Below are 57,550 nucleotides of genomic sequence, written 5' to 3' on the forward strand. Positions count from 1 at the left end.
TGCCGGTCTTCCCGCAGACGTCGTCGCTCGCCTACCACGGCGCGACGATCAACCTCACGAAGCAGAGCTTCGGCGGCGACCAGACGGGCGCGGTGATGATCTCGAAGTTCATCAAGCCGGGTACGGTATCGACGGTCGCGTACAACCACTATTCGATGCTGAAGAGCGTCGAGGACATCTTCGGGCTCGACCATCTCGGCTATGCGGGGCAGGCCGGCCTGCAAGGCTTCGGCGGCGACGTGTTCACGAACCTGTGAGGCCGGCACGCAGGTCCGGCCGGAGGTCCGCTGGCGGGGGCTGGCGCGCGCTGGGCGCGGCGCTGGCGATCGGGTGGTGCGTAACGGCGGCCGGCGCTGCGCCGGGCAGTGCGGCAGCGCCGGCGGTATCGCCTGAAGCCACTGCCGGCGACATGGCCGCGCTCGGCAAGCTGATGTTCTTCGATCCGGCGCTGTCGGCGTCGGGCCGGATGTCGTGCGCGACGTGCCACAGCCCCGATCACGCGTACGGGCCGCCGAACGGTCTCGCCGCGCAACTCGGCGGCGCGGACCTGAAGCGACAGGGCACGCGCGCGGTGCCGAGCCTGCGCTACGTGCTGAACCGCACGCCGGTCTGGTCGCACCCGCAGGCCGCCAGCGTGGCGGAGCGGCTGACGGAAACCGACAACGCGCCGATCGGCGGTTTCGGCTGGGACGGCCGCTTCGACCGGCCGCGTGACCAGGCGAGCTTTCCGCTGCTGAATCCGGACGAAATGGCGAACCCGAGCGCGGAGGCCGTGGTCGGAAAGCTGCGGCGCGCGCCGTACGCGGAGCGCTTTCGCCGCGTGTTCGGCGCGCATGCGCTCGACGACCCGCAGCAGGCGTTCGCGAACGCGATGCGCGCGATCGAGCGTTTCGAGCTCGACGATCCGAGCTTTCATCCGTACACGAGCAAGTTCGACTACTACCTCGACGGCAAGGTCGAACTGAGTGCGCGGGAACTGCGCGGCAAGCGGCTGTTCGACGATCCCGCACGCGGCAACTGCGCGTCGTGTCACATCGACCAGCCGGGCGTGAACGGCGCGCATCCGCTGCTGACCGACTTCACGTTCGAAGCGCTCGGCGTGCCGCGCAACCGCGAATTGCGCGCGAACGCGAATCCCGACTACTACGACCTCGGGCTGTGCGGCCCCGTGCGGAAGGACCAGGCGGCGGACCGCGCGAACTGCGGGTTGTTCAAGACGCCGTCGCTGCGCAACACGTCGCTACGTCGGGTGTTCTTCCACAACGGCCGCTTCCACGCGCTGAAGGACGCGCTGCGCTTCTACGTGCAGCGCGATACCGACCCCGCGAAGTGGTATCCGACCGACCGGCACGGCCGCGTCGTGCAGTACGACGACCTGCCTGCGTATCTGCGCGTGAACGTCGACACGACGGACGAGCCGCTCACACGCAAGCGCGGCGAGAAACCGGTGTGGAGCGAGCACGATATCGACGATGTCGCGGCCTTCCTCGCGACGCTCGATGACGGGTATGTGCTGCCGGCGAAAGCGGCCGGCCGGCGCGTGTCGCGCTGACACGCGCCACGCGCGGCGGCGGCAATCGCCGCCGCGTCGTGGCGTCTGCATTGCCGGGTAATGCTTATCCGGGTATCGCGTGTACCACCCAACCCACTGTTTTTATTCACTTTTCTCGTTATCGTGGTACTCCATGAGCCGATTTTGCGTGGCATAATCGATCACATCCGTAAGGCTTGTAGTCACAACGACCCCGCATACCCATGGCACAGACTCTCTACGACAAACTGTGGAACACCCACGTGGTCCACACCGAGGAAGACGGCACGACGCTGCTCTATATCGACCGTCAGCTGCTGCATGAAGTCACGAGCCCGCAGGCGTTCGAAGGGCTGAAGATGGCGCAGCGTCCGGTGTGGCGCATCAGCGCGAACCTGGCCGTGTCGGACCACAACGTGCCGACCACCGATCGCAGCCACGGCATCGCCGATCCCGTCTCGAAGCTGCAGGTCGACACGCTCGACGCGAACTGCGATGCGTTCGGCATCACGCAGTTCAAGATGAACGACGTGCGCCAGGGCATCGTCCACATCATCGGGCCGGAGCAGGGCGCGACGTTGCCGGGCATGACGATCGTGTGCGGCGATTCGCATACGTCGACGCACGGCGCATTCGGCGCACTCGCGCACGGCATCGGCACGTCGGAAGTCGAGCACGTGCTCGCCACGCAAACGCTGCTGCAGAAGAAGAGCAAGAACATGCTCGTGAAGGTCGAAGGCACGCTGCCGCGCGGCTGTACCGCGAAGGACATCGTGCTCGCGATCATCGGCAAGATCGGCACCGCCGGCGGCACGGGCTACGCGATCGAATTCGGCGGCTCGACGATCCGCGCGCTGACGATGGAAGGCCGCATGACCGTCTGCAACATGGCGATCGAAGCTGGCGCGCGCGCGGGCATGGTCGCAGTGGACGACACGACGATCGATTACCTGAAGGGCCGTCCGTTCGTGCCGACCGGCGCGGAATGGAACCAGGCCGTCGAATACTGGCGCCAGTTCAAGTCGGACGAAGGCGCGCAGTTCGATCGCGTGGTCGAGCTGAACGCAGCCGAGATCGTCCCGCAGGTCACATGGGGCACGTCGCCGGAAATGGTCACGTCGATCGACGGTCGCGTGCCCGATCCCGAGCGCGAGAAGGATCCGGTCAAGCGCGACGCGATGGAGCGTGCGCTGGCCTATATGGCGCTCGAGCCGAACACGCCGATCGAGTCGATCAAGGTCGACAAGATCTTCATCGGGTCATGCACGAACGCACGCATCGAGGACATCCGCGCAGCCGCGTACGTCGTGAAGAAGCTGAACCGTCGCATCGCGTCGAACGTGCGGCTCGCGATGGTCGTGCCGGGCTCGGGTCTCGTGAAGGCGCAGGCCGAACGTGAAGGGCTCGACAAGGTGTTCACGGATGCCGGCTTCGAATGGCGCGAGCCGGGCTGCTCGATGTGCCTCGCGATGAACGCCGATCGTCTGGATCCGGGCGAGCGCTGCGCATCGACGTCGAACCGCAACTTCGAAGGCCGGCAGGGCGCGGGCGGTCGTACGCACCTCGTCAGCCCCGCGATGGCGGCAGCCGCGGCGATCGAAGGCCATTTCGTCGACATTCGCCAGCTGGGGTAACGCGTGACGGCATCGAAACTCGTGGCGCGGCTGGTTGCCGCGCTGGCGCTCGCAGGGCTGGGCTTCGGCCTCGCGGGCTGCAATACCGTCCAGGGCTTCGGGCAGGACGTCAACGCCGCCGGCAGCGCGCTGAAGCGCGCCGCGGAGTAACGTCCCCCGCCGAGAATTTGTCGATGTGCGCCGGCTGAACGCCGGCCCTTCAACCGGATAGACGGATCATGGAAAAATTCACAGTGCATACCGGCGTCGTGGCGCCGCTCGATCGCGAAAACGTCGACACCGACGCGATCATTCCGAAGCAGTTCCTGAAGTCGATCAAGCGCACGGGTTTCGGCCCGAACGCGTTCGACGAGTGGCGTTATCTCGACCACGGCGAACCGGGGCAGGACAACTCGAAGCGTCCGCTGAATCCCGACTTCGTGCTGAACCAGCCGCGCTACCAAGGCGCATCGGTGCTGCTCGCGCGCAAGAACTTCGGCTGCGGCAGCTCGCGCGAGCACGCGCCGTGGGCGCTGCAGCAGTACGGCTTCCGCGCGATCATCGCGCCGAGCTTCGCGGACATCTTCTTCAACAACTGCTACAAGAACGGGCTGCTGCCGATCGTGCTGACCGAGCAGCAGGTCGATCACCTGTTCAACGAGACGGTCGCGTTCAACGGCTTCGAAGTGACGGTCGACCTCGACGCGCAGGTCGTGCGTACGGGCGACGGCCGTGTGTATCCGTTCGAGATTACCGCGTTCCGCAAGTACTGCCTGCTGAACGGCTTCGACGACATCGGCCTCACGCTGCGCCACGCGGACAAGATCCGCCAGTTCGAGGCCGAGCGCCTCGTGAAGCAGCCGTGGCTCAACACCAAGCTGGTCGGCTGACAGCGCCTTTCGGGCGGGCGCGCCGGCGGCGCGTTCGCCGGCCTGCCTCCATCACACTCTACCCAGTCAGGAATTTCGCATGAAGATTGCAGTGCTGCCCGGCGACGGCATCGGTCCGGAAATCGTCAATGAAGCCGTGAAGGTGCTGAACGCACTCGACGAGAAGTTCGAACTCGAACAGGCGCCGGTCGGCGGCGCGGGCTACGAGGCAAGCGGCCATCCGCTGCCCGACGCGACGCTGAAGCTCGCGAAGGACGCCGACGCGATCCTGTTCGGCGCCGTGGGCGACTGGAAGTACGACTCGCTCGAGCGCGCGCTGCGCCCCGAGCAGGCGATCCTCGGGCTGCGCAAGCATCTCGAGCTGTTCGCGAACTTCCGCCCGGCAATCTGCTATCCGCAACTCGTCGATGCATCGCCGCTGAAGCCCGAGCTGGTCGCGGGCCTCGACATCCTGATCGTGCGCGAACTGAACGGCGACATCTACTTCGGTCAGCCGCGCGGCGTGCGCGCTGCACCGGACGGCCAGTTCGCCGGCGAGCGCGAAGGTTTCGACACGATGCGCTATTCGGAACCGGAAGTGCGCCGCATCGCGCACGTCGCGTTCCAGGCGGCCCGCAAGCGCGCGAAGAAGCTGCTGTCGGTCGACAAGGCGAACGTGCTCGAAACGTCGCAGTTCTGGCGCGACATCATGATCGACGTGTCGAAGGAATACGCGGACGTCGAGCTGTCGCACATGTACGTCGACAACGCCGCGATGCAGCTTGCGAAGGCGCCGAAGCAGTTCGACGTGATCGTCACCGGCAACATGTTCGGCGACATCCTGTCGGATGAAGCGTCGATGCTGACGGGCTCGATCGGCATGCTGCCGTCGGCGTCGCTCGACAAGAACAACAAGGGTCTGTACGAACCGTCGCACGGTTCGGCACCGGACATCGCGGGCAAGGGCATTGCAAACCCGCTCGCGACGATCCTGTCGGCCGCGATGATGCTGCGCTACTCGCTGAATCGTGCAGAGCAGGCCGATCGCATCGAGCGCGCGGTGAAAGCGGTGCTCGAACAGGGCTACCGCACGGGCGACATCGCGACGCCGGGCTGCCAGCAGGTCGGCACGACGGCAATGGGCGACGCAGTGGTCGCGGCGCTGTAACGCAAACAGGTAGAAAGGGCGCGAACGGGCCGCGAAATCGGCCGGTTCGCGTGCGGTTGGCCGTTGTGCGGGCCACCGGCTTTGTGTAGACTCGAACGATGGCGCATTTTTCCCTGATCTCCCCGGTCTTGAAACTCCACGGCAACATTGCCCGTGCGGGTGCGCGCGCCATCGTCATCACGAAAACCATTACCACGAAAACGATCATTAAACGCTGATCGTCCGTCGTGCCCGCCTATTTCCCCGCGCGGTCACACCGGGGACGGAAATGGCGGGGAAGCTCCATCAAAGGGTTAGTCATGAACGTAGGTCTCGTAGGTTGGCGCGGCATGGTCGGCAGCGTCCTGATGCAGCGTATGCAGGAAGAGGGCGATTTCGACCTGATCGAACCGGTGTTTTTCAGCACCAGCAACACGGGCGGCAAAGCGCCGTCGTTCGCGAAAAACGAGACTACGCTCAAGGACGCGACCAACGTCGACGAGCTGAAGAAGTGCGACGTGATCATCACGTGCCAGGGCGGCGACTACACGAACGACGTGTTCCCGAAGCTGCGCGCGGCCGGCTGGAACGGCTACTGGATCGATGCGGCATCGTCGCTGCGGATGCAGGACGACGCGGTCATCATCCTCGATCCGGTCAACCTCGACGTGATCAAGGACGCGCTCGTCAAGGGCACGAAGAACTTCGTCGGCGGCAACTGCACGGTCAGCCTGATGCTGATGGCGCTCGGCGGCCTGTTCCGCGAGAACCTCGTCGACTGGATGACGGCGATGACCTACCAGGCCGCATCGGGCGCCGGCGCGCAGAACATGCGTGAACTGCTGTCGCAGATGGGCACGCTGAACGGCGCCGTGAAGGAGCAACTCGCCGATCCGGCTTCCGCGATCCTCGACATCGACCGCCGCGTGCTGGCCGCGATGAACAGCGATGCGATGCCGACGAGCCACTTCGGCGTGCCGCTCGCCGGTTCGCTGATCCCGTGGATCGACAAGGATCTCGGTAACGGGATGTCGAAGGAAGAGTGGAAGGGTGGCGCGGAAACCAACAAGATCCTCGGCAAGCCGGCCATGGGCCAGCCGGGTTCGATCCCGGTCGACGGCCTGTGCGTGCGGATCGGCGCAATGCGCTGCCACTCGCAGGCGCTGACGATCAAGCTGAACAAGGACGTGCCGCTCGACGAGATCAACGACATCCTTGCATCGGCGAACGATTGGGTGAAGGTCGTGCCGAACGAGCGTGAAGCGTCGATGCGCGACCTGTCGCCGGCGAACGTCACGGGCACGCTGACGGTGCCGGTCGGCCGCCTGCGCAAGCTCGCGATGGGCGGTGAATACCTGTCGGCGTTCACGGTCGGCGACCAGCTGCTGTGGGGCGCGGCCGAGCCGCTGCGCCGCATGCTGCGTATCCTGCTCGACAAGTAAGCCTGCATGTCCGGCCCGCGAGATGCGGGCCGCATTGCACAAGATTGCGCGCCGCGTCGGCCTTGAACCTATCAAGGCTGGCGCGGCGCGTTTTTCATGCGCGGGTCAGCGCATGTTCAGGAGCGTCTGGTCGACGGTCTGCTGGGTCTTGATCGTCTGCGCGTTGGCCTGGTAGTCGCGCTGCGCCTTGATCAGGTTCACGAGCTCGGTTGTCAGGTCGACGTTCGAGTTTTCCAGCGCGCTCCCCTGCAGCGTGCCGTGGTTCGTGCTGCCCGGCGCGGAGATCTGCGGCACGCCCGACGCGGCGGTTTCCACATACTGATTGCCGCCGATGTTCTCGAGCCCGTTCGGGTTGTTGAAGTTCGCGAGCGCGATCAGGCCGAGCACCGCGCTCTGACCGTTCGAGTAGTTGCCGGTGAGCTTGCCGTCGGCGCCGATCGAGAACGTCGTCAGCGTGCCGCTCGCGAAGCCGTCCTGGGCGAGATTGTTCACGCCGCTTTTCCCGCCGAACTGCGTCGTGCCGCCCAGGTCGAGCGTCAGGTTCTGCGGATTGGCGCCACCCGACGCGTTGGGGATCGAGAACGCGAACTGGCCGAGGCTCGCCGTCGGCTGGCCGGTTGCGGCCGACGTCGTCGAGCTGATCCGGCCCGATGGGTCGAACGTGATGGTGCCGAGATTCGTCGGCGTCTGGCCCTGCACGCCGGCGTAGGCCTGCCACGTGCCGGCCGTGTTCTTCGTGAAATACATCGACACCTGCTGCGCGCCGCCCAGCGTGTCGTACACCTGGATCGACGAATTGTAGTTGTACGTGGCGTTGTCGCCCGCGTTGAACGGCGTCTTGGCCGGTACCTTGTCCTGCGAGTTCAGGTTGAACTGGCCGGCGATCTTCGTCGACGCCTGCGGTGCGATGTTGGTGGTCGGCGCCTGCAGCGGCACGGTCGCCGCGGTGTTGATCGCGCCGCCCGGGCCTGCTGCATAGCCCATCAGGTTGCGGTTTTGCGCGTCGACGATGGCGCCGCTCTTGTCGCGGTGGAATACGCCGTCACGCGAGTACGTTGTCACGCCGTTGTTCGACATCTGGAAGAAGCCGTTGCCGTTGATCGCGATGTCGAGCGACGACTTCGTCGTGTTGATCGTCCCCTGGCCGAATTGTTGCTGCACCGACGTGAGCCGCGTGCCGATGCCGATCTGCGTGTTGGTCGACGTCGCGACCGAATTCGCGTACATGTCGGCGAAGTTCGCGCGACCCTGCTTGAAGCCAACCGTGTTTGCGTTCGCGATGTTGTTGCCGATCACGTCGAGATGGTTCGCCGCGCCGGCCAACCCGCTCAAGCCCTGTTGATAGCCCATGTTCGATCCCCGTAACGAGCTGGTGAGTAAATGCAGTCGTGCGACTGCGCGATGCCTCCCTGGCACCTCACGGCGTCAGCCCGGCCGACCGCGTGCCCGCCTTTCCGGCAGAGGCGGGCGCGATGGTCGAATTGCGCCGATTCTTGTTTGAAGACGATCGTAGCGATGGCAATTATTCGATCTGTGTAATTTTGTGTAATGTAATTGAATTGATGCTGAAATGATCGATTTCGTATGAGAAATGAGGTGGGGGTGCGGCCTGGAATCCTTGATGGGCGGGGGATTGGCGGCGTAAATTCCCAATTCGACGATAAGAGAGGGGAATTGGCCTCTTATCGATCAAATGAAATTTATTGGAATGGATTTGATGGCTGGCGGGATTTATTTTTATTGTCTGCTGTTAATCCATTTACGGCAGGCCGCGCGAATTATTGAGCAAACGTACCCGATTTCCCGGTCGTGGCGCGGCATCGAGCCCGGGGTATGTCAGCCGCCCGGTGAGCGAGCAAAGGCCGCGATGTTCGTTCGGGATGCGATGCGGTCGGACGGTTTTTCAGCTGCGAGCGGCGTGCTTTCGACTGATCGTGGGCGCCGGCATGCGGCATGCACTCCCTGGCATCGGCGCGGCCCGGTCGCCGGGTGCGCCGGCGCGTGAATGCGACCGGTTGCACCTGCCGGCGACGAATTCGGCCCGAACCCGATCGCGTGAAGTAAACTACGCGATTACGACGCACAGACCCGCCGAAAGCGTCGCGTTCCACGCGACGCTTTTGCATTTCTGCGGCAACTTTATTGACGCTTTCAACCGCGAATCCGAGCCGCGCCCGCGCGCGGCGATAGAGCCAACGATGTCCCGAATTTCCTTGTTTCCGCGCCTGTCCCGTCTGTCGCGCGCCGTGCGTGGCGCGCTGGCGATCCTGGCGCTCGGCGCAACCGCATCGGCCTGGGCGGCCGGCACCGGCGAACTGCCGGCGTCCGCTGCCGGCGGCGCAGTGCCGCTTACCGTGACGGTCCAGCCGGGCCAGTCGCTGAACGACATCGCGAAAGCGGCCACGCAGTCGCGCGATCCCGTCGTGCTCGCGCGCGCCGGCCGCGCGCTGTTCGACGCCAATCCGCAGGCGTTCATGAAGCACGACGCGAGCCGCCTGAAAGTCGGCGCGACGCTGGCCGTGCCGGCGCTCGACGCGACCGGCGCGGCACTCGTGCCGGCCGCTGCATCCGGTGCATCGGGGGCGACGGCTGCGTCCGCGCCTGCGGCGGCATCGGGCGGCACGGCAGTCGCGCAGCATGGTGCGTCCGCACCGCATCCGGGGTCGACCGCGCAATCCGCGCCGGTGGCGCCGGCCATGCATGCGGCGCCGGTGAGCGGCGCGAGCGTGGCAGCGGCCACCGGCGCGTCGGCATCGGTCGGCGCTTCGGCTGCGCACGGCGCATCGGCTGTCGAAAGCATGCAGCAGGCGGCGCCCGTTGCCGGTGCAAGCGGTCCGCATGTGTGGAGCGGCACGATCCAGTCGGTGCCGTCGTCCGCGAGCGGTGTCGCGATCCCGCCTGCGACGGGCAGCCAGGTGCCGGGCACGAACGAACCGTCAGGTGCAGCGCCTGTCGCGGGTGCGTCGCAGCCGCGTCCGTCGAGCCTGCAGCAACTGCTGGCGCTGAAGAACCGCGTGCTGATGGAATTGCAGAAGCACGGCATCGGCAAGCCGGCTACGACGAACGACGCCGCGCCGGCTTCGTCCCCGGCACGCGCGCCCGCCGTGCCTCCGGCCGCGAACGAGGCGGGCGCATCCGCTGCCGCGCCGACGGCAGGCGAAGCCGCGTCCGGCGTCGCCGCCAGCGCGGTGCAGTCGGCATCGGTATCGGCGCCTGCGCAACCGGTCGCACCGGAGGCGGCGCCTGCACGCGGTAGCGAGATGGACTGGCGTCCGGCCGCGGTAGCCGGTGCGGCCGTGATCGTCCTCGCGGCAGGTTTCGCGTGGCGCAAGCGCCGGAAAGGCCGGGGCAAGGACGAGGCGGGCACGGGTGCGACGGCTGCCGCTTCCGTAGCGGGCGGTGCCGCGGCTGCGGAAGCCGCAGTCGCGCCGACCGTCGAGCCCGAACTGCCGATCCGGCCCGAAATGCCGGTCGCGCGTGACGCGGCTTCCGACTTGAACCTTGCCGCGGCGACCGCCGCGGTGGCGGAGACGGTCGAGCCGTCCGACACGGATATGTCGCCGGTGCCGGAAGCGGCGAAGCCGCATGACGAGCTGCCCGCGCACGCCGCAGTGCCGCCCGCAAGCGAGGCGGCTCCGGCTCCGCGCGATGCCGAGCCGGTAGAGCAGATCGCTGCCGAAAAGCCGGCGGAAAAGGCTGCCGAGACGCCGCTTGCACCCGTGGCAGCCGAAGCGCAGCACGCGGCGTTGATGCAGAACGCGATCAGCGCGCTCAACAGCCTCGACATGCCGCTGCCGCCGCGCACGTCCGACGAGTCGGCGGCGGACGAGCCCGCTGCACGGGCAGGGCAGTCCGACACCGATAAAGTCGCAACTAACGGTCAAGCCGCCCGGCACCTGCCGATGGGCTCGGTCGCACCGGTCCCGGAACATCCGGCCGACCAGGACGACGAGTTCGATTGGGATCCGGACGCTGCGACGCCTGCCGTCCACACGGGCAGTCCGTTCGCGACGTCGTCGCTGCCGCCGCTCGGCGGCGCGCAGTTCGGTGCGCTGAAGCTCGATTTCGATCTCGACCTGCCGTCCGCGCCGGGCGCCGCATTGCCGGCGCTGACGCCGGACGAGCTCGCCCGCATCGCGCGCAACAAGCTCGATCTCGCGTCCGAGTACGTCGAGCTGGGCGATCTGTCCGGCGCGCGGACGCTGCTGCAGGAAGTGGTCGACGCGAACGACGCCGCGACGCGCGACGATGCGCGCGCGCTGCTTGCGAAACTGGCGGACGAGGCGTGATGCGGATCGCGCTCGGCATTCAGTACGACGGCGCCGCGTTCTGCGGCTGGCAGGCGCAGCCGCACGGCAAGACCGTACAGGATCGGCTCGAGCACGCGCTGGCCGAGTTCGCGCGCGTGCCGCTGCATACGACGGTGGCCGGGCGGACCGACACGGGCGTGCACGGGCTCGGGCAGGTCGTGCACTTCGATACCGACCTCGATCGCGAGGTGTTCTCGTGGGTGCGCGGCACCAATGCGTTCCTGCCGTCGACCGTGGCGGTGCAGTGGGCGAAGCCGATGCCGGAGACGTTCCACGCGCGCTTCTCGGCGTTCGAGCGCACGTATTACTACACGCTGTACGTGCATCCCGTGCGCTCGCCGATGCTGGCGGGGCGCGCGGGTTGGATCCACACGCCGCTCGACGACGATGCGATGCGTGCCGCCGCCGCGCACCTGATCGGCGAGCATGACTTCTCGTCGTTCCGGTCATCGGAATGCCAGTCGAAGACGCCGGTCAAACACCTGTACCAGATCGACGTGCGGCGCGTGGGCCACTTCATTCATTTCCGCTTCCGCGCCAACGCGTTCCTGCACCACATGGTGCGCAACCTGATGGGCTGCCTCGTCGCGGTCGGTCGTGGCCGCTATCCGGCCGACTGGCTGGCCGACGTGCTGGCCGGGCGCGACCGCAAGCTTGCGGCGCCCACGTTCATGGCCGACGGGCTGTACCTCGCCCACGTCGGCTACCCGGCGGAATTCGCCGTCCCGCCCGCGCAGCTCGGCAGCGTGCCGTGGAGTAGCGTCTGGGCCGATCTGGACCCTCAATCATGACGGATCACGCCGTGTCTCCCTCGATTCCCGCCGCGGCCGGCTTGCCGCCGCGCACGCGCATCAAACTGTGCGGGCTGTCGAAGCCCGAGGACGTGCTGCACGCGGCCGCGCTCGGCGCCGACGCGATCGGCCTCGTGTTCTACCCGAAGAGCCCGCGCGCGGTGTCGATCGCGCAGGCGGCCGAGCTGGCGCGCCTCGCGCCGCCGTTCGTGTCGGTGGTCGGGTTGTTCGTGAACGCGACCGAAGCCGAGATCGAGGCCGTCGTGCGCGACGTGCCGCTCACGCTGCTGCAACTCCATGGCGACGAGACGCCCGAGCAGTGCGATGCGCTTGGCCGCGCGGCACGCCTGCCGTGGCTGCGCGCGGTGCGCGTGGGCCCCTCGACGCAATCGGCCGATTTGGTAGAATCGGGTCTTCATTATTCGAAAGCGCGCGGCCTCCTGTTCGACACCCTGGTGCCGGATTACGGTGGTAGCGGCAAGGTCTTCGATTGGTCTCTTATTCCCGCAGAGCTCGCGCATCGGGCCGTTTTGAGTGGTGGCTTGAGCGCGCAAAACGTCGGTGATGCGATTCGCCAGTTGCGCCCGTTTGCTGTCGATGTCTCGAGTGGCATCGAAGTGGAGGGCGCGAAGGGCGTGAAGGATCACGCCCGGATGGCGGCGTTCGTACGCGCGGTGCGCGAAGCGGACGCCGGGTGATGCAAGCCGGCGCAGCCCCGAAAGCGGGGTGCACCGACCGATCGAGAGAGACACCATGTACAACCTTCCTGATGACCGCGGCCACTTCGGCCCGTATGGCGGCACGTTCGTCGCCGAGACGCTGATTCACGCGCTGGACGAGCTGCGTGCCGCGTATGAAAAATTCCAGAACGATCCCGATTTCGTCGCCGAATTCGAGCGCGAGCTGAAGCATTTCGTCGGCCGTCCGTCGCCGATCTATCATGCGCAGCGCTGGAGCGAAACGCTCGGCGGCGCGCAGATCTACCTGAAGCGTGAAGACCTGAACCACACGGGCGCGCACAAGATCAACAACGTGATCGGCCAGGCGCTGCTCGCGAAGCGCATGGGCAAGAAGCGCGTGATCGCCGAGACGGGCGCCGGCCAGCACGGTGTCGCGACCGCGACGATCTGCGCGCGCTTCGGGATGGAGTGCGTCGTCTACATGGGTTCGGAAGACGTGCGCCGCCAGGCCGCGAACGTCTACCGGATGAAGCTGCTCGGCGCGACGGTGGTGCCGGTCGAATCGGGTTCGCGCACGCTGAAGGATGCGCTGAACGAAGCGATGCGCGACTGGGTCACGAACATCGAGAACACGTTCTACATCATCGGCACGGTCGCGGGCCCGCACCCGTACCCGATGATGGTGCGCGACTTCCAGCGCGTGATCGGCGACGAGTGCAAGGTGCAGATGCCCGAGCTCGCGGGCCGGCAGCCCGACGCGGTGATCGCCTGCGTCGGCGGCGGTTCGAACGCGATGGGGATCTTCTATCCGTACATCGACGACACCTCGGTGCAGCTGATCGGTGTCGAAGCGGCCGGCGACGGCCTCGACACGGGCCATCACGCGGCGTCGCTGATCGCCGGCAGCCCGGGCGTGCTGCACGGCAATCGTACCTACCTGCTGCAGGACGACGACGGCCAGATCATCGAGACGCATTCGGTGTCGGCGGGCCTCGACTATCCGGGCGTCGGCCCCGAGCATGCGTGGCTGAAGGACAGCGGCCGTGCGCAATACGTCGGCATCACCGACGAGGAAGCGCTGAAGGCGTTCCATGACTGCTGCCGGATCGAGGGGATCATTCCCGCGCTCGAGTCGAGCCACGCGATTGCGTATGGCGTGAAGCTCGCGCCGACGTTGCCGAAGGACAAGATCCTGCTCGTCAACCTGTCGGGCCGCGGCGACAAGGACATGCACACGGTCGCCGAGCGATCGGGCATCGAGCTCTGACCCCGACCGATGCGTGACCTGATCGAAGAACCGGGCGGCGGTGCCGCGAGCGAGGCGGGGGCGGTTCAGCCTGCCGCCGCCGTGCCGCGCGCGCTGCCGTCCGGTATCGAACTGCATAACCGCGATTTCCTGACCCATGCCGCGCACCTGCCGGACGCGTCGATCGACCTGATCGTCGCCGATCCGCCGTACGGGCTCGGCAAGGACTACGGCAACGACTCGGACAAGCGTTCGGGCGACGATTTCCTCGCGTGGACGCGCGAGTGGCTCGAGCTCGCGATTCCGAAGCTGAAGCCGAGCGGGTCGATGTATATCTTCTGCACGTGGCAGTACGCGCCGGAAATCTTCAGTTTCCTGAAGACGCAACTCACGATGGTCAACGAGATCATCTGGGACCGGCGCGTGCCGAGCATGGGCGGCACGACGCGCCGTTTCACGTCGGTGCACGACAACATCGGCTTTTTCGCGGTTTCCAAGGCGTATTACTTCGATCTCGATCCGGTCCGCATCCCGTACGACGCCGACACGAAGAAGGCCCGCTCGCGCAAGCTGTTCGAAGGCAGCAAGTGGCTGGAGATGGGCTACAACCCGAAGGACGTCTGGTCGGTCTCGCGCCTGCACCGGCAGCACGCGGAGCGCGTCGATCATCCGACCCAGAAGCCGCTGGAAATCATCGAGCGGATGGTGCTCGCAAGCTGCCCGCCGGGCGGCCGCGTGCTCGATCCGTTCATGGGCAGCGGCACGACCGCGGTGGCCTGCGCACGGCAGGGGCGCGACTTCGTCGGCTACGAGATCAACGAAAGCTATTGTGCGATCGCGCACGAGCGCGTGAACGCGCTCGCTGCGCCGGCGTGCGCGTGAATCGCGCCGCCGCATCGCCGAACGCAACCATACTTTGTATGGGACCGGAGTAAGCGCTAAAGCGCTAACTCCGGATCGACACAGGAAAATTGCCATGTCCCGTATTCAGCAGACCTTCGCCGCGCTCGCCGAACAAGACCGTAAGGGCCTGATCCCGTTCATCACGGCCGGCGACCCCGATCCCGCCAAGACCGTCGAATTCATGCACGCGCTCGCCGAAGGCGGCGCGGACGTGATCGAACTCGGCGTGCCGTTCTCGGACCCGATGGCCGACGGCCCGGTGATCCAGCGCTCGTCGGAACGCGCGCTCGCGCGCGGCGTCACGCTGAAGAGCGTGCTCGCCGACGTGAAGCGCTTTCGCGAAACCGACCCCAAAACCCCCGTCGTGCTGATGGGCTATGCGAACCCGATCGAGCGGATGGGCGTCGACGTGTTCGCGGCCGAAGCACAGGCGGCCGGGGTCGACGGCGTGCTCGTCGTCGACTATCCGCCGGAAGAGGCGGGCGTATTCGCCGAGAAAATGCGCGCCGCGCAGATCGATCCGATCTTCCTGCTCGCGCCCACGTCGACCGACGAACGCATCGCCGACGTCGGCAAGATCGCGAGCGGCTACGTGTATTACGTGTCGCTCAAGGGCGTGACCGGCGCAGGAAATCTGGATGTTTCGAGCATTGCGGGTAAAATCCCGGCCATCAAGTCGCGCGTGCCGGTTCCGGTCGGCGTCGGCTTCGGTATCCGCGACGCCGAAACGGCGCGCGCGGTGGCCGAGGTATCGGACGCCGTCGTGATCGGCAGCCGCCTCGTGCAGCTGCTCGAAAGCGCTGCGCCGGAGGGGGCTGCCGCCGCGCTGAAGACTTTCATCGCCGAGCTGCGCGCCGCCCTGGACGGCGCGGGCAAGACGGCGCGATAAACACAACACAGGAAGCGGGAGCGGGCCATGCGGCCCGGCCCGCCACGGAACAGGAAACCATACGATGAGCTGGCTCGACAAACTGTTGCCGCCGAAGATCAAGCAGACCGATCCGAAAAGCCGCAAGGGCATTCCGGAAGGCCTGTGGGTCAAGTGCCCGTCCTGCGAGGCCGTGCTGTACCGCAACGACGTGGACGCGAACCTGCACGTGTGCCCGAAGTGCGATCACCACATGCGCATCGGTGCGCGTGAGCGCCTCGACGGGCTGCTCGATGCGGAAGGCCGCTACGAGATCGGCCAGGAAATCGTGCCGGTCGACACGCTGAAGTTCAAGGACAGCCGCAAGTACCCGGATCGTCTGAAGGAAGCGATGGACGACACGGGCGAAACCGACGCGATGGTCGTGATGGGCGGTGCGATCCACACGCTGCCGGTGGTCGCGGCCTGCTTCGAGTTCTCGTTCATGGGCGGCTCGATGGGCTCGGTGGTCGGCGAGCGCTTTGCACGCGGCGCGCAGAACGCGCTCGAGCAGCAAGTGCCGTTCATCTGCTTCACCGCTTCGGGCGGTGCACGGATGCAGGAAAGCCTGCTGTCGCTGATGCAGATGGCGAAAACCACCGCGATGCTGACCAAGCTGGCCGAAGCCAAGCTGCCGTTCATCTCGGTGCTGACCGACCCGACGATGGGTGGCGTGTCGGCGAGCTTTGCGTTCCTCGGCGACGTCGTGATCGCCGAACCGAAGGCGCTGATCGGCTTCGCCGGCCCGCGCGTGATCGAGCAGACGGTTCGCGAGAAGCTGCCGGAAGGCTTCCAGCGCGCTGAATTCCTGCTGAAGACGGGCGCGATCGACATGATCGTCGACCGCCGCAAGATGCGCGACGAGATCGCGCAGCTGCTCGCGCTGCTGCAGCGTCAGCCGGCCGACGCGCTGGCTTGACCGGCGCAAGGTTGTGAATACTGCGCGTCGCCTGGCTTCAGCGCCAGGCGGCGCGCTTCGCTTTTTGGCGTAGTGGCGGTCCCGATCCAGATTTGATCCGATGAGCACTTTTCCCACTCTCGACGCGTGGCTTTCGCATCTCGAACGCGCGCACCCGGTCGGCATCGACATGGGCCTGACCCGCATCGGGCAGGTCAAGGCGGCGCTGCAGCTCGAATTCGCGTGCCCCGTCATCACCGTCGGCGGCACGAACGGCAAGGGCTCGACCTGCGCGTTCCTCGAGACGATCCTCGTGCGTGCCGGCTACAAGGTCGGCTGTCACACGTCGCCGCACCTGCTCGAATTCAACGAGCGCGCGCGCGTGAACGGGCAGAACGTCACCGATGACGAACTGCTGCCGCACTTCGAGGCCATCGAAGCCGCGCGCACGTCGCTGCCCGAGCCGGTGTCGCTCACGTATTTCGAATTCACGACGCTCGCGATCCTGCACCTGTTCGCATCGCGCGGGCTCGATGCGGTGATCCTCGAAGTCGGCCTCGGTGGCCGGCTCGACGCGGTCAACATCATCGACACCGACTGCGCGATCATCACGAGCATCGACATCGACCACACCGAGTATCTCGGCGACACGCGCGAGAAGATCGCGTTCGAGAAGGCCGGGATCTTCCGTCCGGGCAAGCCGGCGGTCTGCGGCGATCCGGCCGCGCCGCAGACGCTGATCGACCATGCGGAAGCGATCGGCGCGGATCTGTGGCTGGTCGGCCGCGATTTCCGCTACGAGGCGCAGGCAGGCGCCGAGCGCCAGCAGTGGAGCTACCTCGGCCGCGAGAAGCGCTATCCGGCGCTCGCGTATCCGGCGCTGCGCGGGGCGAATCAGCTGATCAATGCCTCGGCCGCGCTCGCTGCGCTCGAAGCGCTGCGCCCGGTGCTGCCGGTGTCCGCGCAGGACATCCGGCTCGGCCTCGCGAACGTCGAGTTGCCGGGGCGCTTCCAGGTGCTGCCCGGCAAGCCGGCGATCGTGCTCGACGTCGCGCACAACCCGCATGCTTCGGCCGTGCTCGAGCAGAACCTCGGCAACATGGGGTTCTTCCCGTACACCTACGCGGTGTTCGGCGCGATGCACGACAAGGACATCGATGGCGTGCTGCAGCATCTGAAGGGCGAGATCGACCACTGGTGCGTGACCGACCTGCCGCTGCCGCGCGCGGCCTCCGCGGAGCAGCTCGAAGCCGCGCTGCGCAAGGCCGGCGTGGAGGAGGGGCCCGATTCGAGCGTGACGCGTTACACGTCGCCCGCTGAAGCGTTTCGCGATGCACTAAAAAGAGCATCCGAGAATGATAGAATCGTGGTTTTCGGCAGTTTCCATACGGTTGCCGGCGTGCTGGCCTACCGTAAATCGCAGCAACACTGACTGACGGGCAGTTTCGGACTCAGCCATTCATGGGAATTTTCTCGTTCGGCAAAAAAGACGACGACGCGCCCCCGCGGCGCGGCGGTCGCACCGGGACCTCCCGGAACGTGCGCACGGAGCGCACTGAACGCGTCGAGCGACGCTCGCGCCGCACGGAGCGTCCGGAATCGGACGCCCTGCTCCTCGATCCGACCCTTCCAGAAAAGCAACGCGCGCGCCGTCGCCTCGTCGGCGCGATCGCGCTCGTCGTCGCCGCCGTGATCGTGCTGCCGATGGTGCTCGATTCGCACCCGAAGCCGGTCACGGACGACATCGCAATCGACATTCCGAACCGGCCCGCGCACCAGGCGGTCGCACCGCGCGACGATGACGCCTCCGACGTGCAGGCAGGTGTCGCGCACGACGAACCGCCGGCATCCGATGTCGCCGTTGCGGCTGCACCGGCTCCGGTGCCGAAGAGCGCTGACAAGCCGGCCGCGAAACCCGATACCACGACCACGGCGAGCGTGACGCCGCCGAAGCCCGCGCCGAAGCCGGCTGCCCCCGTGGCGAAGCCGGCTGCGCCGAAGCCTGCGCCCGCGACCGTCGCGAATGTCGACGCCGCGAGCCCGGACAGCGGCGATGCGTCGTCGCCGTCGTCGCCGGCCGGTGCGCGCTTCGCGGTGCAGCTCGGGTCGTTCAAGGACGACGCGACGGCCCGTTCGTGGGCCACCAAGTTGAAATCGGCGGGCGTGCCCGCATATGTCGAGCATCGCAAGCAGGCAGACGGCAGCACGGCTACACTGTTGCGTGCGGGCCCGTTCGCGGATCGCGCGGCGGCTTCCGCCGCGATCGCGAAGGTGCGCGAAGCCGGTCTGACGCAGTAACGCACGATGCTGACGGCTTTCGACTACGCTGTATTGGCGGTGATCGTGTTGTCGGCGCTGCGCGGTGCGTGGCGCGGCTTCGTGTCCGAGATTTTCGGGCTGATCGGCTGGATCGCGGCGATCGTGATCGCGGGCCGCTACGTCGGACTGGTCGTGCCGTATATTCCGGCGAACTGGCCGGGCGGCGCGCTGACGCAGTGGGTGATCGCCTTCGCGTTGCTCGTGATCGGCGTGGTGCTGGTCGCCGGTGTCGCAAACGCGCTGCTGTCGCGGATCGCGCAGGCGAGTGGCCTGGGCGGCGTCGACCGCTCGCTGGGCATGATGTTCGGGCTCGTCCGCGGCTGCGTGCTGGTGGTGCTGCTGGTCGCGGCGGCCGGGCTGACCGAGCTGCCCAAACAGGATTTCTGGCGCAATGCGCTATTGCGTCCTTTCGCCGAACAGGGCGTGCACGAGCTGAAGCAGCTCCTGCCCGACGGCATGGCCCAGTACGTACGCGTGTGACGACGCGGCCGGGCAGGACGGAACCGATTTTGTCATTCTGAAGGACATGCCATGTGCGGCATCGTAGGCGTTATCTCCCAATCCCCGGTCAACCAGCTGATCTATGACAGCCTGCTGCTGCTGCAGCATCGCGGTCAGGACGCGGCGGGCATTGCGACGGCGGACGGCAGCAATTTCCACATGTACAAGGCGAACGGCATGGTGCGCGACGTGTTCCGCACGCGCAACATGCGCAGCCTGCCCGGCACCTACGGCATCGGCCAGGTGCGTTACCCGACCGCCGGCTCGGCGTCGAGCGAAGCCGAGGCGCAGCCGTTCTACGTGAACGCGCCGTTCGGGATCATCCTCGCGCACAACGGCAACCTGACGAACTGGCAGCAACTGAAGGACGAGATGTTCCGGATCGACCGCCGGCATCTCAACACCAATTCCGACAGCGAAGTGCTGCTCAACGTGTTCGCGCACGAGCTGCAACTGTCGACCACGGGCCTCGAGCTCGATCCGGCGTCGGTGTTCAAGGCCGTCGCGGGCGTGCATCGCCGCCTGCAGGGCTCGTACGCGATCGTGTCGCTGATCGCCGGCTACGGCCTGCTCGCATTCCGCGATCCGTTCGGCATCCGCCCGCTGTGCATCGGCAAGCTCGAAACCGAGCACGGGACCGAGTGGATGGTCGCGTCGGAGTCGGTGGCGGTCGAAGGCATCGGTTTCGAATTCGTCCGCGACGTGCAGCCGGGCGAAGCGATCTTCATCGATCCGGCCGGCAACTTCCACAGCCAGCAGTGCGCGGAGCAGCCGACGCTGAACCCGTGCATGTTCGAATACGTGTACCTCGCGCGTCCGGATTCGTGCCTCGACGGCGTACCGGTTTACAACGTGCGCCTGCGCATGGGCGATTATCTCGCCGAGAAGATCAAGCGCGAACTGCCGAACGTGCCGATCGACGTCGTGATGCCGATTCCCGATTCGTCGCGCCCGGCTGCAATGCAGGTCGCCGCGAAGCTTGGCGTCGAGTATCGCGAAGGCTTCTTCAAGAACCGCTACGTCGGCCGTACCTTCATCATGCCGGGGCAGGCCGTGCGCAAGAAGTCGGTGCGCCAGAAGCTCAATGCGATGAGCATCGAGTTCAAGGACAAGCACGTGCTGATCGTCGACGATTCGATCGTGCGCGGCACGACCTCGCATGAAATCGTGCAGATGGCACGCGATGCAGGCGCGAAGTCGGTGATCTTCGCGTCGGCGGCGCCGCCCGTGAAGTTCCCGAACGTGTACGGCATCGACATGCCGACGCGCGGCGAGCTCGTTGCGCATGGCCGCACCGATGAAGACGTCGCGAAGATCATCGGCGCCGACCACCTGATCTACCAGGACGTCGACGATCTGCGCCGCGCAGTGCGCGACATCAACCCGAAGCTCGAAGGCTTCGAGGCGTCGTGCTTCGACGGCAACTACATCACCGGCGACGTGACGCCCGAGTATCTCGATGCAATCGAGCGCGCGCGCCTCACGCCGGCATCGCAGGCCGATCGCGATACGGCTGGCGATACCGAACGCTCGCAGATGAACCTGCAGCTGTCGGTCGAGTGACACCGGCGCACGCTTCTGACGAGGCGTGATAGGATGTGGCCTTGCGTCGATTTGATATCAGCTTGCGGACGCGGGGCGATTTCCCAAAACAGCTAAAGCGAAGGCCGGTGGCAACCGGCCCGAGTCGATCGCTGTCGTACCGCACCGAAGCCCGCTGATGCCGACGCATAGCGGGCTTTTTGTTTTGGCCTGGTTTTGACTGGGTTCGCGCCACTCGCGCGGCCATCGAATACGGAAAACGGAACATGGACGACTCCCTCAACTTCGACACGCTTGCCGTGCGCGCGGGCACGCTGCGCAGCGACTTCAACGAGCATTCGGAAGCGCTGTTCCTCACGTCGAGCTTCTGCTTCCAGAGCGCGGCCGACGCAGCCGAGCGCTTCGCGAACTCGGAAGACTACTTCACCTATTCGCGCTTCACGAATCCGACCGTCACCATGTTCCAGGAGCGTCTCGCGGCGCTCGAGGGCGGCGAGGCGTGCATCGCGACCGCGTCGGGGATGGCCGCGATCATGTCGGTCGTGATGGCCGCGCTGCAGGCGGGCGATCACCTCGTCAGCTCGCGCAGCCTGTTCGGCTCGACGCTCGGGATGTTCTCGCAGATCTTCAGCAAGTTCGGGATCACGACGACCTTCGTCGACCCGACCGACCTGAACGCATGGCAGGAAGCCGTGCGCCCGGAAACGAAGATGTTCTTCCTCGAGACGCCGTCGAACCCGCTGACCGAACTTGCCGACATCGAGGCGATCGGCAAGATCGCGAAGGCATCGAACGCGCTGTTCGTCGTCGACAACTGTTTCTGCAGCCCGGTGCTGCAGCAGCCGCTGAAGCTCGGCGCGGATGTCGTGATGCACTCGGCCACCAAGTTCCTCGACGGCCAGGGCCGCGTGCTCGGCGGCGCGCTGGTCGGCTCGAAGGAATTCATCATGGGCAAGGTGTTTCCGTTCGTGCGCAGCGCGGGCCCGACGCTGTCGGCGTTCAACGCGTGGGTGCTGCTGAAGGGGATGGAGACGCTGTCGCTGCGCGTCGAGAAGCAATCGGCGAACGCGCTGGAGATCGCGCGCTGGCTCGATTCGCATCCGGCCGTCGCGCGTGTGTTTCATCCGGGCCTCGAATCGCACCCGCAGCACGAACTCGCGAAGCGTCAGCAAAAGGCGGGCGGGGCGATCCTGTCGTTCGAGCTGAAGGGCGACACGCCCGAACAGCAGCGCGCGAACGCGTGGCGCGTGATCGACAACACGAAGCTGATCTCGATCACCGGCAACCTCGGCGATACGCGCACGACGATCACCCATCCGGCGACGACCACGCACGGCCGCATCACGCCGGAAGCGCGCGCGGCAGCGGGGATCAGCGAAGGGTTGATCCGCTTGTCGGTCGGCCTGGAGGATGCGGGCGACCTGCGCCGCGATCTCGCGCGCGGCCTCGAAGGCTGAGCGCGGCACGTCACGCCTGTCGTGACGTGATTTGACGTGACGATGGACGAAGGGCCGTTCGCTTGCGCGAACGGCCCTTCGTTTTGGTGTCGACGCCAATCGCCCGGCTTACCCGGCGGGATGCCCGCCCGCATGCGCGTCGCTGCGCATCGCCTCGACCATCCATCGCAGCGTTTCATCGAGCGGCGTGACAGGCAGCTCGCCCACCGCGCGCCGCAGCTTGTCGCGCGACCCGCTCAGGCTCTTCACCTCGTTGTGCCGCACGAAACGCGGATCGATCGTCACGTCGATCACGTAACCGGCGATGCGCGACAGCATCGCCAGCACTTCCTTCAGCGAATACGCGCGCTCCGAGCAGACGTTGAACGTCTCGCCGGCCGGCGCGGCTTCGACCAGCTTCAGGTACGCGGCCGTCACGTCGCGCACATCGGAGAAATCGCGGCTCACGTCGAGATTGCCGAGCGAGATCCGCGGTGCGTTGCGCGCGTAGTGCGCGACGAGCTTCGGCAGCAGGTACGCATCGCTCTGGCCGACACCCGTGTAGTTGAACGGCCGCGCGATCACGATCGGCAGCCGGTCGGCCCACAGCTTCGCCGCGTATTCCATCGCGAGCTTGCTGACCGCGTAGTCGTTCGCCGGGGCGGGCGCGACGGTTTCGTCGAGCACGCCCGCCGTCGAATTGCCGTAGATGTTCGCGCTGCTGGCGAGCAGCACGGCCGACGGGCGGCGGTCGAGGCCCGCAAGCGCGGCCAGCAGGTTGCGCGTGCCGACGATGTTGACCGCGTAAGTCTGCGACGGCTCGTCCTGCGCGACATGTGCGCGGGCGGCGAGATGCACGACCGCATCGGGCCGGGCGTCGGCGGCGGCCGCGCGCATGGCCTCCGCGTCGAGCAGATCGACCGGCAGCAGCGTGCAGTGCGCGAAGGCCGGGTCGTCGGGCCGCGCCACGCCAGGCGCGACCGCGCCCCAGACGTCATAGCCGGCCGCCTGCAGGCGCTCGGCCATGTAGCGGCCCGTGAAGCCCGTCAGGCCCGTGACGAACGCACGGCGCGACGGGCGTCCGGCTTCAGAACGTGTCATGGTGTTGATTCCGCGTCAAATCCGCTTCGACCATCATCTGGCAAAGTTGTTCGAGCGTCGTCTTCGGTTCCCAGCCGAGTTTGCTTTTCGCCTTGTCGGCGCAGCCGATCAGCAGGTCGACCTCGGCAGGGCGGTAGAACTTCGGGTTCACTTCCACGAGCACGTTGCCGTTCGACGCGTCGAGGCCACGCTCCTGCTCGCCCTTGCCGGTCCATTCGATCTGGTAGCCCGCGGCCGCGAACGCCATCCGCACGAAATCGCGCACGGTCTCGGTGCGGTTGGTCGCGAGCACGTAGGTGTCGGGTTCGTCGGCCTGCAGCATGCGCCACATGCCTTCGACGTACTCGAGCGCGAAGCCCCAGTCGCGCTTCGCGTCGAGGTTGCCGAGCTCGAGGCGGGTCGCCTTGCCGAGCTTGATCTTCGCGATGGTGTCGGTGATCTTGCGCGTGACGAACTCGCGGCCGCGCAGCGGCGATTCGTGGTTGAACAGGATGCCGCTGCTGCCGAACAGGCCGTACGACTCGCGGTAGTTCACCGTCATCCAGTGCGCATACAGCTTCGCGACACCGTACGGGCTGCGCGGATAGAACGAGGTCGCTTCCGTCTGCGGAATCGACTGCACCTTGCCGAACATCTCGGAGGTCGACGCTTGGTAGAAGCGCGTCTTCGGGCTCACGACGCGGATCGCCTCGAGCAGGTTCAACGGGCCGATGCCGGTCACTTCGGCAGTCGTCGCCGGCTGGTCGAACGACACGCCGACGAAGCTCTGCGCGGCCAGGTTGTACAGCTCGTCCGGCTGCACGCGTTCGAGCAGGCGCAGGCTCGAGCCGGCGTCGGTCAGGTCGTGCTCGACGAGCGAGAGATTCGGGTGCGTGTCGACGCCGAGCTCGGCGATGCGCCAGAAATTCACCGAGCTGGTGCGGCGGTAGGTGCCGGTGACCTCGTAGCCCTTGTCGAGCAGCAGCTTGGTCAGGTAGGCGCCGTCCTGCCCCGAAATCCCGGTAATGATGGCCTTCTTGCGAGTTTGGCTCATGACGTTGTCCTGGTAGAAACGATGGATGATGAAATTCAGGCGGCCGTGCTGGCGGCGGCCGGCAGCGCGCGGCGCGCGGGGCCGCGCGTCAGGCGCCGTTCGAAGCCGTACCAGCTCGCGGTTGCGTACGCGAGCGTGATCGCAAGCGCCAGCGCGGCCGTGACGAAGCGGTTCAGGTGCAGCGGCCACAGCGCATACAGCACGCTGAGGTGGATCAGGTACACGGTGTAGCTGACGGTGCCCACGTAGACGAGCATCGGGTTCGTCAGCACGCGCTGCACGATGCCGCGGCCGCGCAGGGCGATCACGACGATCGACGTGCACAGCAGCAGCGAGATGCTGTAGAGCGCGGCATTCGACAGCGGCGTGTTCGCGGCGCGAAAGCGCGGGAACGACAGGTGCAGCCAGCCGAGGATCGCGAGCGACACGAGCGCGCCGACGATCGCGAGCGGGTAGAACGGATCCAGCGCGCGCCGGTCGCGGCGCAGCACGATCGCGAGCAGCGCGCCCGCGGCGAGCAGGTCCATCCGGAACGGCGTCAGGTAGTAGATCGGCCAGAACGAGTCGAACCACGGCGTCGCGATCGCGCGCAGCACGGGCGCGGCGACGATCAGCGCGGCGGCGACCCACAGCAGCGCGCGCTCCGAACACCACAGCACGATGAACGGCCAGAAGATATAGAACTGCTCCTCGACCGCGAGCGACCACAGCACGTTCAGGCTGTCATGGCCGATGCTGCCGAGCGACAGCCCGATATTGGTCGAGAAGAACGCGAACCACGGCCAGTGCGGCAGCCAGCTCGCGCCGAACAGGATCGTCGACACCAGCAGCAGCAGCACGTACGGCGGCAGGATGCGGCGCACGCGGCGTGCGTAGAAGTGGCTGAAGTACGACTGCCCGCGCGCCTTGCGATCGAGCAGGATGCCGGTGATCAGCAGGCCGCTCAGCACGAAGAACAGGTCGACACCCATCCAGAGCGGCGCCTTCAGCGCGTGCTGCAGGAACACGGCGCCCACCGCGATCGCGCGCAGCCCGTCGAGCTGCACGATACGGCCGTGTTGCGACGGGGTGAGGTCCGCGGGTTGCGAGATGCCCGTCATCGCGCCGCTCCTTCGCGACGCGCGGCGTGAGCCGGGGCGTGTCGCACATCCGATGCGTAAACGTGAACGTAATGCATGCCATTAAATGAAATATCGAATCGAAATCGATTCTAGGGAAAAGAAATCGGTAAAAAAACGCGTGTCATTTATCTGATGGAAAACATTCAAATGCCGATTATTCCGGTCGCGGAATGAAAGGTTGCCGCTCGGACAGCCCCGACAGGCGGCGCGAGGCGGCATTTTCTACAGACTGGAAAGCGAAAGGCGGTCGTTATTGCCGCTTTTGAGCGTCTTTTCGACCCTGTTCCGGCTCGATATTTCAGGCGGAAACATCCCCAAATATTTCCAAATTTCTTGTGATTATTTTTGCTTGTAACCTGCATCGCGACGTTTGAAACCCATTTAGCGACAGGACGGTCGGGCGGCCATGCGCCGTGGTCCCGGTCGCTTACGCATCGAGTCTGGAGAAGCGCATTGCGACGTCTGATTCTGGTAGGCATGACGGTAGGTGCGGCGCTGCTGGCGAGTGCCGCATCGGCCGAAACGGTGTTGCCCGCGACGACGTCGTGGATCGGCAACACGTTCGGCTATGGCGACGGCAGCTGGACGCAGATCGACATCCGCGCGATCGCGGTGACGCCTGACGGCAAGGTGTATACGAATGCGCCGTGGGATGAGAGCGGGGCCGAGGCGAGCGTCTACCAGGACGGGAAGATGCTCGGCTTCGCCGGCGGCACGCACGGCTGGGGCAACCTCGGCGGCAGCGCGATCGCCGTGAACGGCAAGTACGTGTACGTCGCGATCGGTGTCGGCAACGAGCGCGGCCACCTGCAGTCGCCCGGCATCTGGCCGGACAAGGGCAAGCAGTGGTTCGGCATCTCGCGCCGCACGATCGGCGACATGAAGCAGCCCGCGCCGTTCCGCGCGGCGCCGCAGGTGGCGCCGGGCGGACGTGCCGATGCCGGCCGCGCGCGGATGGCCGCGAGCTTCATGATGATGAACGAGGTGCCGGCGCCCGCGCGCTCGGAAGTGGGCGAGCAGAAGGCGGAAGTCGGCGGCCTCGCGGCCGACGACAAGACGCTGTTCGCGACGAATCCGTCGCGCGACGCGGTGGACGTGTACGACGCGGAGACGATGCAGCAGAAGGGCACGTGGAGCGTCCATGAGCCGGGCCGCATCGCGCTCGCGGGCGACGGCACGCTATGGCTGCTCACGGACACGATCAACGGGCCCGCGCATCTGGTGCACGTGCGTGCCGACGGCCGCAAGCTCGACGACGCGCCCGCGCTGCCGGAAGGCACCGATGCGGTGGATGTGGCAGTCGACGCGAAAGGGCGCGTGCTGGTCGCGGACAACGGGCCGCGCCAGCAGATCCTGGTCTTCTCGAAAGGCGGCAAGGGCTACGCGCAGTCGGGAACGCTCGGCGAGCGCGGCGGTATTTTCGCGGGCCCGGTGCCGGGCCGGCCGGGGCCGCAGCGTTTCAACGGGCTGACGGGCGTCGGCGTCGACCGTGCGGGCAACATCTATGTGTCGATGAACGGCATCGGGCCGCGTCACGCCACGATCGGCGCAGGGCTCGGCGCGGTGCTCGACAGCTACACGCCCGACGGCAAGCAGCGCTGGCAGGTGCAGGGGCTGCTGTTCGTCGATGGCGCATGGCTCGACCCGGCGCGGCCGAACAGTGTGTACACGGGCAACAAGCGCTTCGAGCTCGACCTGTCGAAGCCGCCGGGCCAGGACTGGAAATACGTCGGCTTCCTGTCGAACCGCTTCAAGTATCCGGACGACCCGGTGTTCCATACGGACCAGTGGCCCGGCATGCCGATCGCGCGTCGCCTCGACGGCCGCACGTTCCTGTACCTGACCGACATGTACGCCGATCACCTGAAGATCTACCGCTTCGACGCGAAGCGCGACGGCGAAGTCGCGATTCCGTCCGGGCTGATCGCGGGCCGTGCGCGGCCGGTCGACAACGTGCCGAACAAGCCGCCGGGCGGCGACTGGCTGTGGCGCGATGCGAACGGCAACGGCCGGCTGGATGCCGACGAGTTCACGATCAACACGACCGGCAAGGCGAAGGCGGGCGGCTGGGGCTGGTGGGTCGACACGAAGGGCGACATCTGGCGCACCAGCGACGTGCGCGGGATCCACCGCTTCCAGTACGGTGGCATCGACAAGGCCGGCAACCCGATCTACTCGTACGACAAGGTCACGACCTACCCGATGCCGCAGCCGTTCACGCAACTGCGCCGCTCGATCTACGACGCGCAGACGGACACGCTGTACGTGACCGGTTACACGGCCGATGCACCGCCGCAGCCGGGTATCAACAAGGAAGTGGGTCGCGTGCTGGTGCGCTTCGACAAGTGGTCGACGGGCTCGCCGGTCGTGCGCTACCAGGTCGCGCTGCCGTGGCAGCTCGACGCGAAGCCGATCTTCGACCTGATCGGGCTCACGGCCGAGGGCCGCTACCTGTTCGGGGTGGAGCCGGTCGGCAAGATCCACGTGTACGACAAGGAAACCGGCAAGGAAGTGGGCGTGATGAGCCCGGGCACGGAGGTCGGCAAGGCATCCGGCTGGGTCGACGTGCCATTCGGCATCAGCGCATTCCGTCGCGAGAACGGCGAGTACCTCGTGTTCGTCGAGGAAGACGCGCGCGGCAAGGTGCTGATGTATCGCTGGAAACCGTGACGAGCGGTGTCACACAAGGCAGAAGCATGGACAAAGGCATACTCAAGAACGTTTCGATCAACTTCATCGGGCTGATCCTGCCGACCTTCGTGTCGCTGGTGACGGTGCCCGCCTATATCCACGCGCTCGGCGTCGAACGCTACGGCGTCGTCAGCCTCGTGTGGACGCTGATCGGCTATTTCGGGATCCTCGATCTCGGGATGAGCATGGCGGCGCAGAACCACATCTCGAAGGCGCTCGCGAGCGGCAACGCCGACGAAAGCGCACGCGTGTTCTGGAGCGCGTTCTGGCTGAACCTCGGCACCGGCATCGTGGGCGGGCTGCTGATCTATTTCGGCGCGTTCATCTATACCGCGTACTTCACGAAGGTGTCGGCGGCGATGCAGCACGAGGTGTATCTCGCACTGCCGTGGCTTGCGCTCGCGATTCCGCTCGCGAACGTGTCGTGGGTGTTCGCCGGCGCGATCAACGGCGCCGAACGCTTCGGCGTGTTCAACACGAACCAGACGATCGGCACGTTTCTGTTCCAGTTGCTGCCGCTCGGCGCCGCGTGGTGGATCGCGCCGAACCTGCAGACGGTGCTCGCCGCGGCGGTCGTCGCGCGCCTGGTCGCGGCGGCGATGCTCGGTCACGCCAGCATCAAGGTGCTCGGGATCCGGCGCATCGATCCGCCGCAGTGGGGCACCGCGAAAGGGCTGTTCAACTTCGGCGGCTGGATGCTGATCGCGAGCACGACGAGCATGATCGCCGACACGCTCGACCGCGTGATGCTCGGCGCCGGCATGGGTGCGAAGTTCGTCACTTACTACACGGTGCCGCAGAACCTCGTCACGCGCCTGAACATGCTGCCGAACGCGCTCGTGCGCACGCTGTTCCCGCGCCTGTCGGCCGTCGGTCGAGACCACGCGGACACGCTCGCGCGCCAGTCGCTCGAATTCCTGAACGGCGTGTTCACGCCGGTCGGCATCGTCGCGATCTTCGCGCTCGCGCCGTTCCTCACGTTGTGGGTCGGCTCGGATCTCGCCGCCCATTCGGCGCCGGTCGGCCGCGTGCTGGTGATCAGCGTGTGGCTGGTCGGCCAGGCGAGCGTCACGCGAATCCTGATCCAGTCGCAGGTCAACCCGGCCCGCGCGGCGTTCGCCGGGCTCGTCGAGATGCCGTTCTTCGTCGGCGGCCTGTGGTACGGCATCCATCACTTCGGGCTGATCGGCGCGGCGGTGGTCGTCGCGGCGCGCGCGCTCGTCGACTACGGCGTGCTGCTGTATCTGTCGGCGATCCGGATGCGCGCGATCGTGCTCGACATGCTCGCGCACCTCGCGTTCCTGCTGGCGAGCCTGTTTCTGGCGCAAGCGTGGCCGGGGCTCGTCGAGTCGATCGGCATGTGCGCGGTCGTGCTGCTGTTGAATGTTGCGTGGTCGCTCACGATGACACCGGGGTTGCGTGCGCTGGTGCGCGACCTGTTCGTCCGTCTCAATGCGAGGAAAACTGCATGAATCGCGATCTGGCGGAACACGCCGTATTGAATCTTGCCACCGCCGATGCGGCCGTGGCCGAAGCGGGCGATGCCGCCGCGCTGCGCCGGTCCGTGCCGGCCGAACGCGCCAGCGCGCGCCATGCGTCGCGCACGCTGCGCGTGGCGATCGTCCACGACTGGCTCGTCACCTATGCGGGCGCCGAGCGCGTGCTCGAACAGATCGTCGCGTGCTTTCCCGACGCGGACCTGTTCAGCCTCGTCGACTTCCTCGACGATCGCGCGTTCGTGCGCGGCAAGCCGGTGACGACGTCGTTCATCCAGAAGCTGCCGTTCGCGCGCACCAAGTACCGCAGCTACCTGCCGCTGATGCCGCTCGCAATCGAGCAGCTCGACGTATCGGAGTACGACCTGGTGATCTCGAGCAGCCACGCGGTCGCGAAGGGCGTGCTGACGGGGCCGGACCAGGTGCACATCAGCTACGTGCATTCGCCGATCCGCTATGCGTGGGACCTGCAGCACCAGTACCTGGAGCAGTCGAACCTCACGCACGGGCCGAAATCGCTGCTCGCGCGGATGATCCTGCATTACATCCGCAACTGGGACACGCGCACCGCGAACGCGGTGGACGGTTTCGTCGCGAACTCCGCGTTCATCGCGCGGCGCATCAAGAAGGTCTATCACCGCGACGCGGCGGTGATCTTCCCGCCGGTCGACGTCGACGCGTTTTCGCTGAATGCGGAGAAGGAGGACTTCTACCTGACCGCGTCGCGGATGGTGCCGTACAAGAAGATCGACCTGATCGTCGAGGCCTTTTCGCGTACGCCCGAGCGCAAGCTCGTCGTGATCGGCGAGGGCCCCGAGATGCAGAAGATCCGCGCGAAGGCCGGCCCGAACGTCGAGATCATGGGCTACCAGCCGTTCGCGGTGCTGCACGACCGGATGCGGCGCGCGAAGGCGTTCGTGTTCGCGGCCGAGGAGGATTTCGGGATCTCGGTCGTCGAGGCGCAGGCGTGCGGCACGCCGGTGATCGCGTACGGGAAGGGTGGTGCGCTCGAAACCGTGCTCGACCCGCAATCGAACCTGAACCCGACCGGGCTCTTTTTCGACGAACAGACGCCGCACGCGATCGTCGCGGCCGTCGACGATTTCGAGCGCGCGCCGCAGCGCTTCACGCCGAACGCATGCCGCACGAATGCGGAGCGATTTTCTGCCGATAAATTCCGCCGGCGCTTTCTTGATTATGTGGAAGCGGCGCTGCCCGGCTCGACCGCGCAGCGCGGCACGGCCATCGCGCCGATGCCGGCCGCGCGCGGCCCGGCGACGCTCGTGCTCGACCAGAGCGGTGTGCTCGGCGGCGCCGAGCTGTCGCTGCTCGAGATCATGAAGCACATGCGCGCGAACGCCGACGTGCTGCTGTTCGACGACGGCCCGTTCCGCGCGGCGCTCGACGAGATCGGCGCGCGCGTCGACGTGGTCGACCAGGGCTCGCTCGCGGGCGTGCGCAAGCAGGGCGGCGTGTCGGTCGGCGCGGTGAAACAGCTCGTGCGGCTGGTGCGCGACGTCGCGCGGCGCGCGCGCCGCGCCGAGGTGATCTACGCGAACACGCAGCGTGCGATGGTGGTCGCCGCACTGGCCGGGCGGCTCGCCCGCAAGCCGGTGGTGTGGCACCTGCGCGACATCGTCAGCACCGACCATTTCGGCAGCAAGCAGTTGCTGGCGATCAAGTACTGCGCGCGGCTCGGCGTCACGCGTGTGATCGCGAACTCGGACGCGTCCGCGCAGGCGTTCCGCACGCTGACGGGCTTCACGCCGCAGCACGTCGACGTCGTGTTCAACGGCATTTCGGCCGAACCGTTCGATGCGCTGGAAGGCGTCAGCCAGGCCGCGCTGCGCGCGCGGCTGGGGTTGCCCGAGCACGCGTGGCTCGTCGGCTCGTTCAGCCGTCTCGCGCACTGGAAGGGGCAGCACGTGCTGCTGGAGGCCGCCGCGCGGCATCCCGACATGCACGTGGTGCTGGTGGGCGCACCGCTGTTCGGCGAGGACGAATACGCCGCGCAGTTGCGCGAATACGTCGCGCGGCACGGGATGGGCGGGCGCGTGCATTTCCTCGGGTTCCAGCGCGACGTGGCCGCGTGCATGACGGCGGTCGACGTCGTCGCGCACACGTCGATCACGCCGGAGCCGTTCGGGCGCGTGATCGTCGAGGGGATGCTCGCGCGCCGGCCGGTCGTCGCGGCCCGTGCGGGCGGCGTCGTCGAGATCATCGAAGATGGCGACAACGGGCTGCTCTGCGCGCCGGGCGATGCGACCGCGCTGGCCGATGCGCTGGATACGCTGAAGCGCGACGGCGCGCTGCGCGAGCGGCTCGTCGCGAGCGGGCGCGCGACGGCGGTACGCCGGTTCGGCACCGAAACCTACGTGGAGCGGGTCGAGAAGATCCTCGCGGATACGGCGAAGGCCGCGAAGGCGAAGAAGCAGTAGCCGGCGCGAGCCGGCGGGAAATGGGCCCTCATGCGGCGGTGCGCTGCGTGGGGGCTTTGTTTTTTGGCGCCGGGGGCCTTTGTCGGGCGGGTGGTGGGCAGGTTGTCGCGTGCGGTGTAGGGCGCGTGCTTGACCGGTCGTCAGTTGGAAGGGCGCGGTTGGTGACGCGAGAAGGCGATGCCAAGAGGTGACGCAAGAGGGTGACGCCAGAGGGTGACGCCAGAGGGTGATGCCAGAGGGTGATGCCAGAGGGTGATGCCAGAAGGCGATGCCAGAAGGCGATGCCAGAAGGCGATGCCAGAAGGCGATGCCAGAAGGCCGCGCCCAGGCAGTCCCCGTGGTGAAAGTCGGTCGAGGACGGCTCATGCGGGCCGTAGCGCGGCCCGATGCCGGAAGGCTATCCCATCACGCCAACCCGGCATACCAACGCGCTCAGGCCATGAAAAAGCCCCCGCGCGGCGGGACGCCGCGCGGGGGCTCGGGAAAGCGGACCTGTCGGGTCAGACGGCCCGTTCGGGCGCCGGCGTGACGACGCGAGCGGGTCGGGTCGGCTTGAAGCTGGCCGACCATGTCATCGCGGGCCGTTCGAACATCCGGTAGAACAGGTACGCGACCGGGATCGCGGCGGCCATGAACGCGAACGACGGCCAGATCGACAGCTGCAGCTCGGAATGGAACAGCACCGAGCCGAGGCAGACGAACAGCGGCAGGTGGATCAGGTACAGCGAGTAGCTGAAGTCGCCGAACCAGCTCAGCACGCGCAGCGGCGGCGTCGGACGCGGCGGGCGGGCAAGCGCGCGGTACAGGAAGCACGCGAAGCCGGCGGACCAAAGCTGGAACGCGCCGTACTGACCGAAATGGAACGCGCCGCAGCCGGCGGCGAGCAGCACGGCGGCCGCGCCGTACCACGCGCGCGACGGCACGGTGGCCGCGCCGCGCGCCTGCTGCGCACGCACGTCGGCGATCCACGCGCCGATCGTCCAGGACAGCCAGTACGACGTGAAGAACTGCAGGTCATGCCGTTCGAGCAGCCACGCCGACGCGACGTTGACGAGCGCGACCGCGGCCACGACCGCCGGCATGCCGATGCGCCGGCGGATCGCGAACAGCAGCGGATAGATCGCGTAGAACTGCACTTCGAGCGACAGCGTCCACAGCGCGCCGTTCGACCCGTACGTGTAGCCGGCGACGCCCTGCAGCGAGAACAGGTTCACGAGGAACGCGATCAGGCCGACGTCGCGGATCTTGTGGCTGACCGGCTCGATTTGCAGGCTGACCGAGTCGAGCGCGAGCGTAAACAGCAGCGCGGCGAGCAGCACCGGGTAGATGCGCGCGAACCGGCGCACCCAGAAGTTCGGCGCGTCGAGCCGGTACGCGGGATTGGCCGAGAGCTTGAGCGCCGCGTTGCGGTGGATGCAGTAGCCGCTGATCACGAAGAAGATCGGCACGCCGGCGGAGCCCCACGCGAACGGGAAGGTCAGGTAGCCGGCGATCGCGCTCGGGGTGAGCGCATGACCGTAAGCGTGATGGAAGCTCTGCATGCCGACCCAGACGACCTGGCGGCAGTGGAAATAGGCGACGAGCAACGCCGCGAAGCCGCGCATCGCGTCGATCACGTGTTCCTTGTGGTCGGCGACGGGCGGCGCGGTCAGAGACGATCCGCTGAAAGCTTGCATGCGATTCGATTCCTTGCGACGGATGGACGGGAAGTTTCATCCAATCGTAATGCGCAAGAATTCGATCAATGAATAAAAAAATCTCGCCGGGAAATATCGGAATTCCACATCATGGTTTTATCGCGTTCCGAAAGCGGTTCCGCGAGGCGGGTCAATTATTTGCCGATTTTTTTCTGATAGTTTGAAGCTCCAGTTGATTGATGCAAGGAGCGGCAAGATGGACATGCATTGGATCGCGAGCGCTGCAGTACTGCTGGTCATGGCCGTGCTGTCGGCGTACCGCGAGGCGCTGAAGAACGAACCGATTCGCCCGGGGCTCGAACGGGGCGGCGTGCCCTATATCGAGGAATTCGAATCGTAAGAATTTGTATCTGGAAAATCGGTAATTTGTTTCTGATTCGATACTCGGTTCGGCAATATCGACCGGGTTGAAGGGATTATATTTTTTCCGGAATCATTGGGCAATCAGTCCATATCGAAAATGAGCGGAGTCGAATTGGCAGTACCGTCGATTCTCGATATGCCGTTCGGAACACAATCGCGCCGGGTCGCTGGTCGACGCGGCGTAGTCAACGCAATCAGGATGCGAACATGTTGAAAGTCACCAAGGCCGTGTTCCCCGTTGCCGGTCTCGGCACGCGGTTCCTCCCGGCAACGAAGGCGAGCCCGAAGGAAATGTTGCCCGTCGTCGACAAGCCGCTGATTCAGTACGCGGTCGAGGAAGCGATCAACGCCGGTATCACCGAGATGATCTTCGTCACCGGGCGCAGCAAGCGCGCGATCGAGGATCACTTCGACAAGTCGTACGAGATCGAGGCCGAGCTCGAGGCGCGCGGCAAGGAAAAGCTGCTGGAGCTCGTGCGCGGCATCAAGCCGAGCAACGTCAACTGCTTCTACGTGCGCCAGCCGGAAGCGCTTGGCCTCGGCCACGCAGTGCTGTGCGCGGAGAAGCTGGTGCACGGCGAACCGTTCGCGGTGATCCTCGCCGACGATCTGCTGCACGGCGAGCAGCCGGTGCTGAAGCAGCTCGTCGACGTGTTCGACCACTATCACAGCTCGGTGATCGGGGTCGAGACGATCGCGCGCGAGGACAGCCGTTCGTACGGCGTCGTCGAAGGCCGCGAATGGGAAGAGGACGTCATCAAGCTGTCGGGCATCATCGAGAAGCCCGCGCCCGAGGATGCACCGTCGAATCTCGGCGTGGTCGGCCGCTACGTGTTCATGCCGACGATCTTCGATCACCTGCGCAAGCTCAAGCCGGGCGCCGGCGGCGAGCTGCAGCTGACCGATGCGGTGCAGTCGCTGCTCGCGAACGAGCAGGTGCTCGCGTATCGCTACTTCGGCACGCGCTTCGACTGCGGCAGCAAGATCGGCTATCTCAAGGCCACCGTCGAGCTCGCGCTCCAGCATCCGGAAGTGAGCCGCGAATTCGAGGCCTACCTGCGTACCTGCTTGCCCGCGCTGGCTGCTGTCGCCTAAGCAGCTGCGCGCTCCGTTGTTTCAGGTGGTGGTTGTTCCGTTGGCCCCGGCCGCTCGCGCGCCGGGGCTTTTTTGCGTGTGCGGGTGCCGGGTGCGTGAGCGTGGTGCGCGCCGTCGGCGAGTTTGCGGTGGCGGGTTTGCTTCGAGAGCGGTGCTGCGTGTGGCGCAGGGCGCTCTGACAAGAACGCGCGTCACGCCTGAAACCGGTGCCGCGGCGGGCGAGACCGGGCGACCGGATCGGCGGTTCTTCAATTGCGAATTGCGCGATGCACATCGACGCTCGTGACCGCACCGGTTCTGCCGACGCCGGTCGCCGACGCGACACCTCGCTCACTGCGCATCAGCGTCAGCGTCCGGGCGTGGCCGGTATCGCGGTTTTCCCGCTCGATCGTTGCCGCGTCGGCGTGGCGTTCAACGCGCCGACGTGCTCGGCCGCGCGACGAAATGCCGGGCCAGCCTCGCGGCGACCGGCTTCTTGAAGTCGAGCAGCCGCTTTTCAAGATAGCGCCAGGACAGGTGCGCGAGCAGCACGGCGAGCGCGAACTGCAGCATCTCGGATAGCGCTTCGCGGGCGATTTCCGGTATGGCCACGTGCGCGATGTGTGCGGGCAGCAGGCCGAAGCGCGCCGGAATCAGGTTGTGGAACAGGTAGAAGCCGTAGCTGATCGTGCCGAGATAGACGAGCGGCGCCCAGTCGAGCAGCGCCACGACGGGGTGCTCGGGTTCGCTGACGATCCACAGCAGCAGTGCGCCGAGCGATGCGGACAGGCCGAGATCCGCGAGCCCCGCGATCGCGTCGGGCAATGCCGTGCAAGCGGGCAGCACGAGGAAGAACACGACGCCTGCCGCGCCGAGCCAGCCGGGCGGAATCCGCCGCAGGACGGCCGCGCCGCGATCGGCGAGCGCCATCGCGCCGACGCCGCCGAGCGCGATCAGCGCGAAATTCCACGGCGAAAACGCATAGATCAGCACCGGCGACGCGTCGGACAGGTAGAGCGCGAGATGCGCGACCGCACACAGCGCGATGGCCGCGATGCCGAGCGCGACGTGTCGCGCGGCGGGCACCGCGAGCAGCGCGAGCGGTGCGATCAGATAGAACTGCTGTTCAACCGCGAGGCTCCAGAAGTGCGACGTGGAGCCCGGCCAGCCGTCCTTGACGACGCCGATCCAGTAATTCGACAGGAACACCGCGTGCCACGCGAGCCCGAGGTTGACGCCGCGCTGGTAGAACAGTGCGTGCGCGATCGCGAGCGCGGCGAGCAGCAGGTAATACACGGGAAAGATCCGCAGCGCGCGCTTCGCGAGGAACAGCGCGAGCGCATGGCGGCGCGTCATGGTGCCGCACTCGACCGCCTGACGATTGCGATGCAACTCGCCGACGATCAGGAATCCGCTGATGAGGAAAAACGTCCACACGCCAAGCTTGCCGACGTCGACGGCAAGGACATGGCCCTTGTGGGACAGGAAAACGAGGATGACGGCGAGGGCTCGCAGGCCGTCGAGTCCTTTGACGTATCTGGCTTCGCGCATGGCGGCATCCGAGCATTGAGCGAGCCCAGTATAGGTGCGCAAATATCGAACGTAATTCGCATTTGGGTGCCTACGTGAAGGCGTTTTCTGATGCTGGAGCGTCGATGAAATCGGTCGCATGCAAAAAAACCTGCGGGAAACCCCGTGAAAACGCACAAAAGTACTCCACGAAGCGTCAAGGCGCTTGTAGAATCCGGCGTTGAAGCGCGCGCGTTGCACGCTTCGTGTATCCAACGACCACACCTGGTAGGAGAAACATGGCGACTTCCGCAAAAAAGGTGGCCAAGAAGGCTGCCGCACCGGCCACCAAGAAAGTGGCTGCCAAAAAGGCTGCGCCCGCGAAGAAAGTAGTGGCCAAGAAGGTTGTCGCGAAGGCGGCACCGGCCGCTCCGACGCCGCTGAAGGACAAGTTCACGAAGGCATCGCTCGCAACGCACATCGCTGAGCGCGCAGCTGTCGAAGTGAAGGCGGTCAAGGCAGTGCTCGTCGCACTCGAGAACGTCGTGCTGGGCTCGGTCCACAAGAAGGGCGCGGGCGAGTTCACGCTGCCGGGTCTGCTGAAGATCACGGCACAAGTCGTGCCGGCGAAGAAGAAGCGCTTCGGCAAGGATCCGTTCACGGGCGAAGAGCGTTGGTTCCCGGCGAAGCCGGCCAGCGTGCGCGTGAAGGCACGTGCGCTGAAGAAGCTGAAGGACGCGGCAGCGTAATGCTGCGCAACGGCGCCGAATGCATGTCGGCAGCCGTTGCGATGTCCGACGATCCCCGTACGCGAAAGCGTGCGGGGATTTTTATTGCGCTGCGCCAATCGCGCGGCAGCAACCGTGAAGCAGCGCAAGGGCGCATGCCCGTCGACGCGTGACGCACGCGGGATGACGTGCCGCGCATGCGCGATGACGAACGGCAATCCTCGTCCGTGCTCGCGGTCGATCCGTCGCGGCCCGTCACGCTCGCTGCACGTGTTGCGCGGACATCGCGAGACACACGCATCGTGACTGACTCCATTCCCGACGAAATCGCGGTGCAGGTTGCCGCCGCATGCGACACGATCGAGCGGCATTTCGGCACGGCGCTGAAGGCGATCCACCTGTTCGGATCGGCGCTCGATGGTGGACTGAAGCCGCGCAGCGACATCGACCTGCTGGTGACGGTGTCGGCCCGGCCCGACGACTCGACGCGGCGTGCGCTGATGCTCGACCTGCTCGCGGTATCGGCGCCGCCCGGTCGCGCCGACGGCCTGCGCGCACTGGAAGTGACCGTCGTCGCGCACGATGAAGTCGTGCCGTGGCGTCATCCGGCGCGGCGCGAACTGCAGTTCGGCGAGTGGCTGCGTCGCGATCTCGAAGCCGGCATCGTCGAACCGGTGCTCGCCGATCACGATCTGGCGATCCTGTTGACGAAGGTGCGACAGCACAGTGTCGTGCTGGCCGGCCCGTCGGCCGCCACGCTGCTCGAGCCGGTGCCCGCGCACGATTTTGTCGCCGCGCTGCTGGCGACCGTTGCGCAGTGGAATGTTGAACCCGACTGGCGCGGCGACGAGTGCAACGTGGTGCTCGCGCTCGCGCGTATCTGGTACAGCGCCGCGACCGGCAGGATCGCGCCCAAGGACGTCGCCGCGGCATGGGTGCTGGCGCGCCTGCCGGACACGTACCGGCCGGTCGTAGCGGCGGCGCGCGCCGCCTATCTCGGCGGCGAGGAAGACGCGGCGATCCTGTCGGGCGAACCGCTCGCCGCATTCATCGGCCATGCGCGGCGGACCGTCGAATCGATGCTGTCGACGTCGCGACAGATGCCGCGAACGTGATCGGCTAGCGGGCGACACCGATGAGGATCACGAGTCCTTACCCGGCAGCCGCACACGCACACGCATGCCGTCGAGCCGGACGTTTGTCGGCGGCCCGGCGCGTCATCGCGCAGGCGCTGTTGCCGTGCGGCGTGCTTCGTCAGCCCGCCGTACCGGCATAGGCGGCTTTCAGCGCGGCGTCGTCGAGCTTGATCATCTGCATCATCGCGGCGGCCACGCGCGCAGCCTTGACCGTGTCCCGGTCGGACACCATCGGGATCAGCGCTTCCGGAACGATCTGCCACGAGACGCCATAGCGGTCTCTCAGCCAGCCGCAGGCGTCGGCCGTGCCGCCGTTGTCGAGCAGGGTGCTCCAGTAGCGGTCGAGTTCCGCCTGGTCGGCGCAACTGACCAGCAGCGAGATCGTGTGGTTGAACGTCTCGGTGCGCGGGTGGCTCATCGCGAAGAACGGCTGCCCGAACAGCTCGAACTCGACCATCCGCGTGCCGTCAGTGCCGGGCACCGCCGTGACGCGCACGATGCGCGAATCCGGAAAGATGCCCGCATAGAAGGCGGCCGCTTCTTCGGCTTCCGCCGCGTACCAGAGGAAAGGCGTGATCTTCTGAATCGTCATGGCGTATCTCCTGTCTGTATGGGCCGGGGCGCACATCGCGTGCCGACCTCGATACGACGGATGAAGGCCGTCGAAATCGACACGCCGGGGCGAACGGCCGTCGCACCGGATTCGTGGCACCGACAGTGCGGATGGTAGTCGTCCGGCGCGCACACAGCGAGGGAAGCCGGCATCGGGAAAGCGCGTTTCCGGCGCATGGCAGCCGTCAGGCGCCGCTGCCGGCCGATGGACATGCCATCGTGTTCGGCGATCGACCGTCGGCCGCTGCAGGCCGTGCCGGCCCGCGGGCGACGGACGAAAAAAAAGCCAGCCACGGCCGAAACCGATGACTGGCTTTCCAGTTCGGCGACAAGGCGTCGGAGACGCCTTGCACGCCGGGTACGTCGTTTTTAGAACTTGTGGCGCAGGCCGAGTGCGACCAGCTCTTGCGAGCTCTTGCCGGCGATACCGTACGAGCCGATCGACGCTTGCGCATCGCTGCCGTCTGCGTTCTTGCCGCTTGCGTGCTGGTACGCGCCAACCAGGTAGACGTCCGTGCGCTTCGACAGCGAGTAGTCCGCGCCAAGCGAAACCTGGTGGTACTTGCCGTTGTTGTCGCCGTTACCCTTCGTGTAGATGTAGCCGAGGCCCAGCAGCAGCGGTGCCGATGCCTGGTACGTCACGAATGCGCGACCGGTGTTGTACTTCTGGTTCGTGCCGAACACCGAATTGGCATCCGACTTGTACTGCGCGTTGCTGTAGCCGAGGCCGAACGTCACCGGGCCGAATGCGTACTGGCCGGCCACTTGTGCGATGCCGATCGACGACGACGACGTGAATGCATTGTTGATGAACGTCGTGCCCGGATCGCCGTCGAAGATTGCGTCGGACGAACCGGCCCAGCCGGTACGCTTGCCGGCGGTGATCGGAGCCGAGTTGTTCGCGTGGAAGTAGCCAGCGGCCAGGCCGAGCGGGCCGTTGTTGTAGGCTGCTGCCGCTGCCCACGTCTGGCCGCTGCCGGTTGCGCCGGCAACGCCGCCGAATGCGTACATTGCTTCGACTTGCAGGCCTGCCCAGACCGGCGACGTGTACTTCACTGCGTTGCTGACGCGCAGGCTGTTGTCGTTGTTGTCGACGTCGCCCGGCGTGGCGAACACGCTGCCGAAGTAGTTGTCAGCCGTGACTGCCTGAACCATGTCGACGAGCGGGTCATATTGACGACCCAGCGTGACCGTACCGTACTGGTTGCTTTGCAGGCCGACGAATGCCTGGCGACCGAACATGCGACCACCCTGGCCCAGTGCGCCCGATGCCGAGTTGAAGCCGTTTTCCAACTGGAAGATCGCCTTCAGGCCGCCACCGAGGTCCTCGGAACCCTTCAGGCCGAAACGGCTGCCTTGCAGGTTGCCGCTACCCATCGACCACGAATTGTTGCCTTGACCTGCGTTACCGTGAACATAGGTGATCGACGTGTCGATCACGCCGTACAGCGTCACGCTCGACTGGGCCTGAGCAGCGCCGGCGGCGCCCAGCAGGGCGAGCGAGAGGGTCGAGAGAGCAAGTTTCTTCATCGTTGAGTTTCTCCACGCAAGTGATTCATCGTTATTTGTTGCGGATTGGAGAATAGCTCAGTGCCATAGACGCAAGAAAGCTTAAAAAATAAAGTGTCTCGAAAAGGTAACAGCGTGAAAAAGTCCATATATATCAAGCACATCAACGACTGTTCCTGTTTTTGAAATAGTTGACAATTGCTGCGACGCGATTGTTTCAATAGATGATACGCATGGCAGCATCTCGCCTGTTTCGGCCCGTTGGCGCACGAAAACAATGGCTTGCAAACGTTTGCGATTGCGGCGACGAATGCGCGGTCATGCAAAGCGCGCATCAACGCCACGCGAATGCGTGGCGGGCAGCGTGGTTGCAACGACGCGGGCAGGTGTGCGGGGGTGTGCGGCGGTGCGGCGAAGGGGCGGGTCAGTCGTCGCGCAGGCGATCGGTGGGGCGATCGGCTTGCGCGGAAGCGGCCGGTGCGGTGGTGCCGGCGAGCCGATGTGCGTTGCCGCGCGCCGCCGCGAATTCCGCGCCGAGCAGCAGCACGATCGCGGAGAAGTACAGCCACATCAGCAGGACCGCGAACGATCCGGCCGCGCCGAATGCGCTGGCCGTGCCCGCATGTGCGAGGTACAGCGCGAACAGCTTCTTGCCGCCGGAGAACAGGATCGCGGACACGATGCCGCCGATCGCAGCGTCGCGCCACGCGACGCGCGCATCGGGCAGGAACTTCATCAACGACGCGAACGCGGCCGCGAGCACCGCGATGCCGACGAAGAACTGCACGAGGTTCGTGACGATCACGTACGGCGAATTGCCCAGCAGCCAGGTGCCGACGAACGTGATCGCGGTGTCGAGCACGAGCGACACGATCAGCAGGAACGCGACCCCGAGCACGAGCCCGAACGAGATCAGCCGCACGCGCACGAGCCCGAGCATGCTCGACCAGCGATTTTCGGTGGCCGGCCAGATCACGCTGAGCGCGGCGCTGAGCGACGCGAAGGTGGCCGACGCGCCGATCGCGAGCGCAGCGAACGAGATCAACGTGGCGAGGCCGCCGCGCTCGCCCGCGCGGTGCGCGTTCTGCACGATCGTCTGGATGCTGGCCGCCGCGTCGTCGCCGATCAGCTGGTGCGCCTGTTCGAACACCTGGCCGCGCGCGGCATCGTCGCCGTAGAACCAGCCCGCCACCGCGATGACCATCACGAGCATCGGCGCGAGCGAGAACGCGGAGAAAAATGCGATGCCCGCGGCCATCGCGGAGCAGCGGTCGGACGAGAAGCGCTTGAACGCGGTGAGGGCCCAGTTGGCCTGTTGTTGCGCGAGACGGGTGGCTTCGGAGGTGATCTGTCGTTTCATGACGGTTCGGTTGTGCGCGGAACGCGGATCATCGTTGGTAATCAGACAATTCAGTATTGATCCGAGGATTCGAACATAGTTGCGCGAACTGTCTATAATTCCTTTCAGTTTCCCCACCCCCACAATAAGCCGAGACCAGCCATGCTACAAATGTCCCGGCGCCAGTTCCTGAAGGTGACGGCTACGTCGCTTGCCGGATCGAGTCTAGCCCTGTTGGGCTTCTCTCCATCCGAAGCGCTCGCCGAAGTCCGACAGTACAAGCTGGCGCGCACAGTCGAAACGCGCAACACCTGTCCTTACTGCTCAGTGGGTTGCGGCATCCTGATGTACAGCCTCGGAGACGGCGCGAAGAATGCGCAGCCGAGCATCATCCACATCGAAGGCGATCCCGACCATCCCGTCAATCGCGGCACGCTGTGCCCGAAGGGCGCGAGCCTGATCGACTTCATCCACAGCCCGAGCCGCCTGACGCACCCCGAGTATCGTGCGCCCGGCTCGGACAAGTGGGAACCGATTTCGTGGAATGACGCGCTCGACCGCATCGCGAAGCTGATGAAGGCCGACCGCGACGCGAACTTCGTCGAGACGGCGGAAGACGGTGCGAAGGTCAACCGCTGGCTCACCACCGGCATGCTGGCCGCGTCGGCGGGCAGCAACGAGGTCGGCTACCTGACGCACAAGACTGTCCGCAGTCTCGGGATGCTCGCATTCGACAATCAGGCGCGTGTCTGACATGGCCCGACGGTGGCAGGTCTTGCCCCGACGTTTGGCCGTGGAGCGATGACGAACCATTGGGTCGACATCAAGAACGCGGACGTGATTCTCGTGATGGGCGGCAATGCAGCCGAGGCCCATCCGTGCGGTTTCAAGTGGGTGACGGAGGCGAAGGCGCACCGCAAGGCGCGGCTGATCGTCGTCGACCCGCGCTTTACGCGTACGGCCTCGGTGGCCGATTACTACGCGCCGATCCGCACGGGCACCGACATCGTCTTCCTGGGCGGCGTCATCAACTATCTGCTGACGAACGACAAGATCCAGCATGAGTACGTGAAGAACTACACGGACTTCTCGTTCATCGTGCGCGAGGATTTCGCGTTCAACGACGGCATCTATTCCGGCTACGACGCGGAGAAGCACGCGTACCCGGACAAATCGAGCTGGGATTACGAGCGCGGCGACGACGGCTTCGTGAAGGTCGACCCGACGCTGCAGCATCCGCGCTGCGTGTACAACCTGCTGAAGCAGCACTACGCGCGCTATACGCCGGACATGGTCCAGCAGACGTGCGGCACGCCGAAGGAGAAATTCCTGAAGGTGTGCGAGATGCTCGCGACCACCGCCGTTCCCGGCCGCGCCGGCACGGTGCTGTATGCGCTCGGCTGGACGCACCACTCGATCGGCGCGCAGATCATCCGCACCGGCGCGATGGTGCAATTGCTGCTCGGCAACATCGGCATCGCCGGCGGCGGGATGAACGCGCTGCGCGGCCACTCGAACATCCAGGGGTTGACCGACCTCGGGCTGATGTCGAACCTGCTGCCGGGCTACATGACGCTGCCGATGCAATCCGAGCAGGATTTCGACGGCTACATCAAGAAGCGCGTGCAGCTGCCGCTGCGGCCGAACCAGTTGAGCTACTGGAAGAACTACAAGGCCTTCCACGTGAGCTTCATGAAGTCCTGGTGGGGCGACGCGGCGACCGCCGAGAACAACTGGGGCTACGACTACCTGCCGAAGCTGGACAAGCAGTACGACCTGCTGCAGGTGATCGAGCTGATGAATGCCGGCAAGATGAACGGCTACATCTGCCAGGGCTTCAACCCGCTTGCGGCGTCGCCGTCGAAGGTGAAGACGGCAGCCGGCCTCGCGAAGCTGAAGTGGCTCGTGATCATGGATCCGCTCGCGACCGAAACTTCCGAGTTCTGGAAGCATCACGGCGACTACAACGACGTCGATGCGTCGAAGATCCAGACCGAGGTGTTCCGTCTGCCCACCACGTGCTTTGCGGAGGAAAACGGTTCGCTCGTGAGTTCGAGCCGCGTGCTGCAATGGCACTGGAAGGGCGCGGAGCCGCCGGGCGAGGCGCGTAGCGACCTCGAGATCATGTCGGGGCTGTTCCTGCGCATGCGCAAGATGTACCAGAAGGACGGCGGCAAGTATCCGGATCCGATCGTCAACCTGACGTGGCCGTATGCGAACCCGGAAAGCCCGACACCCGAAGAGCTCGCGATGGAGTTCAACGGGAAGGCGCTCGCCGATCTGCCCGATCCGAAGGATCCGGCCAAGACGCTCGTGAAGAAGGGCGAGCAGCTGGCCGCGTTCGCGCAGTTGAAGGACGACGGCACGACCGCGAGCGGCTGCTGGATCTTCTGCGGTGCATGGACGCAGGCCGGCAACCAGATGGGGCGGCGCGACAACTCCGACCCGACCGGCATCGGCCAGACGCTGAACTGGGCGTGGGCGTGGCCGGCGAACCGGCGCATCCTGTACAACCGCGCGTCGTGCGACGTCGCCGGCAAGCCGTTCGACCCGACCCGCAAGCTGATCGGCTGGAACGGCAGCGCGTGGAAGGGGGCCGACATCCCCGACTTCAAGGTGGACGAATCGCCTGAAAACGGGATGGGGCCGTTCATCATGAACCCGGAGGGCGTTGCGCGCTTCTTCGCCCGCGCAGGGATGAACGAAGGTCCGTTCCCCGAGCACTACGAGCCGTTCGAGACGCCGCTCGACGCGAACCCGCTGCACCCGAACAACCCGCAGGCGCTGAACAACCCGGCTGCCCGCGTGTTCCCGGACGACCGCGCGTCGTTCGGCAAGGTGGCGGACTTCCCGCACGTGGCGACGACGTACCGGCTGACCGAGCATTTCCACTACTGGACCAAGCATGCGCGGCTGAACTCGATCATCCAGCCCGAGCAATTCGTCGAGATCGGCGAAGACCTCGCGAAGGAAGTCGGCGTCGCGCATGGCGAGCGCGTGAAGGTGTCGTCCAAGCGCGGCTACATCATCGCGGTCGCCCTCGTCACGAAGCGGATCAAGCCGCTGACGGTCGACGGCAAGAAGGTTCAGACGGTCGGCGTCCCGTTGCACTGGGGCTTCAAGGGTCTGACGAAGCCCGGCTATCTCGCCAATACCCTGACTCCGTCCGTGGGCGACGGCAACTCCTATACACCGGAATTCAAGTCGTTCCTGGTGAAGGTCGAAAAGGCGTAAGGGGGAAGAGATGGCATTGCAATCGCTGGATATCAAACGCGTCTCGGCCACCACGACGCCACCGCCCACGGTGCGCGAACCGGTGACCGGGAGCGTCGCGAAGCTGATCGACGTATCGAAGTGCATCGGCTGCAAGGCATGCCAGACGGCATGCATGGAGTGGAACGACCTGCGCGACGAGGTCGGCACCAACGTCGGCGTGTACGACAACCCGGCCGACCTGACCGAGCATTCGTGGACGGTCATGCGGTTCTCCGAATACGAGAACCCGGCGGGCGACCTCGAGTGGCTGATCCGCAAGGACGGCTGCATGCACTGCGAGGATCCGGGCTGCCTGAAGGCGTGTCCGTCGCCGGGCGCGATCGTGCAGTACAACAACGGGATCGTCGATTTCCACGAGGAGAACTGCATCGGTTGCGGCTATTGCGTGACCGGTTGCCCGTTCAACGTTCCGCGGATCTCGAAGAAGGATCATCGCGCGTACAAGTGCACGCTCTGTTCCGACCGCGTCGCGGTCGGCCAGGAACCGGCCTGCGTGAAGACCTGCCCGACGGGCGCGATCGTGTTCGGCACGAAGGAGGACATGAAGCAGCACGCGGCCGAGCGGATCGAGGACCTCAAGGAGCGCGGCTTCGAGCATGCGGGGCTGTACGACCCGCAGGGCGTCGGCGGCACGCACGTGATGTACGTGCTGCACCACGCGGACAAGCCGTCGCTGTACCACGGGCTGCCCGACAACCCGTCGATCAGCCCGATGGTGAAGCTGTGGAAGGGCATCGCGAAGCCGCTCGCGGTCGCCGGTATCGCGCTGACGGCGCTCGCCGGGTTCTTCCACTACGTCAGGGTCGGCCCGAACGAGGTGAGCGACGAAGAGGAATCGGCCGCGCGCGACGAGGCGCGACGCATCAAGGAGGACGCGAAATGAAACACGACGACCCCAACCTGATCGTCCGCTACTCGGCGAACGAGCGCACGAACCACTGGATCACCGCGATCACGTTCGTGCTGCTCGCGCTGTCCGGGCTCGCGCTGTTTCATCCGTCGATGTTCTGGCTGACCGCGCTGTTCGGCGGCGGCCAGTGGACGCGGATCCTGCATCCGTTCGTCGGCCTCGTGATGTTCGTGTCGTTCGCGATCCTGGTGGTGCGCTTCTGGCACCACAACGCGCTCGACGCGGACGACCGGCAGTGGCTCAAGCAGATCGGCGACGTGCTGACCAACCAGGAAGACAAGCTGCCGCCTGTCGGGCGCTATAACGCCGGGCAGAAGCTGCTATTCTTTACGCTGGTGGCGTGCCTGCTGCTGCTCCTGCTGTCCGGAGTCGTGATCTGGCGGCGCTACTTCTCGTTCTACTTCCCGATCGGGGTGATCCGCGCGGCCGCTGTCGTGCATGCCGTGGCGGCCTTCGTGCTGATCGCGAGCATCATCGTGCACATTTACGCGGCGTTGTGGGTGAAGGGCTCGATCGGCGCGATGGTGCGCGGCACCGTCACGCTGGGCTGGGCTCGCAAGCATCACCCGAAGTGGTTCCGTGAAAGCGTGAAGTAACGCACCGGAGCGGGGCGGCTCGCCGATCACGGCGGGCTGCTCCGATCCTTCGCCGGAACCGCCCGAAAGCGCCGATGCGTCGGCGCTTGTTTTTTTGGAAGACATTTTTGTGACACAACGCATCCTAGAGCCGACCGAGATCTCGGCCCTCGATCATTCGGCCATCCCGCGCTTTCGCCTGCCGGAGCGCGCCACCGCGTTCTCGGCCCGCGCCGCGCGGCTGCGCAAGCTGGCCGACCTGAACCCGATCAGCGGCTACCTGCGGCTGATGGCCACCGTCGCCGATGCGCAGCACGCGACGCTGCAAACGCTCGAACTGCCGCTGCCGTCGAAGGAAGCGATCGCGCGGGCGCAGCAGCATTCGATGCCGCTCGTGCCGGCGCTCGACGGCGAGCGCGATCCGCGCTGGCGTGCCGTGCTGTACGAACTGCTCGACCGCGTCGACGGCGCCGGGCTCGTCAACCCGTCGCTCGCGAAGCTGCTCGACCGGCTGCGCCTGATGGCGCCCGCCGAACTCGACGCGCAGGCCGACGCGATCCTCGCGCTGCGCTTCGCGGAAGTCGACCCGGCCACCGCGCCGTTCCTGATGGCCGCGCTGCAGGTCGTCTGGACCGATCTCGCCAGCCGTGTTGCGCCGGCCGACGTCCCGTATCTCGACCAGCCGGGGCTGTGCCCCGTGTGCGGCACGCATCCGGTCGCGAGCGTCGTGCGGGTGGGCGGCCAGTACCAGGGCTACCGTTTCCTGCAATGCGGGCTGTGCACGACCGAGTGGCACATGGTGCGCACGAAGTGCTCGCACTGCGATTCGACGAAGGGCATCGCGTATCACGGGATCGAAGGCGGCAGCGAAGCCGTCAAGGCCGAATCGTGCGACGAGTGCAAGACTTATCGCAAGATCGGCTATCAGGAGAAGGACTACGAGTTCGAACCGCTGGCGGACGATCTCGCGAGTCTCACGCTCGACCTGCTGATGAACGAAGCCGGCTACCAGCGCAGTTCGCCGAACCCGCTGCTGTGGCCGGATGTTTCGCGGGAAGCAGAGTGACGACACGGGGCCGGAGGCGGTGCGTGAGCGCCGGCTTCGGCCGACTGCGAAGCATGAGACTGGAGCCACCACGACGTGACCGAACCGGGTTTGAATGAACTGAATGCCGTGCTGGCACGCGTACCGTCGGTCGAGCGTGTGCTGTCGTCGGTGCCGCTGCAACCGCTGCTCGCCGACTACGGCCGCACGCGCGTGCTGAACGCGGTGCGCGCCGAGCTCGAACGCTGGCGTACCGCCGCGCAGCATGATCCGGCGGCGGCCGAGCCGCTCGACGAGCCGCGCATCGCCGCGGCCGTCGCGCGCACGCTGGCCGCGCAGAGCGCCGGTGCGGTGCGCGTCGTGTTCAACCTGACCGGCACCGTGCTGCACACGAACCTCGGGCGCGCGCTGTTGCCCGACGACGCGGTGCGCGCGGTGGTCGACGCGCTCACGTGCCCCGTCAACCTCGAATTCGACCTCGCCACGGGCCGCCGCGGCGATCGCGACAGCCTGATCGACGATCTGCTGTGCGAACTGACGGGCGCCGAGGCGGCGACCGTCGTCAACAATAACGCGGCGGCCGTGCTGCTGACGCTGTCGGCGCTGGCGACGAAGCAGGAAGTCGTCGTGTCGCGCGGCGAGCTGGTCGAGATCGGCGGCGCATTCCGCATTCCCGACATCATGAGCCGCGCCGGCGCAAAGCTGCGCGAAGTCGGCACGACCAACCGCACCCATCTGCACGACTACGCGGACGCGATCGGCCCGCGCACCGCGATGCTGATGAAGGTGCACTGCAGCAATTACGCGATCAGCGGCTTCACGAAGGAAACGACGCTCGCCGAACTCGCGCCGCTGGCGCGCGAGCATGGGCTGCCGGTTGCCGTCGACCTCGGCAGCGGCATGCTCGCCGACCTGTCGCAATGGGGCCTGCCGCACGAGACGACCGTGCAGGAAACTGTCGCCGCCGGCGCAAACGTTGTCACGTTCAGCGGCGACAAGCTGCTCGGCGGGCCGCAGGCCGGCCTGATCGTCGGCGATCGCGCACTGATCGCGAAGATCAAGAAACATCCGCTCAAGCGCGCGCTGCGCGTCGGCAAGCTGACGCTCGCGGCGCTCGAGCCCGTGCTGCGCCTCTACCAGTCACCCGAGTTCCTGCGCGACCGGCTCACGACGCTGCGCCTGCTGACGCGCCCGCAGCGCGAGATCGCCGAGGCCGCCGAACGCGTGCGTCCGGCGCTGCAGGCCGCGCTCGGCAGCGGTTTCGACGTGACGGTCGAGCCGATGTTCAGCCAGATCGGCAGCGGCGCGCTGCCGGTCGACCAGTTGCCGAGCGCCGGCCTCGTCGTACGCACGGCGGACGGCAAACGCGGCGGCCGTGCGCTGGCGCAACTCGAGAAACGGCTGCGCGAATGGCCGCGCCCGGTGATCGGCCGCGTGGCCGACAACGCGCTGCGGCTCGACCTGCGTTGCCTCGAAGCCGCCGACGAGGCGGCGTTCGTCGCGCAATGCGTGCCGCTGGCGGGGGCCGCTGCATGATCGTCGGTACCGCCGGACACATCGACCACGGCAAGACGACGCTGGCGCGCGCGCTGACGGGCGTCGATACCGATCGCCTGAAGGAAGAGAAGGCGCGCGGCATCTCGATCGAACTCGGTTACGCGTATACGCCGCTCGACAACGGCGACGTGCTTGGCCTGATCGACGTGCCGGGCCACGAGAAGCTGATTCATACGATGGCGGCCGGCGCGTGCGGGATCGACTTCGCGCTGCTGGTGATTGCCGCCGATGACGGCGTGATGCCGCAGACGCGCGAGCATCTTGCGATCCTGCAGCTGCTCGGCGTCACGCATGGCGCCGTTGCGCTGACGAAGTGCGATCGCGTCGACGCCGCGCGCGTGGCCGAGGTGCGCGACGAAATCGCCACGTGGCTGAACGATACGACGCTCGCCGGCGTGCCGATCTTCGAGACGCGCGCGACCGCCGCGGACGATCCGGGCGTCGCCGCGTTGAAGCGTTACCTGGCGGACGCGGCGATCGCGTGGCGTGCCCGCCGCGACGACGGGCTGTTCCGGCTCGCAGTCGATCGCGTGTTTACGCTCGCGGGGCAGGGCACCGTCGTGACGGGCACCGCGTTCGCGGGCCGCGTCGCGACCGGCGATACGCTCGCGATCGTGCGTAGCGGCGGCGCGGCGCGCGTGCGCAGCATCCATGCGCAGAACCGGCCCGTCGAGGCCGGCCGCGCGGGCGAGCGTTGCGCACTGAATCTCGCTGGCGTCGACAAGGCCGATGTCGAGCGTGGCGACACCGTCGCCGATGCGCGGCTCGTCGCGACGTCACCGCGTCTCGACGTCGAACTGACGCTGCTCGCGGATGCGGGGCTCACGCTGACGCACTGGGCGCCGCTGCACGTGCATCTCGGCACGCTGCACCGCGTCGCGCATGTCGCGCTGCTCGACGGCGACACGCTCGCGGCCGGCCAGCGGATGCGCGTGCAACTGGTATTCGACGAGCCGGTGTTTGCGCTGCCGGGCGACCGGTTCATCGTCCGCAATCCGCAGGCGACGCGCACGGTCGGCGGCGGCCGCGTGCTCGACCCGTTCGGGCCGGCGCGAAAGCGTCGTACGCCCCAGCGCCGCGCGTGGCTCGACGCGCTGGCCGAATGGCTCGACGAAGGGCGCCTCGATGCGCTGCTCGCGCAGGCGCCGCTCGGCATCCCGCGCGCGATGCTCACGCATCTGACGGGTTTTGCTCCGAACGCACTGGCGTTGCCGGACGACGCGCTGGCGATCGGGCAGCGCGACGCCGCGTCGAACGACGGTGCGGTGATTGCGCATGCGCACTGGCGCGCATTGCAGACCCGGGCGATCGATACGCTGCGCGCGTATCACGAGCGCATGCCCGACGAGCAGGGGCTCGACGCCGCACGGCTGCGGCGGATGGCCGCGCCGCTCGCCGGCGATACGCTGTGGCGCGCGCTCGTCGATGCACTGGTGACCGGTGGCGAAGTCGCGCGAAGCGGGCCGTGGCTGCACCTGCCATCGCATTCGGTGAGCCTCGAGCCGCGCGAGGAAGCGCTGGCGCAGCAACTGCTGCCGTTGCTTCAGGCGGGGCGCTTCGATCCGCCGTGGGTGCGCGACCTGGCCCGCGACACGGGCGAGGCCGAGGATGCGGTGCGGACCTTGCTGCGCAAGCTCGCGCGGCGCGGTGACGTGCACCAGGTCGTGCGCGACCTGTTCTATCACGCGGACGTCGTGCGGGAGCTTGCGCAACTGGTCGCGCATCTCGCGCCGTCGCGCGGCGGCGGGCTCGATGCCGCGACGTTCCGTGACGCGACGGGGCTCGGCCGCAAGCGCGCGATCCAGATTCTCGAGTTCTTCGATCGGGTTGGGTATACTCGCTTCCACCGCGATCTTCACTTCCTGCGGCCTGACAGCGGTTGGGCGGGTAATCAGGCGTAGGCGCTCGTCGTTTCTTTGATTCTTTTCCCCACGGAAGGCATTCGTATCCGGTGGTACGGCCGGGCTTCAAACCCGGTTGGGGGTGTCAGACACTCCCGGGTCGGTTCGACTCCGGCTGCCTTCCGCCAGTCAAGGCTTCCCGCGCATTCCGGCGGCTTCCGTAAACGCGCCCTAGATCGCTGATTTCAAAGCGATTTGTGGGTAGCGGCGTGCTTGCGACTTCCGCCACGGCTCCGCACAATCTCCCCATGAAACATGGGTAGCGAGCTGGGTTTTGTGGGTAGGAAAGGAGGACGACATGGCGGGACGACACTTGCATCGGCTCAGCGCACCGCGCGTCGCGAAGGCGGCTGATCCAGGCCATTACGCAGACGGCGGTGGCCTCTACCTTCGGATCGCCGACAGCGGCGCACGCTCATGGGTGTTTCGCTTCACGCTCGATGGGCGCGTGCGCGAAATGGGCCTTGGACCGCTGTCGCGCGTTTCGCTTGGGGAAGCCCGGAAACTGGCCATCGGATATCGCGACATGGTCGGTAACCAGGTCGATCCCATTCTCGCCCGGCGTGAAGAGCAGCGTCGGCGACAGCTTGATATCTCGATCGACGCCAATGTGACGTTCCGTGAGGCTGACCTGCCCACGAAATCACGGATAGGTCCGACTCGCGAGAGGCCGGATACATTTACGCAAACTGACATGCGTCGGCTCGACAACGCTCGCCTTGCAAAGCCGGGGCGGACCATACATTTTTTGAAAGCACATCCTGCAACATGGCCTTGTCCAGCGACAGATCAGCAACGAGTCGCTTGAGCTTCGCGTTCTCTTCACCAAGCTGCTTCAGCCGGCGCAGCTCCGCCGGCTTCAAGCCAGCCTCAGCTTCCATCACGATGCCGATGATTTGTTCTTCGGTGAATCGCTTTTTCATTGCCGTTCCGCTCTGGAACGGACTCTACATCGTCACCGTACTAAACGCGGGGAGCCGGTCATATGGCTCGAAGATGCCTACGAAAAGCTGGTCGGTCCACATTTGACGTGAGTCAAGGCGAGCCGGTGGCGCGCATGAGAATCTCACGTCGATCAAAATTTGAATAACAGGTTCCCTTGAGGCCAACGAAGGCAATGGTGCCGGCGATGTACTTGCTTGCGCCAAAGATTCGCGGGGGCGGCTCGCGTGATAGCGGGAACGGGATGCCTTGTCCGAGAAGATGACAGTGACTTTGAGATCCACCGCAATACTCGCCGTGCTGTGCGGTTTGCTGAGCCAGCCGGCGTTCTCTCGGGAACCGCAGACGGAGCGCGCGCCCGATTCGATGGAGGCACGCGTGCTGGCCTGTGCCGCGTGTCATGGCCGCCAAGGGCAGGGGACGTCGGACGACTACTTCCCGCGCCTGTCGGGCAAGCCGGCCGGTTACTTGTACAACCAGCTCGTCGCGTTTCGCGATGGCCGGCGCAAGTACCCGCCGATGAACTACCTGCTTGCGTACCTGCCCGACGCGTACCTGCATCGGATAGCCGACCACTTCGCGAGCCTGCGCCCGCCATTCCCTGCGATCGCAGCGCCCGCCGTCGCGCCCGCGATGCTGGAGCGAGGGCAGCAACTGGTGAAGTCGGGCGACCCGGCGCGCAAGATTCCCGCGTGCGTGTCGTGCCATGGCGCGGCGCTCACGGGGATGGAGCCTGCCGTTCCCGGCCTGCTCGGCCTGCACGCGAGCTATCTGAGCGCGCAGCTCGGCGCGTGGCGCTACGGAACGCGCACATCGATCGCGCCCGACTGCATGCAGGAGGTCGCATCCCGGCTCACCGACACCGACGTGACCGCGGTCTCCGCGTGGCTCGCGTCGCGGCCCGCGCCTGCCAGTCCGTCGCCCGCGCCCGTGGGCTCGCTCGTCATGCCGCTCGCATGCGGTGGCGAGACCCGCTAATGGAGACCTCCGTGCACAAGCAATTGATCGTGAAACTGCGCCGCGCGCTCGCATTCGCCGGCGTCCTGTGCGCCGTCGCGGGCTCGGCATTCGCGCAGCCGTCGAACGACGCCGCGACCGTCCGGCGGGGCGAGTACCTTGCGCGTGCGGGCGACTGCATCGCGTGCCATACGGTGCCGGGCGAGAAGCTCTTCGCGGGCGGCCGCGAGATGCCGACGCCATTCGGCACGCTGTACTCGCCGAACATCACGCCCGACGACGGAACCGGCATCGGCAAATGGACGGCCGACGAGTTCTACTCGATGATGCACACCGGCCGGTCGCGCGACGGCTCGCTGCTGTATCCGGCCATGCCGTTCGCCGCGTACACCAAGGTGACGCGCGCGGATTCCGATGCGATCTTCGCGTACCTGCGCTCGGTGCCGCCCGTGAAGCTGGCAAACCGGCCGCACGACCTGCGCTTTCCGTATAACAACCGGCAACTCCTGATCGGCTGGCGCACGCTGTACTTCAAGGAAGGCGAGTATCAGCCGGATACCACGAAGTCGACCGAATGGAACCGCGGCGCGTATCTCGTGCAAGGGCTCGGCCATTGCTCGATGTGCCACACCGCGATCAATGCGCTGGGCGGCAGCTCGGAAGCGAACGCGTTCGAAGGCGGGCTGATACCGATGCAGGCGTGGTATGCGCCGTCGCTCACGTCGAACAAGGAAGCGGGGCTCGGCGAGTGGAACATCGCCGAAATCACCGACCTGCTACAAGCGGGCGCGTCGCATCGCGGCACGGTGTATGGCCCGATGGCGGAAGTCGTCTACAACAGCTTGCAGCACCTGTCCGACGATGACGTGCGTGCGATGGCCGTCTACCTGAAGTCGCTGCCGCAACGCGGGAGCGAAGCCGTGTCCGCGCGGCCGACGAAGGTGCCCGCGTCGGAGCAGGCGCGACTCAACAAGCTCGGCGCGAAGATCTACGGCGCCCAGTGCGCAAGTTGTCATGGCAAGACCGGCCTCGGCAAGCCGCCGGCGTTCCCGCCGCTCGCGGGCAACCAGTCGATCCAGATGACGTCCGCGGTGAACCCGATCCGCATGGTGCTGAATGGCGGATACGCGCCCGGCACCACGAAGAACCCCGAACCCTACGGCATGCCGCCTTTCGCCCAGTCGCTGTCGGACGACGAGGTAGCGGCCGTGACGACCTTCATCCGGACCGCCTGGGGCAACCGCGGCACGCCGGTTTCCGCGAAGGAAGCCAATGCGCTGCGTTCGGCTCCGCTCTATTGAGGACATCATGAGCGACACATTTCAACGGCCCGGCAACGGTCCCGAACCGCACGACGACGCGGTTGACGAGATCGTCCGCGCGGGTCCGCACGGCGCGCTCGCGCTCGCAGGCACCGCAACCGCGATCGTGATCGCACTGTGGTTTGCCTTCTACTTTTTCGTTTTCCTGCCCCGCGGCCTGATCCAGTAACCGGGTTCCCATGTCCAAACAACCTTTGCCAGACCGTCTCGACGGCGCGCAGCTCGCGGCCCGGATCGAGCGCAGATGGGCGATCCTGGCCGTCGGCCTGATGGTCCTCCTCGTCGCCATGATGGTATACACCGGCCTGCATTGGGCCATGATGCCGCCGTCTCGCGTCGAGACGGTCGACCCGACGACGCTGCACGTCTCGGGCGAATTCATCGAGAGCAACCTCGGTACCGCGCGCGAGCCGGACGGCTCTGTCACGGTGCGCGTGATCGGCCAGCAGTACTCGTTCACGCCGCAGTGCATTCTGGTGCCGGCGAACACGCCGGTGACGTTCCGCGCGACGAGTGCGGACGTCGTGCACGGCTTCCTCATCACCGACACCAACATCAATTCGATGCTCGAGCCGGGCTACGTCGCAACGTTCCGGACGACCTTCAACAAGCCGAAGGACCACCTGATGCCGTGCCACGAATATTGCGGAACCGGCCACGAGGGGATGTGGGCGCACGTCAAGGTGATTGATCGTGCGGAATTCGACAAACTGGCGTCCGGCGCGCGGAGACTGAGCTGTGTTAAAGAATAATCGACTGGTACTCGCGCATTTCTGGCTCGCGTTCGCGGTCTTCGGCGTCGCGCTGCTGCTCGGCGCATGGCAGATGCTTGCGCGCAGTCCGCTGCATCCATGGCTCGGCAATCCCGAGCTCTACTATCGCTCGGTGACGGCGCACGGCTCCGTGATGGGCTACGTATTCCCGACGCTGATCGCGATGGGCTTCGGCTATGCGATCAACGAGCTCGCGCTCAAGATGCCGCTGGTCGGCCGCAAATGGGCGTGGGCCGGCCTGGGGCTGATCGCGGTCGGCTCGGTCGTCGCGATGGTGCCCGTGTCGCTCGGCCTGTCGTCCGTCCTCTACACGTTCTATCCGCCGATGATCGGCAGCCCGTTCTACTACCTCGGCGTCGTCCTCGTCGTCGTCGGTTCGTGGATCTGGGTCGCGCTGACGTCGGTGAACCTGTACGTATGGAAGAAGGCGAATCCCGGCGTGCCGATCCCGCTCGCGATGTTCGCGAACGTCGCGGGCGCGTATCTGTGGGGCTGGACCTCGATCGGCGCCGCAATCGAGATCCTGTTCCAGATCCTGCCGGTCGCGGTGGGGCTCAAGACGACGATCGATGCCGGTCTCGCCCGCGTGTTCTTCTCGTGGACGCTGCATGCGATCGTGTACTTCTGGCTGATTCCGGCGTATATCGCGTACTACACGCTCGTGCCGCGCGCGATCGGCGGCAAGCTGTACAGCGACGGCATGGCGCGCATCTCGTTCATCCTGTTCCTCGTCGGCGCGATGCCGATCGGCATTCACCACCTGTTCGCCGATCCTCAGGTGGGCTCCGGCTTCAAGTTCCTGCAGTCGGTGTTCACGGCGATCGTCGCGGTGCCGACGCTCCTCACCGTGTTCACCGTGTGCGCGTCGGTCGAGATCGCCGCGCGGCTGCGCGGCGGCAAGGGGGCGTTCGGTTGGCTGCGCGCGCTGCCGTGGCATGAGCCGATGATGCTTGCCGTCGCGTTCTCGTTCGTGATGCTCGGCTTCGGCGGTGCGGGCGGGCTCATCAACATGAGCTACCAACTCGATTCGACGATTCACAACACGCAGTGGATCACGGGCCATTTTCACCTGATCTTCGGCGGCGCGGTCGTCATCATGTACTTCGCGATCGCGTACGAGCTGTGGCCGTATCTGACGGGCCGTGCGCTCGGCAGCGCGCGTCTCGTCAAGACGCAGCTCTGGCTGTGGTTCGTCGGGATGATCGTCACGACGTTCCCGTGGCATTACGTCGGCATCCTAGGCATGCCGCGCCGGATGGCCTATTACGACTACAGCGATCCCGCGCTTGCGCCGCAGGCGATCTGGGTGATCCTGTCGGTGATCGGCGCGCTGATCCTGGTCGCGTCGGCGGTGCTCTTCTTCGTCGTGCTGATACGCGGCCATCGCGGCGCGAAGATCAAGCCCGCGGAGTTCACGTTCAGCTCGGCCGTGCACGAGCCGAAGAAGCTGCCCATCGCGCTCAACAGCTTCGGGCTGTGGATCGCGCTGATGATCGGCCTCACGGTCGTCAACTACGGCTACCCGATCGCACAGTTGATGGTGCTCAAGCAGCCGTCGGTACCAGCCATCTACCTGGGGACGCAACGATGAGCACGGAACGCCTGTTTTCGCTTCGCAACCGCTGGCTTACCGTGAGCGTCGGGCTCACGCTGTTCACGGTGGCCGCGTCGGTGCTGATCGGTTTCGTCTGGCTGCCGTCCGTGCAGAAGGATGCGCAGTTCCAGGGAATCTGGAATGCGATCTGCAGCGCGGCCGGCGTGCCGCGGGCGTGGCTGGCCTCGCAGCCGGAGCCGTCGACGATCAAGACCAGCACGGTGGTCGTCACGCCGCAGATGATGTCGAAGACGGACAGCCTGTCGATCGGCCGCGGCGCGACGCTCGCGATGCGCTGCACGATGTGTCACGGCGCGCGAGGCATGAGCGACGCGGATTCGCCGAACCTCGCGGGCCAGTATGCGGCGGTCGTCTACAAGCAACTGAAGGACTTCCAGGCGGGGGCACGCACGAACGCGGTGATGGAGTCGATGGCAGCGAATCTGTCCGACCAGGACATGCGCGATCTGGCGGCGTACTACGCGTACTTGCCGCGCGCCGTGACGAAGTCTGCGGTGAATCCGCCGAAGATCGTCGCGAGCGGCGCGCCGATGCGCAACATCGCGCCATGCGCGTCGTGCCACGGGGGGATGGACAACAAGGTCGGCGGGCCATGGCTCGAAGGCGAGCCCGAGGCCTACATCAAGACGCAGTTGCAGGCATTTGCGTCGGGTGCGCGGCACAACGACATCAGCGAGCAGATGCGCAATGTGGCG

Annotated in this window: 51 protein-coding genes, 1 tRNA gene and 1 pseudogene (1 of these 53 cut by a window edge); 43 read left to right on the plus strand and 10 right to left on the minus strand. The window is 66.2% G+C overall.

Features of this window, described 5'->3' with window-relative positions; all coding sequences use genetic code 11:
• From QZM67_RS36445 to asd, 8 genes are all read left to right on the plus strand, one after another.
• On the plus strand, positions 1 to 257 hold a 257-nt coding region (locus QZM67_RS36445), incomplete at its 5' end, for an alkaline phosphatase family protein (RefSeq protein WP_301810899.1).
• A 152-nt stretch (positions 258 to 409) separates the two neighbouring features.
• Positions 410 to 1,552, plus strand: a complete 1,143-nt coding sequence (locus tag QZM67_RS36450) for a cytochrome-c peroxidase (protein ID WP_301810901.1) — start codon at positions 410 to 412, stop codon at positions 1,550 to 1,552.
• Positions 1,553 to 1,755: 203 nt separating this feature from the next.
• On the plus strand, positions 1,756 to 3,165 hold the full coding sequence (leuC, locus tag QZM67_RS36455; RefSeq protein WP_089453366.1) for a 3-isopropylmalate dehydratase large subunit: 1,410 nt from the start codon (positions 1,756 to 1,758) through the stop codon (positions 3,163 to 3,165).
• Positions 3,166 to 3,168: 3 nt separating this feature from the next.
• On the plus strand, positions 3,169 to 3,315 hold the full coding sequence (locus QZM67_RS36460) for an entericidin A/B family lipoprotein (RefSeq protein WP_043177617.1): 147 nt from the start codon (positions 3,169 to 3,171) through the stop codon (positions 3,313 to 3,315).
• A 68-nt stretch (positions 3,316 to 3,383) separates the two neighbouring features.
• Positions 3,384 to 4,034: a 3-isopropylmalate dehydratase small subunit gene (gene leuD / locus QZM67_RS36465; protein ID WP_301810903.1), complete on the plus strand. Its 651-nt coding sequence runs from the start codon at positions 3,384 to 3,386 to the stop codon at positions 4,032 to 4,034.
• Between the two features lie 79 nt (positions 4,035 to 4,113).
• Positions 4,114 to 5,181, plus strand: a complete 1,068-nt coding sequence (gene leuB / locus QZM67_RS36470; RefSeq protein WP_301810904.1) for a 3-isopropylmalate dehydrogenase — start codon at positions 4,114 to 4,116, stop codon at positions 5,179 to 5,181.
• A 98-nt stretch (positions 5,182 to 5,279) separates the two neighbouring features.
• Complete coding sequence (locus QZM67_RS40005) at positions 5,280 to 5,399, plus strand: hypothetical protein (protein ID WP_041493347.1); 120 nt, start codon at positions 5,280 to 5,282, stop codon at positions 5,397 to 5,399.
• Positions 5,400 to 5,480: 81 nt separating this feature from the next.
• On the plus strand, positions 5,481 to 6,602 hold the full coding sequence (gene asd / locus QZM67_RS36475) for an aspartate-semialdehyde dehydrogenase (protein WP_043177609.1): 1,122 nt from the start codon (positions 5,481 to 5,483) through the stop codon (positions 6,600 to 6,602).
• 105 nt (positions 6,603 to 6,707) lie between these two features.
• On the opposite strand, the gene flgE is transcribed toward asd, so the two are convergent.
• Entirely contained in the window at positions 6,708 to 7,952 is a 1,245-nt protein-coding gene (flgE, locus tag QZM67_RS36480) for a flagellar hook protein FlgE (protein ID WP_175025302.1), read from the minus strand.
• Positions 7,953 to 7,990: 38 nt separating this feature from the next.
• On the opposite strand from flgE, the gene QZM67_RS36485 reads away from it, so the two are divergent.
• From QZM67_RS36485 to QZM67_RS36545, 13 genes are all read left to right on the plus strand, one after another.
• Entirely contained in the window at positions 7,991 to 8,176 is a 186-nt protein-coding gene (locus tag QZM67_RS36485) for a hypothetical protein (protein WP_301810905.1), read from the plus strand.
• 624 nt (positions 8,177 to 8,800) lie between these two features.
• Positions 8,801 to 10,891, plus strand: a complete 2,091-nt coding sequence (locus QZM67_RS36490) for a FimV/HubP family polar landmark protein (RefSeq protein ID WP_301810906.1) — start codon at positions 8,801 to 8,803, stop codon at positions 10,889 to 10,891.
• Complete coding sequence (gene truA, locus QZM67_RS36495) at positions 10,891 to 11,703, plus strand: tRNA pseudouridine(38-40) synthase TruA (RefSeq protein WP_175025305.1); 813 nt, start codon at positions 10,891 to 10,893, stop codon at positions 11,701 to 11,703. Before QZM67_RS36490 ends, truA begins: the two co-directional genes overlap by 1 nt.
• On the plus strand, positions 11,700 to 12,401 hold the full coding sequence (locus QZM67_RS36500; RefSeq protein ID WP_175025306.1) for a phosphoribosylanthranilate isomerase: 702 nt from the start codon (positions 11,700 to 11,702) through the stop codon (positions 12,399 to 12,401). The genes truA and QZM67_RS36500 overlap by 4 nt, the downstream gene beginning before the upstream one ends.
• 55 nt (positions 12,402 to 12,456) lie before the next feature.
• Positions 12,457 to 13,650: a tryptophan synthase subunit beta gene (trpB, locus tag QZM67_RS36505; protein ID WP_043177597.1), complete on the plus strand. Its 1,194-nt coding sequence runs from the start codon at positions 12,457 to 12,459 to the stop codon at positions 13,648 to 13,650.
• 9 nt (positions 13,651 to 13,659) lie between these two features.
• Positions 13,660 to 14,511: a site-specific DNA-methyltransferase gene (locus tag QZM67_RS36510; protein WP_011355718.1), complete on the plus strand. Its 852-nt coding sequence runs from the start codon at positions 13,660 to 13,662 to the stop codon at positions 14,509 to 14,511.
• A gap of 94 nt (positions 14,512 to 14,605) precedes the next feature.
• Positions 14,606 to 15,421, plus strand: coding sequence for a tryptophan synthase subunit alpha (gene trpA, locus QZM67_RS36515; protein ID WP_301810908.1), 816 nt, complete (start codon positions 14,606 to 14,608; stop codon positions 15,419 to 15,421).
• 64 nt (positions 15,422 to 15,485) lie between these two features.
• On the plus strand, positions 15,486 to 16,358 hold the full coding sequence (gene accD, locus QZM67_RS36520) for an acetyl-CoA carboxylase, carboxyltransferase subunit beta (protein WP_043177592.1): 873 nt from the start codon (positions 15,486 to 15,488) through the stop codon (positions 16,356 to 16,358).
• 100 nt (positions 16,359 to 16,458) lie between these two features.
• Positions 16,459 to 17,769, plus strand: a complete 1,311-nt coding sequence (gene folC / locus QZM67_RS36525; RefSeq protein WP_175025308.1) for a bifunctional tetrahydrofolate synthase/dihydrofolate synthase — start codon at positions 16,459 to 16,461, stop codon at positions 17,767 to 17,769.
• A 29-nt stretch (positions 17,770 to 17,798) separates the two neighbouring features.
• A complete protein-coding gene (locus QZM67_RS36530; protein WP_175025309.1) occupies positions 17,799 to 18,635 on the plus strand; it encodes an SPOR domain-containing protein in 837 nt (278 codons plus the stop codon).
• A gap of 6 nt (positions 18,636 to 18,641) precedes the next feature.
• Positions 18,642 to 19,136 (plus strand): CvpA family protein, encoded by a 495-nt coding sequence (locus QZM67_RS36535; RefSeq protein WP_027782633.1) that lies wholly within the window; start codon positions 18,642 to 18,644, stop codon positions 19,134 to 19,136.
• A gap of 51 nt (positions 19,137 to 19,187) precedes the next feature.
• On the plus strand, positions 19,188 to 20,720 hold the full coding sequence (gene purF, locus QZM67_RS36540; protein ID WP_175025310.1) for an amidophosphoribosyltransferase: 1,533 nt from the start codon (positions 19,188 to 19,190) through the stop codon (positions 20,718 to 20,720).
• 245 nt (positions 20,721 to 20,965) lie between these two features.
• Positions 20,966 to 22,156 carry an O-succinylhomoserine sulfhydrylase gene (locus QZM67_RS36545; protein WP_175025311.1) on the plus strand — a complete coding sequence of 397 codons (1,191 nt, stop codon included), beginning with the start codon at positions 20,966 to 20,968 and terminating at the stop codon, positions 22,154 to 22,156.
• Between the two features lie 108 nt (positions 22,157 to 22,264).
• Here QZM67_RS36545 and QZM67_RS36550 read toward each other — a convergent pair whose 3' ends face one another.
• The 3 genes from QZM67_RS36550 to QZM67_RS36560 are packed head-to-tail and all read right to left on the minus strand — an operon-like array spanning position 22,265 to position 25,369.
• Positions 22,265 to 23,236 carry an NAD-dependent epimerase/dehydratase family protein gene (locus QZM67_RS36550; protein ID WP_301810916.1) on the minus strand — a complete coding sequence of 324 codons (972 nt, stop codon included), beginning with the start codon at positions 23,234 to 23,236 and terminating at the stop codon, positions 22,265 to 22,267.
• Entirely contained in the window at positions 23,223 to 24,269 is a 1,047-nt protein-coding gene (gene gmd / locus QZM67_RS36555) for a GDP-mannose 4,6-dehydratase (RefSeq protein ID WP_301810918.1), read from the minus strand. Before gmd ends, QZM67_RS36550 begins: the two co-directional genes overlap by 14 nt.
• Before the next feature lie 35 nt (positions 24,270 to 24,304).
• A complete protein-coding gene (locus QZM67_RS36560; RefSeq protein ID WP_301810920.1) occupies positions 24,305 to 25,369 on the minus strand; it encodes an acyltransferase in 1,065 nt (354 codons plus the stop codon).
• 498 nt (positions 25,370 to 25,867) lie between these two features.
• Here QZM67_RS36560 and QZM67_RS36565 point away from each other — a divergent pair, with 498 nt between their 5' ends.
• From QZM67_RS36565 to QZM67_RS36575, 3 genes are read left to right on the plus strand one after another with little or no spacing between them, the layout of a single operon-like run.
• A complete protein-coding gene (locus tag QZM67_RS36565; protein ID WP_301810960.1) occupies positions 25,868 to 28,060 on the plus strand; it encodes a hypothetical protein in 2,193 nt (730 codons plus the stop codon).
• A 26-nt stretch (positions 28,061 to 28,086) separates the two neighbouring features.
• On the plus strand, positions 28,087 to 29,553 hold the full coding sequence (locus tag QZM67_RS36570; protein ID WP_301810922.1) for an oligosaccharide flippase family protein: 1,467 nt from the start codon (positions 28,087 to 28,089) through the stop codon (positions 29,551 to 29,553).
• Positions 29,550 to 32,015, plus strand: coding sequence for a glycosyltransferase family 4 protein (locus QZM67_RS36575; RefSeq protein ID WP_301810924.1), 2,466 nt, complete (start codon positions 29,550 to 29,552; stop codon positions 32,013 to 32,015). Before QZM67_RS36570 ends, QZM67_RS36575 begins: the two co-directional genes overlap by 4 nt.
• 500 nt (positions 32,016 to 32,515) lie before the next feature.
• Here QZM67_RS36575 and QZM67_RS36580 read toward each other — a convergent pair whose 3' ends face one another.
• Positions 32,516 to 33,691: an acyltransferase gene (locus QZM67_RS36580; RefSeq protein WP_301810925.1), complete on the minus strand. Its 1,176-nt coding sequence runs from the start codon at positions 33,689 to 33,691 to the stop codon at positions 32,516 to 32,518.
• Positions 33,692 to 33,908: 217 nt separating this feature from the next.
• Between QZM67_RS36580 and QZM67_RS36585 the strand changes: the two genes are divergently transcribed.
• Both QZM67_RS36585 and galU read left to right on the plus strand, forming a co-directional pair.
• Entirely contained in the window at positions 33,909 to 34,052 is a 144-nt protein-coding gene (locus tag QZM67_RS36585; RefSeq protein ID WP_006479318.1) for a hypothetical protein, read from the plus strand.
• A gap of 230 nt (positions 34,053 to 34,282) precedes the next feature.
• Positions 34,283 to 35,170: a UTP--glucose-1-phosphate uridylyltransferase GalU gene (gene galU / locus QZM67_RS36590; protein ID WP_034185830.1), complete on the plus strand. Its 888-nt coding sequence runs from the start codon at positions 34,283 to 34,285 to the stop codon at positions 35,168 to 35,170.
• A gap of 411 nt (positions 35,171 to 35,581) precedes the next feature.
• Here the strand turns inward: galU and QZM67_RS36595 are convergent, their stop codons facing one another.
• Positions 35,582 to 36,700 carry an acyltransferase gene (locus QZM67_RS36595; RefSeq protein WP_301810927.1) on the minus strand — a complete coding sequence of 373 codons (1,119 nt, stop codon included), beginning with the start codon at positions 36,698 to 36,700 and terminating at the stop codon, positions 35,582 to 35,584.
• A gap of 257 nt (positions 36,701 to 36,957) precedes the next feature.
• Here QZM67_RS36595 and QZM67_RS36600 point away from each other — a divergent pair, with 257 nt between their 5' ends.
• The 3 genes from QZM67_RS36600 (at position 36,958) to QZM67_RS36610 (ending at position 38,501) form a co-directional block, all read left to right on the plus strand.
• A complete protein-coding gene (locus QZM67_RS36600) occupies positions 36,958 to 37,407 on the plus strand; it encodes an HU family DNA-binding protein (RefSeq protein WP_011355701.1) in 450 nt (149 codons plus the stop codon).
• Positions 37,407 to 37,559, plus strand: a complete 153-nt coding sequence (locus QZM67_RS36605) for a hypothetical protein (protein WP_301810929.1) — start codon at positions 37,407 to 37,409, stop codon at positions 37,557 to 37,559. Before QZM67_RS36600 ends, QZM67_RS36605 begins: the two co-directional genes overlap by 1 nt.
• Before the next feature lie 129 nt (positions 37,560 to 37,688).
• Positions 37,689 to 38,501, plus strand: a complete 813-nt coding sequence (locus QZM67_RS36610) for an AadA family aminoglycoside 3''-O-nucleotidyltransferase (protein WP_301810932.1) — start codon at positions 37,689 to 37,691, stop codon at positions 38,499 to 38,501.
• 139 nt (positions 38,502 to 38,640) lie between these two features.
• Here the strand turns inward: QZM67_RS36610 and QZM67_RS36615 are convergent, their stop codons facing one another.
• The 3 genes from QZM67_RS36615 to QZM67_RS36625 all read right to left on the minus strand — a co-directional run bounded on the left by QZM67_RS36615 (position 38,641) and on the right by QZM67_RS36625 (position 42,003).
• The gene (locus QZM67_RS36615; protein ID WP_301810933.1) at positions 38,641 to 39,114 is read right to left on the minus strand and encodes a VOC family protein; all 474 of its coding nucleotides are present in this window, start codon (positions 39,112 to 39,114) and stop codon (positions 38,641 to 38,643) included.
• 389 nt (positions 39,115 to 39,503) lie between these two features.
• Positions 39,504 to 40,664 (minus strand): porin, encoded by a 1,161-nt coding sequence (locus tag QZM67_RS36620; protein ID WP_301810935.1) that lies wholly within the window; start codon positions 40,662 to 40,664, stop codon positions 39,504 to 39,506.
• A gap of 403 nt (positions 40,665 to 41,067) precedes the next feature.
• On the minus strand, positions 41,068 to 42,003 hold the full coding sequence (locus QZM67_RS36625; RefSeq protein ID WP_175025322.1) for a YihY/virulence factor BrkB family protein: 936 nt from the start codon (positions 42,001 to 42,003) through the stop codon (positions 41,068 to 41,070).
• A gap of 141 nt (positions 42,004 to 42,144) precedes the next feature.
• Here QZM67_RS36625 and fdnG point away from each other — a divergent pair, with 141 nt between their 5' ends.
• The 8 genes from fdnG to QZM67_RS36665 all read left to right on the plus strand — a co-directional run bounded on the left by fdnG (position 42,145) and on the right by QZM67_RS36665 (position 52,054).
• The gene (fdnG, locus tag QZM67_RS36630; protein ID WP_301810938.1) at positions 42,145 to 45,216 is read left to right on the plus strand and encodes a formate dehydrogenase-N subunit alpha; all 3,072 of its coding nucleotides are present in this window, start codon (positions 42,145 to 42,147) and stop codon (positions 45,214 to 45,216) included.
• A 10-nt stretch (positions 45,217 to 45,226) separates the two neighbouring features.
• A complete protein-coding gene (fdxH, locus tag QZM67_RS36635; protein ID WP_043177545.1) occupies positions 45,227 to 46,141 on the plus strand; it encodes a formate dehydrogenase subunit beta in 915 nt (304 codons plus the stop codon).
• On the plus strand, positions 46,138 to 46,764 hold the full coding sequence (locus QZM67_RS36640; RefSeq protein ID WP_039370262.1) for a formate dehydrogenase subunit gamma: 627 nt from the start codon (positions 46,138 to 46,140) through the stop codon (positions 46,762 to 46,764). Before fdxH ends, QZM67_RS36640 begins: the two co-directional genes overlap by 4 nt.
• 109 nt (positions 46,765 to 46,873) lie before the next feature.
• A complete protein-coding gene (gene fdhE, locus QZM67_RS36645; RefSeq protein WP_175025324.1) occupies positions 46,874 to 47,809 on the plus strand; it encodes a formate dehydrogenase accessory protein FdhE in 936 nt (311 codons plus the stop codon).
• A 75-nt stretch (positions 47,810 to 47,884) separates the two neighbouring features.
• The gene (selA, locus tag QZM67_RS36650; protein WP_301810940.1) at positions 47,885 to 49,324 is read left to right on the plus strand and encodes an L-seryl-tRNA(Sec) selenium transferase; all 1,440 of its coding nucleotides are present in this window, start codon (positions 47,885 to 47,887) and stop codon (positions 49,322 to 49,324) included.
• Entirely contained in the window at positions 49,321 to 51,246 is a 1,926-nt protein-coding gene (selB, locus tag QZM67_RS36655) for a selenocysteine-specific translation elongation factor (protein WP_301810942.1), read from the plus strand. Before selA ends, selB begins: the two co-directional genes overlap by 4 nt.
• 32 nt (positions 51,247 to 51,278) lie before the next feature.
• Positions 51,279 to 51,374 (plus strand) — tRNA-Sec (locus QZM67_RS36660).
• A gap of 170 nt (positions 51,375 to 51,544) precedes the next feature.
• A complete protein-coding gene (locus tag QZM67_RS36665; RefSeq protein WP_301810946.1) occupies positions 51,545 to 52,054 on the plus strand; it encodes an Arm DNA-binding domain-containing protein in 510 nt (169 codons plus the stop codon).
• Here QZM67_RS36665 and QZM67_RS36670 read toward each other — a convergent pair.
• Positions 51,993 to 52,169: pseudogene (locus tag QZM67_RS36670) on the minus strand (IS3 family transposase); the annotation flags it as partial. The gene QZM67_RS36665 and the pseudogene QZM67_RS36670 overlap by 62 nt on opposite strands.
• Positions 52,170 to 52,497: 328 nt before the next feature.
• On the opposite strand from QZM67_RS36670, the gene QZM67_RS36675 reads away from it, so the two are divergent.
• The 6 genes in view from QZM67_RS36675 to QZM67_RS36700 are tightly spaced (at most 25 nt apart) and all read left to right on the plus strand, a layout consistent with a single transcriptional unit that may run on beyond the window.
• Entirely contained in the window at positions 52,498 to 53,166 is a 669-nt protein-coding gene (locus QZM67_RS36675; RefSeq protein WP_301810961.1) for a c-type cytochrome, read from the plus strand.
• On the plus strand, positions 53,166 to 54,446 hold the full coding sequence (locus tag QZM67_RS36680) for a cytochrome c (RefSeq protein WP_301810947.1): 1,281 nt from the start codon (positions 53,166 to 53,168) through the stop codon (positions 54,444 to 54,446). Before QZM67_RS36675 ends, QZM67_RS36680 begins: the two co-directional genes overlap by 1 nt.
• Before the next feature lie 7 nt (positions 54,447 to 54,453).
• Positions 54,454 to 54,636 carry a hypothetical protein gene (locus QZM67_RS36685; RefSeq protein WP_175025329.1) on the plus strand — a complete coding sequence of 61 codons (183 nt, stop codon included), beginning with the start codon at positions 54,454 to 54,456 and terminating at the stop codon, positions 54,634 to 54,636.
• A gap of 25 nt (positions 54,637 to 54,661) precedes the next feature.
• Positions 54,662 to 55,219 carry a cytochrome C oxidase subunit II gene (locus tag QZM67_RS36690; RefSeq protein ID WP_175025337.1) on the plus strand — a complete coding sequence of 186 codons (558 nt, stop codon included), beginning with the start codon at positions 54,662 to 54,664 and terminating at the stop codon, positions 55,217 to 55,219.
• The gene (locus QZM67_RS36695) at positions 55,206 to 56,831 is read left to right on the plus strand and encodes a b(o/a)3-type cytochrome-c oxidase subunit 1 (RefSeq protein ID WP_175025330.1); all 1,626 of its coding nucleotides are present in this window, start codon (positions 55,206 to 55,208) and stop codon (positions 56,829 to 56,831) included. The genes QZM67_RS36690 and QZM67_RS36695 overlap by 14 nt, the downstream gene beginning before the upstream one ends.
• Positions 56,828 to 57,550 carry the 5' portion of a cytochrome c gene (locus tag QZM67_RS36700; RefSeq protein WP_301810951.1) on the plus strand. It continues 60 nt past the right edge of the window, so the window shows 723 of its 783 coding nt (coding positions 1-723); the start codon lies at positions 56,828 to 56,830; its stop codon lies beyond the right edge, outside the window. Before QZM67_RS36695 ends, QZM67_RS36700 begins: the two co-directional genes overlap by 4 nt.

It is taken from the genome of Burkholderia sp. AU45251, assembly GCF_030482905.1.
Classification (GTDB): Bacteria; Pseudomonadota; Gammaproteobacteria; order Burkholderiales; family Burkholderiaceae; genus Burkholderia; species Burkholderia aenigmatica.

Bases quoted from the DNA above. Each gene is read 5' to 3' on its own strand.
- QZM67_RS40005 (WP_041493347.1), top strand. From the start codon at position 5,280: ATGGCGCATTTTTCCCTGATCTCCCCGGTCTTGAAACTCCACGGCAAC.
- QZM67_RS36560 (WP_301810920.1), bottom strand. From the start codon at position 25,369: ATGACGGGCATCTCGCAACCCGCGGACCTCACCCCGTCGCAACACGGC.
- QZM67_RS36565 (WP_301810960.1), top strand. From the start codon at position 25,868: ATGACGGTAGGTGCGGCGCTGCTGGCGAGTGCCGCATCGGCCGAAACG.
- accD (WP_043177592.1), top strand. From the start codon at position 15,486: ATGAGCTGGCTCGACAAACTGTTGCCGCCGAAGATCAAGCAGACCGAT.
- QZM67_RS36685 (WP_175025329.1), top strand. From the start codon at position 54,454: ATGAGCGACACATTTCAACGGCCCGGCAACGGTCCCGAACCGCACGAC.
- folC (WP_175025308.1), top strand. From the start codon at position 16,459: ATGAGCACTTTTCCCACTCTCGACGCGTGGCTTTCGCATCTCGAACGC.
- QZM67_RS36490 (WP_301810906.1), top strand. From the start codon at position 8,801: ATGTCCCGAATTTCCTTGTTTCCGCGCCTGTCCCGTCTGTCGCGCGCC.
- QZM67_RS36665 (WP_301810946.1), top strand. From the start codon at position 51,545: ATGGCGGGACGACACTTGCATCGGCTCAGCGCACCGCGCGTCGCGAAG.
- QZM67_RS36500 (WP_175025306.1), top strand. From the start codon at position 11,700: ATGACGGATCACGCCGTGTCTCCCTCGATTCCCGCCGCGGCCGGCTTG.
- QZM67_RS36640 (WP_039370262.1), top strand. From the start codon at position 46,138: ATGAAACACGACGACCCCAACCTGATCGTCCGCTACTCGGCGAACGAG.
- QZM67_RS36600 (WP_011355701.1), top strand. From the start codon at position 36,958: ATGGCGACTTCCGCAAAAAAGGTGGCCAAGAAGGCTGCCGCACCGGCC.
- purF (WP_175025310.1), top strand. From the start codon at position 19,188: ATGTGCGGCATCGTAGGCGTTATCTCCCAATCCCCGGTCAACCAGCTG.
- QZM67_RS36570 (WP_301810922.1), top strand. From the start codon at position 28,087: ATGGACAAAGGCATACTCAAGAACGTTTCGATCAACTTCATCGGGCTG.
- leuC (WP_089453366.1), top strand. From the start codon at position 1,756: ATGGCACAGACTCTCTACGACAAACTGTGGAACACCCACGTGGTCCAC.
- asd (WP_043177609.1), top strand. From the start codon at position 5,481: ATGAACGTAGGTCTCGTAGGTTGGCGCGGCATGGTCGGCAGCGTCCTG.
- flgE (WP_175025302.1), bottom strand. From the start codon at position 7,952: ATGGGCTATCAACAGGGCTTGAGCGGGTTGGCCGGCGCGGCGAACCAT.
- QZM67_RS36535 (WP_027782633.1), top strand. From the start codon at position 18,642: ATGCTGACGGCTTTCGACTACGCTGTATTGGCGGTGATCGTGTTGTCG.
- leuB (WP_301810904.1), top strand. From the start codon at position 4,114: ATGAAGATTGCAGTGCTGCCCGGCGACGGCATCGGTCCGGAAATCGTC.
- QZM67_RS36580 (WP_301810925.1), bottom strand. From the start codon at position 33,691: ATGCAAGCTTTCAGCGGATCGTCTCTGACCGCGCCGCCCGTCGCCGAC.
- QZM67_RS36605 (WP_301810929.1), top strand. From the start codon at position 37,407: ATGCTGCGCAACGGCGCCGAATGCATGTCGGCAGCCGTTGCGATGTCC.
- fdxH (WP_043177545.1), top strand. From the start codon at position 45,227: ATGGCATTGCAATCGCTGGATATCAAACGCGTCTCGGCCACCACGACG.
- leuD (WP_301810903.1), top strand. From the start codon at position 3,384: ATGGAAAAATTCACAGTGCATACCGGCGTCGTGGCGCCGCTCGATCGC.
- galU (WP_034185830.1), top strand. From the start codon at position 34,283: ATGTTGAAAGTCACCAAGGCCGTGTTCCCCGTTGCCGGTCTCGGCACG.
- trpB (WP_043177597.1), top strand. From the start codon at position 12,457: ATGTACAACCTTCCTGATGACCGCGGCCACTTCGGCCCGTATGGCGGC.
- gmd (WP_301810918.1), bottom strand. From the start codon at position 24,269: ATGAGCCAAACTCGCAAGAAGGCCATCATTACCGGGATTTCGGGGCAG.
- QZM67_RS36585 (WP_006479318.1), top strand. From the start codon at position 33,909: ATGGACATGCATTGGATCGCGAGCGCTGCAGTACTGCTGGTCATGGCC.
- trpA (WP_301810908.1), top strand. From the start codon at position 14,606: ATGTCCCGTATTCAGCAGACCTTCGCCGCGCTCGCCGAACAAGACCGT.
- QZM67_RS36575 (WP_301810924.1), top strand. From the start codon at position 29,550: ATGAATCGCGATCTGGCGGAACACGCCGTATTGAATCTTGCCACCGCC.
- QZM67_RS36620 (WP_301810935.1), bottom strand. From the start codon at position 40,664: ATGAAGAAACTTGCTCTCTCGACCCTCTCGCTCGCCCTGCTGGGCGCC.
- QZM67_RS36510 (WP_011355718.1), top strand. From the start codon at position 13,660: ATGCGTGACCTGATCGAAGAACCGGGCGGCGGTGCCGCGAGCGAGGCG.
- QZM67_RS36530 (WP_175025309.1), top strand. From the start codon at position 17,799: ATGGGAATTTTCTCGTTCGGCAAAAAAGACGACGACGCGCCCCCGCGG.
- QZM67_RS36625 (WP_175025322.1), bottom strand. From the start codon at position 42,003: ATGAAACGACAGATCACCTCCGAAGCCACCCGTCTCGCGCAACAACAG.
- truA (WP_175025305.1), top strand. From the start codon at position 10,891: ATGCGGATCGCGCTCGGCATTCAGTACGACGGCGCCGCGTTCTGCGGC.
- QZM67_RS36450 (WP_301810901.1), top strand. From the start codon at position 410: ATGGCCGCGCTCGGCAAGCTGATGTTCTTCGATCCGGCGCTGTCGGCG.
- selB (WP_301810942.1), top strand. From the start codon at position 49,321: ATGATCGTCGGTACCGCCGGACACATCGACCACGGCAAGACGACGCTG.
- QZM67_RS36615 (WP_301810933.1), bottom strand. From the start codon at position 39,114: ATGACGATTCAGAAGATCACGCCTTTCCTCTGGTACGCGGCGGAAGCC.
- QZM67_RS36680 (WP_301810947.1), top strand. From the start codon at position 53,166: ATGGAGACCTCCGTGCACAAGCAATTGATCGTGAAACTGCGCCGCGCG.
- QZM67_RS36550 (WP_301810916.1), bottom strand. From the start codon at position 23,236: ATGACACGTTCTGAAGCCGGACGCCCGTCGCGCCGTGCGTTCGTCACG.
- QZM67_RS36595 (WP_301810927.1), bottom strand. From the start codon at position 36,700: ATGCGCGAAGCCAGATACGTCAAAGGACTCGACGGCCTGCGAGCCCTC.
- QZM67_RS36545 (WP_175025311.1), top strand. From the start codon at position 20,966: ATGGACGACTCCCTCAACTTCGACACGCTTGCCGTGCGCGCGGGCACG.